This window comes from Xenorhabdus sp. TS4, assembly GCF_014467265.1.
GTDB lineage: Bacteria > Pseudomonadota > Gammaproteobacteria > Enterobacterales > Enterobacteriaceae > Xenorhabdus > Xenorhabdus ehlersii.
Window position 1 is genome coordinate 115,343 of the sequence record NZ_NKHQ01000081.1, and the last position, 51,271, is coordinate 166,613.

The 51,271-nt window shown below is 45.0% G+C and carries 28 protein-coding genes and 1 pseudogene (1 of these 29 only partly in view); 15 read left to right on the forward strand and 14 right to left on the reverse strand.

The genetic code is table 11. From position 1 onward, the window contains the following. Positions 1-52 carry the 3' end of a bifunctional nicotinamidase/pyrazinamidase gene (gene pncA / locus Xets_RS17820; RefSeq protein ID WP_099132440.1) on the forward strand. The gene continues 584 nt to the left of window position 1, outside the view, so only the last 52 of its 636 coding nucleotides appear in the window; its start codon lies off the left edge, out of view; its stop codon occupies positions 50-52. Positions 53-159: 107 nt separating this feature from the next. Here the strand turns inward: pncA and Xets_RS17825 are convergent, their stop codons facing one another. Together Xets_RS17825 and msrB are read right to left on the reverse strand one after the other, a co-directional pair. Then, entirely contained in the window at positions 160-441 is a 282-nt protein-coding gene (locus Xets_RS17825; RefSeq protein WP_099132353.1) for a YeaC family protein, read from the reverse strand. A 194-nt stretch (positions 442-635) separates the two neighbouring features. Beyond that, positions 636-1,049 (reverse strand): peptide-methionine (R)-S-oxide reductase MsrB, encoded by a 414-nt coding sequence (gene msrB / locus Xets_RS17830; RefSeq protein ID WP_099132352.1) that lies wholly within the window; start codon positions 1,047-1,049, stop codon positions 636-638. A gap of 342 nt (positions 1,050-1,391) precedes the next feature. Between msrB and gapA the strand changes: the two genes are divergently transcribed. Together gapA and Xets_RS17840 are read left to right on the forward strand one after the other, a co-directional pair. Then, a complete protein-coding gene (gene gapA / locus Xets_RS17835; RefSeq protein WP_187652243.1) occupies positions 1,392-2,387 on the forward strand; it encodes a glyceraldehyde-3-phosphate dehydrogenase in 996 nt (331 codons plus the stop codon). A gap of 128 nt (positions 2,388-2,515) precedes the next feature. Further along, positions 2,516-3,397 carry a D-hexose-6-phosphate mutarotase gene (locus tag Xets_RS17840; protein ID WP_099132350.1) on the forward strand — a complete coding sequence of 294 codons (882 nt, stop codon included), beginning with the start codon at positions 2,516-2,518 and terminating at the stop codon, positions 3,395-3,397. Positions 3,398-3,475: 78 nt separating this feature from the next. Here the strand turns inward: Xets_RS17840 and alr are convergent, their stop codons facing one another. From alr to fadR, 3 genes are all read right to left on the reverse strand, one after another. Then, positions 3,476-4,543 (reverse strand): alanine racemase, encoded by a 1,068-nt coding sequence (gene alr / locus Xets_RS17845; RefSeq protein ID WP_187652244.1) that lies wholly within the window; start codon positions 4,541-4,543, stop codon positions 3,476-3,478. Between the two features lie 28 nt (positions 4,544-4,571). Continuing rightward, positions 4,572-5,873, reverse strand: a complete 1,302-nt coding sequence (locus tag Xets_RS17850) for a D-amino acid dehydrogenase (protein ID WP_099132348.1) — start codon at positions 5,871-5,873, stop codon at positions 4,572-4,574. A gap of 578 nt (positions 5,874-6,451) precedes the next feature. Then, positions 6,452-7,174, reverse strand: coding sequence for a fatty acid metabolism transcriptional regulator FadR (gene fadR, locus Xets_RS17855; protein WP_099132347.1), 723 nt, complete (start codon positions 7,172-7,174; stop codon positions 6,452-6,454). Positions 7,175-7,449: 275 nt separating this feature from the next. On the opposite strand from fadR, the gene nhaB reads away from it, so the two are divergent. Together nhaB and dsbB are read left to right on the forward strand one after the other, a co-directional pair. Continuing rightward, entirely contained in the window at positions 7,450-8,994 is a 1,545-nt protein-coding gene (nhaB, locus tag Xets_RS17860) for a sodium/proton antiporter NhaB (protein WP_099132346.1), read from the forward strand. A 179-nt stretch (positions 8,995-9,173) separates the two neighbouring features. Next, on the forward strand, positions 9,174-9,692 hold the full coding sequence (gene dsbB, locus Xets_RS17865; RefSeq protein ID WP_187652245.1) for a disulfide bond formation protein DsbB: 519 nt from the start codon (positions 9,174-9,176) through the stop codon (positions 9,690-9,692). Between the two features lie 67 nt (positions 9,693-9,759). On the opposite strand, the gene Xets_RS17870 is transcribed toward dsbB, so the two are convergent. From Xets_RS17870 to Xets_RS17900, 7 genes and pseudogenes are all read right to left on the reverse strand, one after another. Then, positions 9,760-9,963 carry a hypothetical protein gene (locus Xets_RS17870; protein WP_099132344.1) on the reverse strand — a complete coding sequence of 68 codons (204 nt, stop codon included), beginning with the start codon at positions 9,961-9,963 and terminating at the stop codon, positions 9,760-9,762. 5 nt (positions 9,964-9,968) lie between these two features. Then, positions 9,969-10,775, reverse strand: coding sequence for a hypothetical protein (locus Xets_RS17875; RefSeq protein WP_099132343.1), 807 nt, complete (start codon positions 10,773-10,775; stop codon positions 9,969-9,971). Between the two features lie 21 nt (positions 10,776-10,796). Continuing rightward, on the reverse strand, positions 10,797-11,363 hold the full coding sequence (locus tag Xets_RS17880) for a VENN motif pre-toxin domain-containing protein (protein ID WP_099132342.1): 567 nt from the start codon (positions 11,361-11,363) through the stop codon (positions 10,797-10,799). A 77-nt stretch (positions 11,364-11,440) separates the two neighbouring features. After that, positions 11,441-11,707 carry a hypothetical protein gene (locus Xets_RS17885; RefSeq protein WP_244208755.1) on the reverse strand — a complete coding sequence of 89 codons (267 nt, stop codon included), beginning with the start codon at positions 11,705-11,707 and terminating at the stop codon, positions 11,441-11,443. A gap of 64 nt (positions 11,708-11,771) precedes the next feature. Further along, positions 11,772-12,347: pseudogene (locus Xets_RS17890) on the reverse strand (POTRA domain-containing protein); the annotation flags it as partial. Between the two features lie 327 nt (positions 12,348-12,674). Further along, positions 12,675-12,941 (reverse strand): transposase DNA-binding-containing protein, encoded by a 267-nt coding sequence (locus tag Xets_RS17895; RefSeq protein ID WP_208638568.1) that lies wholly within the window; start codon positions 12,939-12,941, stop codon positions 12,675-12,677. Positions 12,942-13,024: 83 nt separating this feature from the next. Further along, on the reverse strand, positions 13,025-14,005 hold the full coding sequence (locus Xets_RS17900) for a helix-turn-helix domain-containing protein (RefSeq protein ID WP_099132340.1): 981 nt from the start codon (positions 14,003-14,005) through the stop codon (positions 13,025-13,027). A gap of 320 nt (positions 14,006-14,325) precedes the next feature. Here Xets_RS17900 and Xets_RS17905 point away from each other — a divergent pair, with 320 nt between their 5' ends. The 9 genes from Xets_RS17905 to Xets_RS26770 are packed head-to-tail and all read left to right on the forward strand — an operon-like array spanning position 14,326 to position 43,959. After that, entirely contained in the window at positions 14,326-16,305 is a 1,980-nt protein-coding gene (locus Xets_RS17905) for a TonB-dependent receptor (RefSeq protein WP_099132339.1), read from the forward strand. Further along, on the forward strand, positions 16,302-17,561 hold the full coding sequence (locus tag Xets_RS17910) for an MFS transporter (RefSeq protein ID WP_187652246.1): 1,260 nt from the start codon (positions 16,302-16,304) through the stop codon (positions 17,559-17,561). Before Xets_RS17905 ends, Xets_RS17910 begins: the two co-directional genes overlap by 4 nt. Beyond that, a complete protein-coding gene (locus Xets_RS17915) occupies positions 17,551-19,335 on the forward strand; it encodes an ABC transporter ATP-binding protein (RefSeq protein ID WP_099132337.1) in 1,785 nt (594 codons plus the stop codon). Before Xets_RS17910 ends, Xets_RS17915 begins: the two co-directional genes overlap by 11 nt. Before the next feature lie 2 nt (positions 19,336-19,337). After that, a complete protein-coding gene (locus Xets_RS17920) occupies positions 19,338-21,110 on the forward strand; it encodes an ABC transporter ATP-binding protein (protein ID WP_187652247.1) in 1,773 nt (590 codons plus the stop codon). A gap of 47 nt (positions 21,111-21,157) precedes the next feature. Beyond that, positions 21,158-27,274: a non-ribosomal peptide synthetase gene (locus Xets_RS17925; RefSeq protein ID WP_187652248.1), complete on the forward strand. Its 6,117-nt coding sequence runs from the start codon at positions 21,158-21,160 to the stop codon at positions 27,272-27,274. Then, positions 27,271-39,129, forward strand: a complete 11,859-nt coding sequence (locus tag Xets_RS17930) for a non-ribosomal peptide synthetase/type I polyketide synthase (RefSeq protein ID WP_187652249.1) — start codon at positions 27,271-27,273, stop codon at positions 39,127-39,129. Before Xets_RS17925 ends, Xets_RS17930 begins: the two co-directional genes overlap by 4 nt. Continuing rightward, on the forward strand, positions 39,126-40,223 hold the full coding sequence (locus tag Xets_RS17935; protein WP_187652250.1) for a Gfo/Idh/MocA family oxidoreductase: 1,098 nt from the start codon (positions 39,126-39,128) through the stop codon (positions 40,221-40,223). The genes Xets_RS17930 and Xets_RS17935 overlap by 4 nt, the downstream gene beginning before the upstream one ends. Next, positions 40,223-41,026: a thioesterase II family protein gene (locus Xets_RS17940; protein WP_255430681.1), complete on the forward strand. Its 804-nt coding sequence runs from the start codon at positions 40,223-40,225 to the stop codon at positions 41,024-41,026. Before Xets_RS17935 ends, Xets_RS17940 begins: the two co-directional genes overlap by 1 nt. A gap of 35 nt (positions 41,027-41,061) precedes the next feature. Next, positions 41,062-43,959 (forward strand): salicylate synthase, encoded by a 2,898-nt coding sequence (locus tag Xets_RS26770; protein WP_370588258.1) that lies wholly within the window; start codon positions 41,062-41,064, stop codon positions 43,957-43,959. 68 nt (positions 43,960-44,027) lie between these two features. On the opposite strand, the gene Xets_RS17950 is transcribed toward Xets_RS26770, so the two are convergent. Both Xets_RS17950 and Xets_RS17955 read right to left on the reverse strand, forming a co-directional pair. Beyond that, the gene (locus Xets_RS17950; protein WP_099132331.1) at positions 44,028-44,318 is read right to left on the reverse strand and encodes a DUF333 domain-containing protein; all 291 of its coding nucleotides are present in this window, start codon (positions 44,316-44,318) and stop codon (positions 44,028-44,030) included. 36 nt (positions 44,319-44,354) lie between these two features. After that, positions 44,355-44,687 carry a multidrug efflux SMR transporter gene (locus Xets_RS17955; protein ID WP_099132330.1) on the reverse strand — a complete coding sequence of 111 codons (333 nt, stop codon included), beginning with the start codon at positions 44,685-44,687 and terminating at the stop codon, positions 44,355-44,357. A gap of 898 nt (positions 44,688-45,585) precedes the next feature. Here Xets_RS17955 and Xets_RS17960 point away from each other — a divergent pair. Next, the coding region (locus Xets_RS17960; protein ID WP_255430682.1) for a non-ribosomal peptide synthetase at positions 45,586-51,271 on the forward strand (5,686 nt) is incomplete at its 3' end.

Consider the following 51,271-nt stretch of genomic DNA (forward strand, 5'->3'; position numbering starts at 1 on the left):
CAGAAAAGGGGCTAAGTTAGTTCCACAAAGTGAAATGATACCCATTTTATGACCCAACCCCAATCATTAATAAAATTAATTTATACATCTAATTGATGTAACTAAAAATAACCTCGTTCTTAAACAAAAAATAGGACGAGGTTCTCAATTCATGCCATTTCAATCTTCTGACTGAGGTTTTAATTTTGCGACCATGTCGGACTGAAATATAGCCTTTAACTCCTGTTTACTTTTTATGGTAATTTGGCCATCTGTGCCAATCGTCATATGTTCAGGATCATGATTATATTTTGCTTGCCAGAGCATCACCGCCTGTAAACTGTATTCTTTCTGTTCTGGCGTAAGTGGTACACCATCCTGCCATTTTCCCAGTTCAACAGCCTGAACTAATCGCTGATAAATTTCAGGAGTCATGGCGGAGAGTAAATCATCCAACTTCATCGAAATTTCCTTAATGGCTATGCGCTTCTATTTCACTACATATTTTACTTGTACGGCTGTAAGCCGACATGGTTATTATTAATATATTGACCTTAAGAACAGTTAAGAATACTTTGTCAAAAAATGAGCTGAATCGTTTCTCATCAGCTCATAAAGCCAACATTTCATTTAAATTCAGAGTATTCAAAATAACATTAACCTACCGTTTCTTCGCCTGTTTCTTTATCAACAAAACGCAGCGCTGCTGAATTAATACAAAAACGTTCTCCTGTCGGTTTGGGACCATCGGGAAAGACATGCCCCAAATGTGCCTGACATTGGCTACAACGCACCTCTATCCGATGCATATTATGAGAATAATCATCAAGATATGTGATGGAACCATCACGAATCGGTTGGTAGAAGCTCGGCCATCCACATCCCGAATCAAATTTCGTATCAGAAACAAATAATGGCTGGCGGCAACACAAGCAATAATAAATGCCATTTTTTTTGTTGTGCAGTAGTTTTCCTGAAAATGACGGCTCAGTACCTGCTTCTTGTGTAACATAGCGCTGCATTTCACTAAGCTTTTCTATAGAAAGGGAAATATTTTGACTTTTAGTCATAATGACCACCTTTTAAGGTCAATATTTTCAATAAAATATCATCGGAAACAACCCAAAATTAACACCAAAATGTCAAAACGCATTCTAACCCATCCAACATAGCAATTTACTTTACTAATTGTGATAAGTCTCACATAACTAACCAATGGTAACTTTAAATATCTCCTTATACCCCGATAATAGTGTGCGTAGAGCTTGTCCCAGCTGTATAACAATCGTCTAGATAGTGATTATTAAATTGATATTTTTCAATTGTTGACACGATTCCGCTTGACGGCTGGCAAGATTTTGGTAACTTTAGAAACAACTTTTAATTCACTAAAAAATAGCTGGTGGAATACTATGACTATCAAAGTAGGTATTAACGGTTTTGGTCGTATCGGCCGTATTGTTTTCCGTGCTGCTCAGGAACGCTCAGACATTGAAATCGTTGCGATCAATGATCTGTTGGATGCAGAATACATGGCATACATGCTGAAATACGATTCAACCCACGGCCGCTTCAAAGGCACTGTTGAAGTTAAAGACGGTCAACTGGTTGTTAACGGCAAAACCATCCGTGTGACATCTGAAAGAGACCCAGCTAACCTGAAATGGAACGAAGTCGGTGTTGATGTTGTTGCAGAAGCAACGGGTATTTTCCTGACCGACGAAACTGCACGTAAGCATATCGCGGCAGGCGCGAAAAAAGTTGTTCTGACCGGTCCATCCAAAGACAATACTCCAATGTTTGTTATGGGTGTCAACCACAATGCCTACGCAGGCCAGGATATCGTTTCCAACGCATCCTGTACCACTAACTGTCTGGCTCCACTGGCTAAAGTTATCAATGACAAATTCGGTATCATTGAAGGTCTGATGACTACAGTTCACGCAACAACTGCTACCCAAAAAACTGTTGATGGTCCTTCAGCGAAAGACTGGCGTGGTGGCCGTGGTGCAGCGCAGAACATCATCCCATCTTCCACTGGCGCAGCAAAAGCAGTAGGCAAAGTTATTCCAGAACTGAACGGCAAACTGACCGGCATGTCTTTCCGTGTTCCTACTCCTAACGTATCTGTTGTTGACCTGACTGCACGTCTGGCTAAACCAGCAACGTATGCAGAAATCTGTGACGCGATTAAAGAAGCAGCAGAAGACGAACTAAAAGGCATTCTGGGCTATACTGAAGATGACGTGGTTTCCACTGATTTCAACGGCGAAAAACTGACTTCTGTATTTGATGCAAAAGCAGGTATCGCGTTGAACGATAACTTTGTAAAACTGGTTTCCTGGTATGACAACGAAACTGGTTATTCCAATAAAGTCCTGGATCTGATCGCTCACATCTCCAAATAATTGAGCTTTTATCCACTTTCAAAAGCCATCTGTTTACAGGTGGCTTTTATATTTATATAACTAAAATATTGAGATATTCTTGTCCCTTGGTTCAACTGCCAATTTAAGTTTACATAAGGTCATGACAGATGCTTGATAAAATTTTCTCATTACCGATTGTAGAACAGCTTTCCCCTTATATCAGCCAGCGAAACATTGATGGTTTTCCGTTAATTGTTGTTTCCCATCCTAAAGCTCGCGGCGTGATCAGTATTCAAGGTGCACACCTGATTACCTGGCAGCCCAATAACGAAAAACCCGTATTATGGGTAAGTGATAACACTCTTTTCAGCGCAGGCACTGCTATTCGTGGTGGTATTCCCATCTGTTGGCCTTGGTTTGGCTCGTTTGCAGTTCCCAGTCATGGATTTGCACGGATACTCCCCTGGGAACTCAAAGCACATGATGAGAATGAAAATGGCGTTATTTTGACGTTTACATTACAGGATAACGCATATACCCGTAAGTTATGGCCACATGAATTCACGCTGATTGCCCGCTTTAAATTGGGGGAAACTTGCGAAATAGAATTAGAACCCCACGGTGAATATCAAGCCACGTGCGCCCTTCACTCTTACTTCAATGTGAGTGACATCAATCAAATTCGGATTAGTGGGCTTGGTTCACATTTTATTGATACCCTCACCGATAACGAGCAATCTATTGATGAAGATTTAGTCTTCCACGGGAGAACCGACCGCATTTATACAGAACCAGACGATTTTAACCTGCTCAGAGATCCGCTATGGAAACGAACAATTGAAATACACCACTATCACCATAGCGAAGTAGTATGTTGGAACCCTGGCGCTGCACTTTCCAGTAGTATGAAAGACATGAGCAAAGAGGGTTATAAAAATATGGCTTGTATCGAAACTGCACGTATCAATAACCCATTACAGCCTAAGAATGGTCACCCTGACAGGCTTTCTATTGTTATCCGTTGTCGTAAGTTCTCAGATAACAATTAGCCAAGTGGAACATAAAACAGGCATTTTTACTCCAAAACCAAGGATAGAAATGCCTGAATTCTTAAAGATAGACAAGAATTAAATCACAGTGGCAGGAACACGCTTCGCTAAAGCGCACAAAAGCTCGTAACCAATGGTTCCTGCCGAGTTTGCGACTTCATCTACGGGTAGCTTTTCTCCCCACAACTCAGCAATGCTGCCTATGTTTGCTTGAGGACACGGAGTCAAATCAACCGTCATCATGTCCATTGATATAGCACCCAATAACTGGGTGCGAACACCATCAATTATAACAGGAGTTCCCGTTGGGGCATGCCGCGGATATCCATCCGCATAACCACAAGCAACTGTACCGACACGCATGGATTTCTGGGTTGTATAGCGGCTGCCATAGCCAATTTTTTTCCCCTTGGGAAGTTCATGTACTGCAATGATTTCACTTTGTAGCGTCATGGCTGGTTTCAACCCAATATCGGCAATATCACGCCACTTTCCACTCGGAGACGCGCCATAAAGAATAATACCTGGCCGTATCCAATCTTTATGTGTTTTCGGATGCCACAACACAGCACCAGAATTCGCCAGACAATGAGGCAGTGAATTCATTTGCAAACGTTCAACAACCGCGAATTGTTCATCAATACCAATTTCATTATCCGAATTGGCAAAATGGGTCATTAAAGTCACTGACTTAATATTTTTAACCTTTTTCGCCATTGAAACTATCTGTGGATACTCTTTTGAGGTGAATCCCAATCGATTCATGCCACTATTGAGTTTCAAATAGATATCAATGGGAGTATCTAATTTAGTTTTTTCTATCTCATCAAGCTGCCAATGACTATGTACTACGGCTGTCAAACGGCATTTATTGATAATCTGTAAATCTGCGGGTTTGAAAAAACCCTCCAGTAGCAAGATTGGCCCTTGCCATCCCTGCTCTCTTAAATAAATAGCTTCATTCATGTCAAGCAGTGCAAATCCATCTGTCTGCATGAGTGATTGCCATATTCTGTCCAATCCATGCCCATACGCATCCGCTTTTACTACCGACCAAATTTTACTGTTACCCACCATTTGACGAATAACCGACAGATTATGGCGAAATGCATCGAGATGGATCGTTGCCAAAATAGGACGTGGCATGACGACCCCTTCTTATTTGTTTATTAGTTTATGCCGTATGTAAATGAGGCTTCATTGGAAACACTTTTATATTAAAACCATCGATATATCTGAATACAGAGAGATCATCTGCCGCGATATCAGGCTCTTTGCCAGAAATTAAATCAGCCAGTAACTTCCCTGAACCACAGGCCATCGTCCAACCTAGTGTTCCATGTCCAGTATTTAAATAAAGATTCGCATATTTGGTTGGCCCAACAACAGGAGTACCATCCGGGGTCATAGGACGCAAACCTGTCCAGAATGAGGCCTCCGCAATATTGCCACCATTGTGGTATAGATCCTGTACAACCATTTTTAACGTTTCACAACGATTCTGGGGAACATTCAAATTAAATCCGACCACTTCCGCCATACCACCAACGCGAATACGATTATCAAAACGCGTAATGGCAATCTTGTAGGTTTCATCCAGCACAGTTGAGACAGGCGCTTTTGATTCGTCCATAATCGGCATCGTCAATGAATAACCTTTCAGCGGATAAACCGGAATTTTAACCAGCTCTTTTAAGATTCCAGTAGAATAAGATCCCATCGCTACCACATAGTGATCCGCTGTCATGATGCCATCATCACATTGAATACCCGTGACTTTATTTCCATCCACTAAAATCCGTTTAACCTGCTTATTGAATACAAACTGCACACCAATATCTTCTGCCATTTTGGCCAAGTCTTTGGTAAAAAGTTGACAATCACCCGTTTCATCATTCGGTAATTGCAACCCGCCTGTCAGTTTATGGGAAGCATTGGCAAGCGCTGGCTCCACTGTAGCCAATTGCTCGGCAGTTAATAACTGATAAGATACCCCTTCTTGTTCTAACACTTTGATATCATTGGCAGCATTATCAAATTGCTTAGTGTTCCTGAACAATTGCAGGGTTCCCCCCTGACGCCCTTCATATTGGATCCCCGTATCGGCTCTTAACTGTTTAATACAATCCCGACTATATTCTGCCAAACGTACCATTCTGCTTTTATTCATCGCGTAATGGCTTGCATCACAATTACGCAGCATTTGCCACATCCAGCGTAACTGAAACAGGGAGCCATCAGGGCGAATAGCCAAAGGTGCATGACGTTGAAACACCCACTTTATTGCTTTTAGTGGGATCCCTGGAGCCCCCCAAGGGGTCGCATACCCTGGTGAAATTTGACCTGCATTAGCGGCACTAGTTTCTTCCGCAGCACTATTCTGGCGATCAATTACGGTAACTTCATGACCTGCTTGTGCAAGATACCATGCGCTGGTTACGCCAATAACACCGCTGCCTAAAATAAGGACCTTCATTTTACCCCCTACTGGCAAGTGATATTTGCAAGCATAATATGCTAAACATAAAAAGCCAATACAGAATAATAGACTATGACACAATTAACTAACATTTAGGATTTAAGTCACATTTACATTACAAAATATAAAAAATACATTTCTTCAATAAGCGTAGCATTTCAATATAAATTCATTTAAATCAAAATATTAAAGAAGATAAAAATACTGTTTATCACTTTAATTTCTACTTATTAAAGTGATTTAAACGGCAAAAAATAAACATTTCACTCACAAGAACAAAATTTACAAAATTCTAGACAAATGAAAATTTTTGGAATTTAACTAAACATCACCGTTAATTAAGTAGAATAATAATTTAAAAAATCGCATTACACAGTTGGGAGTGTTGCTAAATAGCACACATGTGTTAAGTGATGATTAGAGAAATGCCCCAGAAACATAGATAATTATGCATCATATAATTGCATATTATATGACCTAACCATGATATCACTACATAACTGGGGTAAATAAATGTAACCAATAGCGAGGCAAACAAAAAACGAAGAGTTTAACCAACTTAAGACATGTTTCTGTTAATTCGTTGATCTTTCCGTCAATTCATTGATCATAATACTCTGCATACTATGCCAGATAATGCCACTCTCTTTACCATAATTACGCACACAACCCATAATTTTGTCATAGGCTTTTTCCCGACATAATGAGCTTAACTGCTGGTAGAAATTCAACGCTAAATTACGTGCTTCAGGACTGGAGAAATAATAACGACCAACACGGGTATACAACCCTTTCAGCCCATTAATAATCAAACCATAAATTGGGTTTCCTGACGCAAAAGCCAGACCACGGAAAATATCGTAGTCCACAGAACTGAAAGCTTCAGCGGTATCTTCCACGCTTTCTTTTCCTGCCAAAATTTCCAATGATTTTTCAGGATTGTTCCTAAATGCCGTGCGGATAAAGATGGCTGCAATATTGGTTCGCACAGCTAATAAGTTATCAATCAACTGGGGAACGCGATCATGATCAAGACGCGCCAAAGTTTCCAGAATATTAAGACCGGATGTTTCCCAGAAATTATTAACCTTGGTTGGTTTACCATGCTGAATAGTCAACCAACCATCACGGGCAAGGCGCTGCAACACTTCACGCAAGGTCGTACGGGTGACACCGATCAATTCAGATAATTCACGTTCTGCTGGCAGTATGGAGCCGGGTGGAAAGCGATTATTCCAAATACTTTCAATGATATACTCTTCCGCGAAACTCGCAGGACTTTGAGCCTTAATTACCATAATTTTAATTATTCCAAAGCAGTTTTCTTGGCTAATAATAGCGATTGATGATACCAGAATGTGCTTGCTCGACATAGTTACCGGGTAAATAAACCATGAAAGAGTGAAAGGACTCATAAAAAATGCGATCATTGGTAGATTAATTATGCGCTAATGCCCTTAAATTGCTATCGCATTGAGCATACTATACCGCTCCGATATGTTTCTATAGTGGTCGTTTTGATTTATAGCTACTTAGATTTTTTCTACATCCACAAAGAGGAATATCAATAATAATGGAAATCAGTATCCAACGTGCAGTGGTGAAGAACTTTCTCGGCAATTCGCCGGATTGGTACAAACTAGCTATCATTGTTTTTCTGATTATCAATCCACTGGTCTATTTCTTTATCAGCCCCTTTGTTGCTGGCTGGATGCTCGTTGTTGAATTTATCTTCACACTAGCAATGGCATTAAAATGTTATCCTCTGCAACCTGGAGGATTACTCGCTATTGAAGCAGTCATCATTGGAATGACTTCGCCAAAACAAATAAGTCATGAAATTGCCAACAATCTGGAAGTCATTTTATTGCTGATTTTCATGGTTGCGGGCATTTACTTCATGAAACAATTATTGCTGTTTGTTTTCACAAAGCTGCTACTCAGTATCCGCTCCAAGAAAATGCTGGCATTAGCATTCTGTCTGGCGAGTGCTTTCTTGTCCGCTTTCCTTGATGCCCTGACTGTCATTGCCGTTGTCATCAGTGTTTCAATCGGGTTTTACGCCATCTATCACCGATTCCTTTCCCACAATAGCAGTTTTGAATTGAGTGATGATAAGTACATTGACAGTGAGGATCAAAAACAGACGCTGGAACAGTTCCGGGCATTTCTGCGCAGTTTGATGATGCATGCGGGAGTTGGTACTGCACTGGGCGGCGTGATGACTATGGTTGGTGAACCCCAAAACCTGATTATTGCCAAACATGTTGATTGGGATTTTGTCACATTCTTTATTCGTATGTCGCCAATCACCATTCCTGTGTTGATTTGTGGTTTGCTGGTCTGTTTGCTGGTTGAACATTTTAAACTGTTCGGTTACGGTGCTGAATTGCCTGAGCGTGTTCGCTCTGTTCTGGAGGATTACGATCAAAAAGCCTGTGAAAAACGTACCCGCCAAGAAAAATCCCAGCTTGCTGTTCAAGCATTGATCGGCATCTGGTTGATTGTAGCACTGGCTTTTCATTTGGCTGAAGTGGGTTTGATTGGCCTATCAGTCATTATTTTAGCGACTGCATTCTGTGGTATTACCGAAGAACATGCGTTAGGTAAAGCATTTGAGGAAGCCTTACCGTTTACTGCCCTGTTAACCGTGTTTTTCTCTGTGGTTGCCGTCATTGTTGACCAACAACTGTTTGCGCCATTTATTCAATTTGTCTTGCAGTCTTCACCGGCTTCACAGCTTTCCTTATTCTACTTGTTCAACGGATTGCTCTCCACGGTTTCTGATAACGTTTTCGTCGGTACGGTTTACATTAATGAAGCACTGAACGCCCTGAAAAGTGGCCTGATTTCACAACAACAATACGAATATTTAGCCGTTGCCATCAACACAGGAACTAACTTACCATCCGTGGCAACCCCTAATGGACAAGCAGCTTTTCTGTTCCTGTTAACTTCTGCCTTATCTCCATTGATCCGTCTCTCTTATGGTCGCATGGTAATGATGGCCTTGCCTTATACCATTGTGATGACACTAGTAGGTCTGTTGTGTGTTGAATTCTGGTTAGTGCCTGCCACTGAATATCTCATCAAACTTGGTTTGATCACTCCACTATAATTGGAGACCGAATTTATCGTTATATCCTGCCGGATGGTGTAGTTTTGCACACTATCCGGTTTTTTTGTTAATCACTTGCCTGAAAAAATAGCTCAGTTGATTTTAATTTTATTTTTTTATGGCTGATGAAACGGCACAATAAACCAGTTATTTATCTTGAAAATATGGGAAGAAAAAAAATGTTTCAATTTTTAAATCAAAGTTCCCAAGGGCGAGGCGCATGGTTATTGATGGCGTTGACAGCTCTTATCCTGGAAGCGACAGCACTCTATTTTCAACATGTGATGCAGTTACAGCCTTGCGTAATGTGCATTTATGAGCGTGTTGCGTTGTTTGGTATTTTAGGCGCTGCGCTGCTTGGTGTCATCGCACCTAAAACGCCTTTGCGCTGGTTGGCTATCTTGCTGTGGATTTATAGCGCATGGCAAGGATTACAACTGGCATGGGATCACACCATGATGCAGTTATACCCTTCTCCGTTTAATACTTGTGAATTTTTTGTCCAATTCCCATCTTGGTTACCGTTGAATGATTGGCTACCTTCGGTGTTTCAGGCAGTTGGGGATTGTTCAATGAAACAGTGGGAATTTTTAACCCTGGATATGCCGCAATGGCTGATTGGCATTTTTGCCGCTTATCTGCTGTTGAGTATATTGGTGCTTGTGAGTCAGTTTTTTCGGATTCAGGGTAGATCTTAAGAGTAAGAAATTGTCCCAAAGGGGTCTTGTTAAGGAGATCCCAGCACTTTAGCTGGGATCTTTGAAGTCAAAGCAATCTAAAACGGTATGCCAGCCAAATGATTGCGCCACCAGCTCCACCGAGAGTACTTCCCATTTTAAAACCTTTTATCCAATCGAGCTGATAAATATTTTTATCAGTCAAAATCCATTCCAGTGCTACAAGACCAAATGAACATGTTAACCCATACGCAAGTATCAACAAGATCAAAGTAATCAAAGGACGTTTCATTATCTTTAATCCTTATTATTTACTTTGTCGTTAGTCATGCTATTGCTGATATGATTACCACGTATCGTTTGACCATTTGTGATATTACTGTTTACTTCAGCCCCACTAGCTTCTAAGAAAATAGAACCAATAAATCCTCCAGATATGCCAGGAAGCGGACCAAAATTAGCTTCCCCATATATAAAATTGGAATACACAGGTTTTTCTGCATACTTAAATGCGTCTCGGCTTGCAGGCATACCAAAATAATTTTTAATTGCATTGGCTTCTAACTTACTTGTAATTGCAGAGCCAAATCCGTAACCCAATGTTGTACCGAACGCGGCCCCAACGACTGCCGCCTCTGAGTTCTGACCGGCTACCTGACTACTAAAATACGCACTACCCGCGTTTAATTGGACATTCGTATGCAGTGATCGACCTGTACCTGTCCAACCGGTGAAACCCGCGAGGAATAAGCTCGTATAATCAAATTTATCTCCGGTATTACCGTTGTAAACCTGAACACCGGCATTCGCGCCCATACTCAGCCCGGTACCGACTACTTTAGCTCCTGCGGATGCATTTGAATTCATTAAAGAACGGCCTCCCGCTATCAAACCCAGCATATTTTCGGGTTCAGCAATGAAAGCACCTGCTCTGTCCCAATTGTCCATATGCTTGTTACCATATTCCGCATCCAGACTATTAACATAAAGCACAGCATTTCTGACCTCTTCATTATCCAGTGAACCATATAACCATGTCGGTCTTGTCGCTGCTGAAATCCCGCCATCAATCTTGAGCTTATCTTCACCCGTTGCACATACCAATGAGTTTTCTTGGCAAGCCTTCTAATATCTTTCGGAATTTTCCTTGTGTATTGCAGCATATTTGTCAATGACCGGTTGACAGTCTTTGCCTGCCGCTTTACAAGCGGTTATTTCTTTATCAAAAGCACGCGCCTCATCAAAACTCAGGAAGTTATTCTCCACCGCATTCTTCGCCGCCGACGCCCCGCTCACCCCGCCTGCCGTGGAATCCGTTGCCAGTCCTGCCGCTATCCCTCCTGCCAGTGTAGACAAGTTACTGACTTTTTCCTTCTCATCTGGCGGCAATTCACTCAGATTTTTGGCTGGGTAAAGCGCACTGGCTATCGCCGAAGCGGCCAGTTCACCACTGACCGCCCCCACTGCGCCGGCGGACGCTGAACCACCTTTCATCTCAGCAATCACGCCGCCCAAAATCGCATGGGCCACCAGATTGGTCGCTTTTTCTTCTGCTGTCAGTTGCTCATACGGCTTACCGCCGTAGGTCAACTCCTTGACCGCATTGGCCAGATAAGGCGCCGCGCCGCCAGCGATGGCGGCTTTAATATCCCCGCCGGCCAGTCCTTGCAGGGCAGTCACGACAGCCGTCACGGCCTGACGCTGCCCTTATTGACACTGGCAGAGAATTTGATGCCGTAACCCATACCGTCTGCGGGCCAGCGGCGGTCTCAACCGTCTCGCTCACCAGCCAGACGATACCCGGACTGGTTGTCGATGCTGCCGGCCGCTTTCACGGTCAGCTGTTGCTCAGAAAATAGCTTGCCCTCGCCGTTTTGGAGATCCCCCGACGTCACATGCAACGCGGACAGCCCCTGCAACATGCCGCGCTGGTTATCGATAGTGCCCGTCGTGTTCACGGTCAGCGCTTGGTCCGCTAACAGTTTGCCGTCACTGTTATTGATATGGAGGGCAGAGATATCGCCCCCCGATGTCACGTTCAATGCGGACAGCCCCTGCAACGTGCCGAGCTGGTTATCAATGCTGTTGCCCGTGGTTATGGGCAATGCGGCCGGGCTGGAGCGTCAGCGTCAGCACACCCCCAGTCAGATCCTGCTCCTGCACCATGACACGGGTGGTGACATAACCTTTGGTCAGAATGGCATTTTGCACCTTGTTATTAACCAGCAAAATCCCCTGCCCGCCCAGGCAACGCCCTTTGGCATCCCCTGCCGCGTCCAGTACCCACTGAAAACGGCGAGCGGAATCGCCTTCCAAACGTAAGGTATTGATCGTAAAACAAGGATGTTCATCCGCCGGATAATCAGACAGGCGCACACCGGGGCGCGTAAGCCGGATATCGCTATCCGGTGTCTGTTGCTGCTGTAGTGCGTGCTGCCTTTCCTGCTGCCGGAGTTGCTCCTGAGTATCCAAGGTCGCCGCACTTTGCACGAGGTTATCGGAAAAAGGCTCAGTAAGCCGCACAAACGGTATGGAGGTTTCCAGACGTTGTTCTGCTGTCTGTGATTGCTGTTTTTGCTGAATAAAGGGCGGGTCATCGGCCTGTACGGGGGAGAATACAAATACAGTCCATCCGGCCAGCCCGGCTATCATGTTGCGGGAAGTTACCGTTGCCATAGTAAACCCATCGGATATGTAATTATTATTGAACAGTAATAAGGGAATTTTAAGATGAAGTATTATGGTCGGCGGAGTTTAATTATCAAGCCAGTAGATGAGATATTCATCACACCGGCGTGAATTCAGGCTACTTAACTCTAAAAATGCAACAATATGGCAACGAATCAACAGGATCACAACACATTATGCGCAACATTAAGCAGATTAATCCGGGTTTTAAATTTATCCAAAACAAAAATGCAATGAATATGATGAAAAAAAATGATAAATAGGGTGATATTCAGAGTATTCCTAAATCAGTCACCCCGTTGAACTCTTTATCGCTTACCGCCGGACAGGATTTTTTGCGTCAACATCTGTCCGGACAGCCGTTGCCGCAAATCCCGCCTCTGCAATGGTCGCTGCATCAATGGCCTGATTACGCGTAAATCGATAAGCGGCTTCAATATCCTCCGGTGTTTTGAGTGATTGCCCAATATGATTGACTAAAGAGGCAGTGAATTTGATAAGATATTTTGTTCGTCGGCTGTCGCCTAAATTGGCGCGAGAAAAAGTCTCATAAACCCATTGTCCTGCGTGAGTTTGAAACATTTTACCGTACCTCAATGAAATCGTTATCACTCCTCCTTATTTTTCTAAATACCAATTAATACCTTATGCCACATACGAAATTTCTACTGACTTTCCGCTGTAATATTTTCTTTCAGTAATGTGTGATTCACGGCATATTTTGCCTGCCATGCTTTAGGGTTGATTAAATAATGTTGCCGAAAACGTTTAGAAAAATGACTTGGGCTGGAATAACCTACTGCGGCAGCAACCTCAATGACATTCATCCCTTTCTTTAATAAATCCTCCGCTGTAGTCATACGAACGTTTTCCAGATATTGATGGAAAGTACGGAAAACAACCGCACGGAATCCCTCTTTTAATTTCCGCTCATTCAAACCCACAGCTCTTGATAACGATTTTATTGTCCAGGGGTAATGATAATCGTTATTAATTATTTTTATCGCATTGTAAACAGCACGGCGCTGCAATCCGCTAATCACATTATATTGGCAATCATAAATTTGAGCTGTCACACAAGCGAGTATTTCTAGTGCCTTTGCCTTTAAATAGACCTTTCTGACACTACCATTTAATTGACATTCTTCTATTTGATTCACTATCTGCATAAAAGGTGGATAGATAGGGCATGCCATCATCAAGGCATCACTATAACTCGCATTTTTTTCAAAACCAGCCGTTAATTTGGTAAAAGATGGCAACTCCTGAGCTTCAATTTCGTTCAGAGAAAATCGGATATCGAGAATACGCCAGGTTCCACAGCCAAAGAAATTCATACCCCGTGTCATCGTAGGCGAATAGAAAAATACCATCGTTCCCGGATTAATATCTAAAACCTCACCATTCTCAATTGCCATTTTCCCCTTCCCACTGAGAACAAAGGCTATTGACACTGTTGGCGGCCCTTCGCAATATTCGGTAAAATCTTGACTTAACTCAAGATGGATACGGTTGATGTGAATTCCATCAGATAGCTCCTCTGTTAGCAATGAAGGCGTTGTGTTATTTTCCTCTACTGGTGAATGCATATTATAGCCATGGCCCGCAGAGAAAATCCCCAATGTCTCGCTATAGATCGTCTTCATGAAATCCCCTGTAAAATTAGCATCAGACACCAACCATTTCAAAAAAACGCTTTCCACAATAAAAACAGCATATTGTGCGTGTTAAAGACATTATGCTTTTATTTTATATATTTATATACCAATGTGAATATCACGCAATTTATCATTAATGAGAATCATTATCAATAGTACGTATCGCGCTATTTTTGTCCCTATCCCGTTAGCTCTTCTTTTCTATTCCAGTTAATTTCACCAAATATGTTTCCGGGTTTACCACACTTGTTTGGTTTACCACATTTGATCTTTTTAAAACATGATTTGAAAAGGCATAAAGAGTACTTATGAAAAAAAAATATGCTAAAGCGTCTGTCTTATGTTGTCTGATTTCACCTGTTGTGGCCTGGGCGGAGCATTCACCCGAAGCCGCAGAAGATGTTTTGATTGTGACAGCTAACAAACGGGCAGAAGCATTAAATAAAGTTAATGGCAGCATTTTGGTAAAAACTGGCGAGGAACTTGAGCAAGCGGGTATCACTCAGGTACAGGATCTTGAGCGTGCTTTCCCTGGTTTGCAAATCCGCTCTCGCGGTAACCGAACCTACTCGGCAACCACAATTCGGGGTATCAGTTCACCCGATTACTATTCACCTTCCATTCGTATTTATGTTGATGGTGTTCCTCAGGATCACCAGTTTCTGACACAAGAGTTAATCAATGTAGAGCGTGTAGAGTTATTACGTGGTCCCCAAGGCACTTTATATGGTGGGAACGCCCAAGCGGGTGTTATCAATATTATCACCCGTTCTCCCAAAGAAGGCCCTTGGCTTAACCTTTCTGGCAATTACTCTAAGTTGAAACAAGGGGGTTCCTTCAGCGGATCAATACCGCTTATTGAAGACATGCTTTATGGCAGCATGAGCCTACGCTGGGTAAAAGAGCCAGGACAAATTGATGCGCCAAATCGTGGTGATAAAAATATTGACTCCAGCAAAACCTGGCTCGGTAAAGGAAAACTGACATTTGCGCCAGAAGATTCCCCTTTCAGCGCTGAACTTAGCTTTGCTCATGAAGATCTCAATTCACATGAAGAGCTGTATTTAACCGATGAACAGTTCCGTCGGAAAGAATATGATGGTTCTATCCCTGATTTAACACGGCGCGTCAACAGCTATGCCCTCAAAGCGGAATATGATTTTGGCAATAACGTATTAACCAGTGTCACCGCCTATCAGGATCGCGATATTTTCCGTGATTTTATCGGGGGTAAATGGAAAGAAAAACACCACGCCACCACCCAAGAGCTACGTTTAAATTCCAACTATTCAAATGGGATTACCAGTGTTCTCGGTGGCTGGTTCTCAGATGAAACGAACAGACATCATACTAGCTATAATGATGCACGTAACAAAATCAAAGGAAAATCGCTAGCCCTGTTCGGCGAGGTTAAATTACCCATTGCATCTCAATGGGATCTTACCCTTGGCGGTCGTCTATCACATGAAAAATCTCAGATCAATTATTCAGGATCTGACATCAAGAAGATTGACGCTTTTGATAACCAAGTTTCCAGCAATGAATTTATACCTAAGGCGGCTCTGGGCTGGCAATTGACACCGGATACCCGTTTCTATCTCTCTGCCACCAAAGGATACAAACCTGGCGGATTCAATAACATTGTTTCCTCCGCCAATGATAAAAAGCCTTACGATACCGAAACCTCAGACAATTATGAGTTCGGTTGGCATACCTCATTCTTTGATGACGCAATGACATTAAACAGCGCGGTTTATTACATTCGTTCCAAAGATAAGCAGATCTATGTTGGACCTATGGGTGGGCAATTTATTCGTAACGCCGGAAAGGCAGAAAGTAAAGGTATCGAGCTAAGCAGCCAGATTAAACCAATGCAAGGGCTTAGGCTCTCTCTTGGTGGTAGCGTAGGTAAATCAAATTTCACTGATACAACAAGTGGCGTAAGTTATCAAGGCAAACGCCTGCCTTATGCACCCGATGTCATGCTTAATGCAAGTTTTGACTATCTCATTAATCAAACATTGTTACCCGGTAACCTCTATTTAAATGCCGGTACTCGCTACTATTCAAAAAGCTACTTTGATGAGGCAAATACTCTTGAACAAGGGGGTTACACTCTCTATGACGCGTCCTTAAGTTTAGAAATGGATCATGGTGTTAATGTCAAACTTTATGGCGAAAATTTAGGTAACAAACAGTACCGTGTCTCTAGTTTCCAGATGGGAAATACGTACAGCATGATAAGTAAGGGCTTGAATGTTGGGTTGGATGTGAGCATTGCACTATGACGCACAATACCTCACATCGCCGTCACATCTCGTTGCTACTTTTGACTTTGGCTGGTGTTTACACCATCCAAAGTACCATTGGTATGTTAACGTTACAAAGCATGCCGGCATTTCTACGTAACCACGGCGTTACCCCAGATAAGATAGGGTTACTCTATCTATTAATGTTACCTTGGGCATTAAAATTTCTCTGGGCTCCCGCTGTAGAACGCTATCGCAAATCAGGTTCGGGGGATACTACCCCCCGCCGCATCATGCTCTGCGGCAATCTGTTAATTGCACTGCTTTTTGGTTTAATGTCCTTAGCAAAACCTGCCGAACATATGCCGCTGATCATAGCGGCTCTGTTTCTGATTACGCTTTGTCTGACCGTGGTAGATACCACCACAGACGGCCATGCTATCGATCGGTTATCACCACAGCATCGCCCCTGGAGCAATGTCATGCAAGTTGGAGGCAGTTATCTGGGAGCCATTATTGGCAGCGGCCTGTTTTTATATCTTATTTCACTCTATGGCTGGCACATTGGTGCAGGTATGCTAGTTATAGTGATCCTATTAATGTCACTGCCTATCTTGTTCATCCGAAAAACTCAGGGACAGGGAGAATCGAATGCGTCAAAAACATCGGGCATCCTCTCTCCAAGACCCTCCCTAAAGAGTGCATTACGTCGTACTCCGGTTAAACAGGCACTGCTTTTAATACTGCTATGTATGATTGGGACACGCCTGTCACTCGGTATGCTCTCCCCATTTTTAGTCGATCGCGGCGTAGACTTAACCCAGTTAGGCATCATTGCTGCCAGTGGTGGTGCATTAGCCGGATTATCCGGTGTCCTGATTGGCGGCATCGTGGTACGTAAGTTAGGTGCTGTCCAGACATTATTGGCAGTAATGCTGCTTGAATGTCTGGTATTAGTCAGTATTTTTTGGCTTGCCCAACAACCAGAAACACCCCTATCCCTGCTTTCAGCAGCATACGTTTTTATCACATTAATCACCGCTACCAAATTTGTTGCCTTGTATACCCAGATGATGTCTCTGGCGGCTGGCATACAGTCTGGTGTGGATTTTGCGTTGATGCAATCCGCAGATATGAGCATTGCGATCATCTGTTCAATGCTGGGTGGATTGATTGTGACCAAAGCAAGCTACGCATCCCTTTTCGCTCTGGCATCACTCTTTACCCTCGCTGGCTTGTTTTGGACATTACGGATGCGCCACAATTTCCAAAAGGAAAGCACCTATGCTCAGTAATGATCCTTCTGTTCAGAATTCTCCAGAGCAACGTGCCGCTGACGCCGGTGTCCTTAAGACATTGTGGGATATGATGCGCCCATATCGCACGCTGAGTTACGTTGCCATTGCGCTTGCTCTTGTTTCTGCCGGCTTGCAAATACTACCGGCAGCGATTGCTGGTCTTATTACCCAATCTCTCTATGACGGGCAATATGACACATTGCTGAATTACGGCATCATGTTATTAAGCTTTACCTTTGCCGCTATGCTGACTTTCAGTGGTTCAACGTTTGTTGCTCATTTGATCGCTGCCGATGTTCAGGCTGATGTTCGTCGTCATATCAGCAATAAGTTGAAGTCTGTTCCCTTAGGCTTCTTTATGCAGACTGACAGCACCGAAATCAAGAAGATGATGTTAGATGACGTCGAACAGCTTGAGGATGGTATTGCCCACATTATTCCAGAGATGTCAGCAACTTTGTTCGGCCCATTGATTGCATTGGGTGTGATGTTAGCCATTGACTGGCGATTAGCATTGGCGGCTTTTGCTCCAACTTTGGGTGCCTGCTTATTATTCATCTATATTCAGATGAAAGTTCAAACCACTACTCAGCGTTTTTACGCAGCCCAAAATCGTATTGCTTCAACAATGGGTGAAGTTATCAACGCCATTCCTGTAGTAAAAACCTATTCAGGCGGCAATATTGCCCTACAGCGAGCGGAAGAAGCATTTACCGCCCTGACACGTATTATCGATGTTTGGGTTGAGAAAGTGCAGGTCAAATCCAGCCGATTTTTTGTGCTATCCAGCGCTAATCTGCTGTTTGTCCTCCCTTTGGCGGTCTGGCTATTTAACCGACAAGAGATCACTTTATTTGAATTCACCTTCTTTATTCTGTCTGCTATGGCATTCGGCAATATCGCTTCATCCATGTTCTCTGTGATGACACGCTTGCAGCAGCAAGAGGCGTTAATCACACGTTATCGTTGGCTAATGAATCAACCAGAATTAGCGCCATGTACCCAAAGTCAAGTTCCTGCCGATCATACTGTGACTTTGCATAATGTCAGCTTTTCCTATCAAGATAAGCAGGACAATGTCTTAAATAACATCTCGTTTTCCGTCCCTGCCGGCAGTTCACTCGCTCTGGTTGGAGCCAGTGGCTCTGGTAAATCCACGATAGCCAGCCTGATTGCTCGTCTTTGGGACCCTCAACAAGGCAAAATTACTGTTGGTGGTGTTGATATCCGCAACATGGATGAACCCACTCTGCGTAACAACATCTCTTTTGTGTTCCAGCGGGTATTTCTGTTCAACGATACGGTAGCCAATAATATCCGCTTGGCTCGTCCTGATGCTTCACAAGCTGAAGTTGAAGCAGCGGCTATCGCAGCACAAGCTCATCAATTTATCCAACAGTTACCCCAAGGCTACAACACCGTGATTAACAACGGTATTAGCTTATCTGTAGGAGAAAAGCAGCGTATTGCCGTTGCCGCCGCTATCCTGAAAAACGCCCCCATTCTTGTATTGGATGAAGCCACCGCTTATGCCGATCCAGAATGTGAAAAAGAGATGCAACAAGCACTCAATGCGTTATGCCGTAATAAAACCGTGATTGTTATCGCCCATCGCCTGCCAACTATCCGTCACCTTGATCAAATACTGGTTTTGGATAAAGGACACATCATTGAGCAAGGAACCCATGATGAATTGGTCGCACAGCAAGGCGCGTATACCAAACAATGGGCAGCTTGGCGGGGAGAAAATACCGGAACAGGAGTAAATTAATCATGGGATTATTTAATCGTCTCCAACAACATCTGTCTGCAAAATTACAACGGGTTTGGTTTGGTGGGTTGTTATATAAACAACTTGATACCATTGCGATTATTGCTCAACTGGCTATCGCCGCCTGGGCCATCGCTCATCTGAAGGAAAATCATCTGCAAGAAAGTGGCAACGCTATGATGCCACTTATTATCCTGATATTATTGGTTATTTTACTGTTACTGCGATTCGCTTTTATGTCTCGCGCATTACGTAAACTCACCATTGCTGCTTATGGGCTGGGAATAGAAATCCGTCGCTCTTTGCTACAACGGCTTGTCAGTATGTCCATAGCAACAATTCGTGGATTAAGTGCCGGAAAAATAGCCCTGACGTTATCCGAAGATGTGCAATGGCAGGAAAATCAATCAGCCTATACCACCCCACAAATCACCTGCCAGATTATGATGCTGACGCTTATCTATCTGGCTTTATTCTGGTTCGACTGGGTTGTTGCTGGCTGTGCCCTATTAGTATTGATGGTTGGATTACTGATTCTGGGTGGTATCCGTCAAAAACTCAATGAAATACTGCGTCGTCGGGCAGCGATGATGGCTGATGTATCCGAAGCAATCGTAGAATATGCCCAAGGCATGGCTTTTATTCGCGCTGCGGCTGCTACCACAACGGTAGAACAACGTTTTGACCAGGAAATTGAACAACTACGTGCCGCATTCCGCCGCGGAATATTCAAAAGCATACCGTTGCTGAGTCTGTTCTACATCATTATTGATACCAGCGTGGTTGTTGGCATTCTGGCCGGTGCCTTACGCTTTAATGAAGCACTCACTCTCTCTGAGATGCTGATCACTATTCTATTGTTGTTCGCCACTATTACCCCTTTACGCGGGATCATTCCCCTGCTCAACGTGACCGCATTGACACAAGTCGGCGAAACACATATTGCAGAGATAGAGGCAGTTGCAACACAAACTTCCGGACCATTAGCTGCACCAAACAAATATGATGTTGAAGTTAACAACATCTCATTTAGCTACCCAGGTACTCGCCAGCCCGCTATCCAGAACGTTTCATTTTATGCACCACAAGGCAGTATGACCGCCATTGTGGGGCCAAGTGGTAGTGGCAAATCCACGCTGGCCTACTTATTACTCTCTTTCTATCAACTGGATAAAGGTGAAATTCGTCTTGGCGGTGAACCGATTCATCATTACCAGACTCAAGCATTGTATGACACTGTCACAATGGTATTCCAGGAAACTGCACTATTTCAGGATACTGTCGCCAACAATCTCCGTTTAGGTGATCCGAATGCGGCACAGTCAGAGCTGGAACAGGCTGCCCGCCTTGCCAACATTCACGATACGATTATGGCATTACCGCAAGGGTACGATACCCCTTTAGGTGTGGATGGCGGTACGTTGTCTGGCGGGGAGCGCCAACGGCTTGCCATTGCTCGCGCAATCCTAAAACAGTCCCCGGTTCTATTCCTGGACGAAGCAACGGCGTCGCTGGACCCCGAAAATGAGCAATTGATACAAGAAGCATTTGATTCTCTCACTCAGGATAAAACCGTTTTTGTTATCGCTCATCGGCTAAGTACGATAACCCGGGCTGATCAAATATTAATCATGGATCATGGAACCCTCTGTGATAGCGGTACACATGATGAATTACTGAAGCGTTGTCCGCTTTACCAATCACTTTGGAAAAATCACCTTGGCTCAGAAGAGCATTGGCATTTACATCCCAGTATTCACTTAAATAAGGTGTAACCCACCCATTTGATTTATTAGGTACTGTCATTTTATAGGATTTACTCATGCACACGGACCTTCTCTCTCCTGATTCGCTGCGCCAGCTTATCGCTGACCTGTTTAATCAAAAAAATATTTTGGTGGGCGATCATGACGATTTAATTCGCAATGGGCTGGATTCAATGCAAATCATGGCATTGCTAAACCAGTTTAGACGTCAGGGACATCGTGTCACTCTGCGCGAACTTTACCAAAAGCCAACGCTACATGCCTGGAGTCAGCTTCTGCAACGCCATGCCCCTGTCACCCAAACAGCACCCCAAAATACACCGCCACAGCCACGGATTGCTGATGCCCGCCCATTCCCTTTAACGGCAGTACAGCATGCTTATTTTGTTGGGCGTTCACCGGAGCAAACGTTGGGAGGAGTGGGTTGTCATCTGTACCAGGAGTTTGATGGTATTGGGCTGGACCTTGAACGACTGGAAGCGGCTATTCACATGCTGATTCAACGGCATCCGATGTTGCGTGTACGTTTTTTGCCGGATGGTCGTCAGCAAGGCATAACCAACGCTTACTGGAAAAAATTAACGGTTCACAATCTCCGTCATCATTCAGTTGATGAACAGCACCAAGCGCTGGACAGCATACGTAACCAACTAAGCCATCGCGTATTACGGGTTGAAGAAGGAGAAACGTTTGATATTCAACTTAGCCTGTTTGGTGATAATCAACATCGGCTACATGCCAATATCGATCTGCTGATCATGGATGCCGCCAGTTTTAGTCTGTTCTTTACCGAACTGGCGGCATTAATTGCCAAACGCAGCCTACCCGCTATTGCTTCTGACTATGATTTTTGCAGTTATCTCACACAATATCAGGCTCAATTTAAGCAAGCCCGACAGGAAGCAGAGGTATTCTGGCGTAACCGATTAGATACTTTGCCACTTGCCCCCCAGCTTCCTTTGGCCAGGGATCCTTCCCTAATAAAAAATGTTCAGGTTCAGCGCAGATGTTTTCACTTATCGCCTGAACATTGGGAACGTTTTAAGCAACTCGCGCAACAAAATGGCGTTACGCCAACGATGGCATTAGCAACAGCATTTGCCGCTTTATTGTGTCGCTGGAGTAATTCAACACGCTTGTTGTTCAACCTGACGCTATTTGACAGAACTCCGCTGCATAACGCGGTTGACAACATTCTGGCCGATTTTACCAATATTCTGCTGTTGGACATCCCTGGCGATAATTTACCGTTCTGCCAACTGGCTCAGAATGCACAAGCAACATTTACCGAAGCTTACGAACACCGTCATTGGTCTGGTGTAGAAGTTCTGCGTGAGCTCAAGAAGCAAGGCAACCACCCACATGGCGCGCCAATTGTGTTTACCAGCAATTTAGGCCGGCCTTTATATGGTGAGAATACCCGTGATGTCCTGGGAAAACCAAGTTGGGGAATATCACAAACACCTCAGGTATGGCTGGATTTCGTTGCCTTTGAACATGAAAACACCCTGAATATTCAGTGGGATAGCAACGACGAACTTTTCCCTGACGGTTTGATGGATACTCTATTCACTACCTATCAGAAATTGATTGAGAACCTGACGGCAAACGCGACACAATGGCACGAAAAGTTACCGGATCTGATGCCTGAGTCGCAATACCGTCTGCGACACCAAATTAATAACACAGTTGAACCGTTACCCACTGCCTTGTTGCATGAGGCAGTGTTTACACAAGCAGAACGCACCCCAAATGCTATCGCTTTAATTACTCATCATGAACAAATAAGTTATGGCGAACTCAGCCTGGCAGCCCGCCGATTAGCCGCCGTACTGCAAAAAATGCCGGTTATACCGGGAGATCGCGTCGCCATTAGCATGGAAAAAGGCATCGGACAAATTGTCGCTGTACTCGCTGTACTTTATGCTGGCGGTGTTTATGTTCCGGTTCCCGTGGATCAGCCACTAGGCCGACGTCGGGCTATCTGTGAAAGTGCCGGAATCAATGTCGTTATCATTGATCCTAAGCAGCAGAATACTTGGTCACAGGATATACATTGCATTTCCTGGCATCAGGATGAGCAATTACTGCCCTTAACTCACATGGCTAAGCGCGCAGTGACTGATCCGGCTTATATCATTTATACCTCTGGTTCAACCGGAATGCCAAAAGGTGTGGTGATTAGCCACCAAAGCGCATTGAATACCTGTCTGGACATCAATCGCCGTCATCAAGTTCAAAGTCATGACCGTTTACTGGCACTCTCTGCCCTGCATTTCGACCTCTCTGTTTATGACATTTTTGGCATTCTCAGTGCAGGAGGAGCGCTGGTATTCATTAATGAAGCACAACGCCGCGATCCATCCACCTGGGAAATGCTGATCGAGCGCCATCACATTACGTTATGGAACAGTGTACCGGCACTGTTCGATATGTTGCTAACCTATTGTGAAGGAATGGAAGTTGATGCACCGAAAACGCTTCGTACTGTGATGTTATCCGGAGATTGGATCGGTTTGTCGCTGCCTGAACGTTACCGTGCGTTCAATCCCGATGGCGTATTAAGTGCAATGGGAGGCGCAACAGAAGCGGCTATCTGGTCAAATGAATATATTGTTAAGGAAGTTGACGAACAGTGGCGCTCTATCCCTTATGGTTATCCTCTCGCTAATCAGCGTTACCGTATAGTCGGTGAAGATGGCCGTGATTGCCCTGACTGGGTTGTCGGTGAACTTTGGATTGGTGGTGCCGGTGTAGCGCTAGGCTATTTTAATGATGAAGAACGCACGGCAGCCCAATTTGTCATTGATCAAGGAGAACGTTGGTATCGCACTGGTGATCTGGGTTGTTATCACCCCGAAGGCTGGCTCGAATTTATGGGGCGCCGTGATAGCCAGGTGAAAATTGGTGGTTACCGAATTGAACTGGGAGAAATTGATGCTGCCCTCAATCAAGTAACCGGTATCAGTAAAGGCGTTGCCTTAACCCATGGTGAAAAAGAGAAATCCCTGGTGGCATTTCTGGAGTTGGAAGGCGATACTTTGTGCCAACGCATAAATCGTGCGCCACAATTACCAACAAACTATCGTGATCTGTTCCCTGCAATGCAGGCTATAACCAATAACAATCATAAACATGATGACGAAGTTGCGCTATTTCTGCTTGAACACCTGTCTCGTTACGGCATTACATTTATTTCACCTCAATCGCTCTCCGATTGTCTGAAACACTATCAAGCTGAGCCGGAATACCATCTCTGGTTTGCCCGGATGCTGGCGTATCTTTGCCGATGCAATTTATTGGCTGAACCTGCACATCATGTCTATCAAGCTGTATTGCCATCCACCGCATACAATAATGAAGCAAAATGCGTTCCTGCACGCTGGCATTCTACGTTGCGTAATATTCTTACCGGACAACAGACAGCCGTCACATTACTTGATGATCCGCAATTCGCACCGGAACAACAGCTCTTTGCCCAACCAGAAACCCAGCAATGGTTGGCAGGATTGAAACACGTCATCCTTGCCCTTTCCCAGCGGTTACAACGCCCCGTTACTTTGATGGAGTTCGATGCCCGCAGTGGTCTCTGCGCTCAATGGCTGGCAGAACATATTACTGACCAACATCTGTCTTATATCGGCTTTGAACGTTCTCAGGCCCTGATTAATCAGATGCAAACAAGGTTAAGTGGCTATACTCATGCATCAGTACACTATTGGTCTGAGAAAAATAAACCTGAATCGCTACAGTATCAGGCAGATATCATCCTGTTAAACAATGTATTACACCGCGAGGAAGACCCAACAAGTTGCATCAAAGTATTGCTTCCACTGGCACAACCGGGTGCGTTGGTATTAGCAATGGAGTTGCAACAAGCATCCTCTATCTCCCTGATTACGGCTGAGTTGCTCTCACCTCAAGGTATTCAGTTACGCTCTGCGTCAGAGTGGTTATCTCTTCTTCCATTGCAAACGGAAACTCCGGTTACCATCGGTAATCTGAGTGTGTTGTTGATGCAAACAAGTGACAACGTCACCAAGCCTGATCGGGAAAAAATTAAATCCGCTCTGGCACAACATTTGCCAGGATATATGATCCCACAGCGCTTACACGTTATTCCGCGTCTGCCTCTAACACCTAACGGCAAAATTGACCGCAAGGCACTGTCACAATCTCTTCAGTTCGCCACAAAAACAGACACAGCGACGTCTCAGCCTGAAATGACCCTGCTAAATACGGTGGAACAAACCGTTGCCGATATTTGGCAACGCCTGCTGAATACTGAGCAATTGGGCCGTAACAGCGACTTTTTCCAACTTGGCGGTGACAGTCTTTTAGCTACTCGTTTGATTGGTGAACTAACACAACAAGGCTTCAAAGGCGAACATGGTCATCTTTTCCGTAACCCGCAATTGGCGGCGTTTGCTTCAACACTGACTTCTTTGTCCACAACTTCATCAAAAGCCTATTCCATACCGGAAGAGCAAGATGAATATCAGCCTTTCCCATTAACTGAAGTTCAGCAAGCTTATCTGGTCGGACGCCATGCTGGTTTTGCTCTGAGTGGCATTGGTGCACATTTCTTTATCGAATACCGGATAGAACAGTTAGATGTTCAGCGCCTGAATCGAGTGTTAAATCGTTTGATCCAACGTCATCCTATGCTGAGGACTGTTGTGATTAATGGGCAACAACAGATATTGCAAGATGTTCCCGTCTTCTCTGTTAAACAACACCGATTTGCTGATATTACTGAGGCAGACACCTTACGCGAACGTCTGTCACATCAAGTATTGGATGTCAGTCGCTGGCCGGTGTTCGATTTCCAACTTGCACAAGACAACAGCCTTGTCTCCCGACTATTTGTCAGCCTGGATAACCTGCTATTAGACGGATTAAGTATGCAGATATTGCTGGCTGAATTAGAGCAGCTATATCTCAACGAACAGCACGCATTACCACCACTGAACGTGACATTCCGGGATTGTGTGTTACGCCAGCAACAAATGCCAGTACACCAGAATTCATTGCAATACTGGCAAGAGCAAGTGAAGACACTACCACTGGCTCCGCAATTACCATTGCGTATTGCACCAGAACGTGTTCAATCTCCGCATTTTGTGCGTTATAGCGATCGGTTATCTGCACATGAATGGGATCAATTAAAACAACAGGCTGCCTCCCAGCAAATAACGCCTTCTGCGCTCTTGATTGCCGCTTATGCAGCCGTTCTGTCCGCATTCAGTACCAAACCGGAGTTAACTCTTAATCTTACCCTGTTCGATCGCCCACACTGGCATGAGGACATTAAACATATTCTGGGTGATTTCACTTCACTGTCACTACTGGCTTGGCATCCGAAGAAAAATTGGTTATCAAGTGCCCGTCAGCTGCAACAACAGCTATGGCAAGATCTGGATCACCGCCATATTTCAGCGATCAGAGTGATGCGTGAACTAGCACAGCGCCGTGGTCCCGATGCTGCCGTTATGCCAGTCGTTTTCACCAGTGCGTTGGGAACCCATGAAGGACAGTTCCTTTCACGTTCATCATGGATGAAACCGGTTTGGGGTATCTCGCAAACGCCACAAATCTGGCTGGATCATCAGGTTTACGAATCTGACGATGAACTTTGCCTGAACTGGGATGCAGTCGAAGAATTATTTGCGCCACATCAGTTGCAAAGCATGTTCAACAGCTATATGGCGCTATTGCGCACCCTTGCTGCACAACCGGAAAGCTGGCATTCAGAGTTGGAGCAACTGATGCCACGTCAGCAAAGCGTGAAAGGTACAGATAATCCTGCGGTGACTATTACATCATCACCGCGCTTAGAAGGATCCGAACCGCAAGTATGCAGTGAAACATGCAATGAAATTCAACACCTGTTTTTATCTGTAACCAATCATCCGATACATGCACAACAAAACTTCTTTGAGGCAGGAGCCAGCTCACTACAGCTAATCCAACTGCATAACAAATTACAACATGCAGGTTTCCAGCATCTTGCTGTTACTGATTTATTCGCTTATCCAACACCAAAGACGCTCAGTTTGCGTTGCCGAAAAGAGGCTCAAAACGGAAATAGCCAGTCAATTACCCTTCGTCAACGTCAACAACAAAAGCGTCTACAACAACGGGAAAAACGTCATAAAGGAGCTGTACAATGACTAATTTAGCGCCTCACTACGATAATTGTGATCCCATCGCAGTGATTGGTCTTGCCTGCCGTTTTCCGCAGGCACCAGATAGCGATACGTTTTGGCATAACCTGCAACATGGCGTTGAGTGTACAACGTCACTGTCCCGTCAAACATTATTGGATGCGGGTATTCCTCCTGAAGTCATTGATAGTGAAAACTTTGTTAATCAGGCTGCAATACTGGAGAACGCGGAACAATTTGACGCCACGCTGTTTGGTTATTCGCGTCAGGAAGCAGAAATGCTCGATCCTCAGCAGCGTCTATTCCTGCAAACAGCCTGGCATGCGCTTGAACATGCCGGTTATGCACCGCGCCATGTCCCCCTGAAAACCGGTGTCTTCGGGAGCAGCCGGATCAGTACCTGGCCTTCATGGTCACAGTTTGCCATGACCGATGTTGGCAAGGTTAAAGGGTTACAGGCGTTAATGAGTAACGATAAAGATTATCTTGCGACTCGTACCGCCTATAAATTAAATCTGAAAGGTCCTGCACTCACCGTCCAAACGGCCTGTTCAAGTTCACTGGTTGCCGTGCATATGGCTTGCGAGAACCTGCGTTCCGGTGAGTGTGACATGGCCTTAGCCGGTGGTGTGGCGGTTTCTTTCCCACAAGAAAGCGGTTACTTGTATCAACCAGGGATGATCTTTTCACCTGATGGGCATTGTCGTCCCTTTGATAGTCAAGCAAATGGCACCTATGGCGGCAATGGTGTTGGTGTTGTCGCACTGAAACGTCTGAGTGATGCCTTACGCGATGGCGATCCCATCATGGCCGTGTTACGTGGCAGTGCAATTAATAACGATGGCAACGAAAAAGTTGGCTTTACTGCACCTTCAGTGAATGGTCAACGCCGTGTTATTAGCGAAGCATTACAACTGGCAGATGTCAGCATTGATGATGTCGGCATGATTGAAGCACATGGTACGGGGACACCCCTTGGTGATCCCATAGAAGTTGACGCGTTACGCACTGTATTTTCTGAGCGTAGTGTGTCAGTACCGCCTTGTTACCTTGGCTCAGTGAAAAGCAACATCGGCCATCTCGATACTGCCGCAGGCATTGCCAGTTTGATCAAAGCGGTTCTGTCCGTTTGGCATGGTTACATTCCTCCAACGATCAATGTACAACAACCCAATCCGGCATTACGGCTGCAAGAAAGCCCATTCAGACTGGCAACACAAGGACAACATTGGACGCAAGAATTGCGTACCGCCGGTGTTTCTTCATTCGGTATTGGCGGCACCAACTGTCATATTGTGGTGCAATCATTGCCAACAGAATTACATCGTCGCCACGTTAATCATTCACCAACAGCGCCGTTGCTGCTCTCTGCTGCTTCTGAATCCTCATTACGTCAATTGGCGCAACGCTACGCGACGGCACTCAATAATGCCCCAGAACATTATGCCGATCTGGCCTGGACTACATTGCAGGGACGTGATCTTTCCCTGCCCTGGCGCTTAGCGCTGACAATATCACCACAAGATATTGAGAAAAATACTGCCAGCCTATCCGCTTTTGCGGACAATATGCCAACACCAAACATTTTTAGCGGGCAAGCCAAGAGCGAAAACAAGCAACTGTGGCAATTCAGTGGTCAGGGGTGTCAATGGTCTGGCATGGGAAAAGCCATGTATGCGAGTTCTCCGGTTTTCTCCGCCATGTTAGATCGTTGCTGTGCGGCCTGTGCTTCCGAATTAGCACTGCCACTAAAAGCAGTCATGTTCGGAGAACATGATGCCGCATTATCGACCACCGAATATGCACAACCGGCTATTGTGGCACATCAAATTGCGTTGGCAGCGCATTGGCGTGCACTTGGGCTAAAACCCGATTATGTACTGGGGCATTCCGTCGGTGAATTCGCGGCTGCCGTTATTGCCGGCATCTTCACACCTGAACAGGTAATGCCACTGGTCGCAGTACGAGGCAAACTAATGCAAAGCTGTTCCCAAGGGGGAGCAATGCTGGCGGTCTTTGCCAACGAAGATGATATTCTTCCTTTTACCCATTCACTGGCATTGGATCTGGCGGTTTGCAATGGCCCGCAACACTGGGTTTGGGCCGGTACAGAGGCAGAAATTGATATCCTGGCACAACGTCTGGAACAGCAGCAGATTCGTTGCCAGCGCCTTAATGTTGCCTGTGCAGCACATTCCGTCATGCTTGAGCCTGTTCTGGAAACATTTTCCCTGTATTGCCGTCGGTTACAACCTGCATCAGGAGAAATTCCGCTAATTTCCACCTTAACAGCCAATCTTGCAGATTATGAGCAATTAGGTTCACCAGATTACTGGTGTCACCATATGCGCCACACTGTTCGTTATCATCAAGCCATTGAATTTGCCCGCCAACAAGGTGTTACATTGTTCATGGAGTTTGGGGCTGATGCACAGCTAACAGGGATCGGACGACGTGTCAGTCTGCCGCAGGAAACCTGGGTTGCGAGTGTATATCGTCAAGGCTCCCCAGAGGCAGCTCAGCAAACGGCTCTCATGCAACTTTATTGTGCCGGTGCACATCTTGATTGGCCGCCTCTTTTCCCGTTCACCGGAGTAAAATGCCATGCGCCACTCTATCCATTTGATGAGCAGCATTACAGTTTCTCTGTAACCGGATTACCTATAAATAAAACCGAGCAACCTTTAGCCAATATCCACGCTGAGCTTGATGTTAATTCCCTGCTCGATCCGGCCATTGAACAAAATCCCGATGCGCTAATATTGCGGGCATTGTATACCGACGCATTGATATATCAATGTCATGGACGTGATGCTGAACAAGGTTTCAGTGCCATCGACACGATTCGGGCTGGTCGGCTACAACCCTGCTGGCGTCCTTTGCTGGAACAGTTATTAATCCACTGTGTTCAGCAAGGTTATTACCAGGAGGTTTCCGGTCCAACGGTAAGTAAAATATATCGTCCTTACCGTGCCTTGCCTTATGCTAAACGCCGGTTATTGGAAGCGAGTTTATTCGCAACTTTTCCGGCACTGATCTATGCTGGCGAGCGTTTATTCGCTCTGTTGAGTGATCGTGCTGATCTGCCTCGTCAATCAGTGGTATCTCAATCGATGACAAAAGCATGGCTTCCTGCACCACAACCATGCCCTGATACTCATTATGTCTTGCATTGGCGCACAATAAACACCACAGATACACAGAAATCTTCAACGACCTATACTCTTCGCACCTCAACAGAAAATGACGAGATAATTAATCATTGGCGTCAGGCAGGAATTCATTTACAGCCTGAAAGCGAAAATACGTTATTACTGCTTGAAGGCAATGATATTACTGAATTATGTGATCAAGTTATTCGTGAACTAAAACGCGATGAAACAACACCTTTAACCGTCGTAACCTGCGGCGCCCAACCAGAATCCACCTTATTAAAAGAGGATATCAACCCCGCTCAATACGCTATCTGGGCGTTACTGCGTGTCGCGGTTGAAGAGTACTCCCATCGTCGCATCCAGGCGATTGATATCGCTGATATCAACGATACTGACGCTGTATCATTAGCGCTTGGCTATCTGGATACACAAAATCATGAACGCCATTCTGGATACAATCGCTGGCTGAGAGTGCGCGGAAATCAAATCGCTGTACCTGTTTTACAGCGCCAGTCATTACCCTTATCACAGCAGCCGATACTCATTCCTCATCAGGGTTGGCACATTATTACGGGGGGTATGGGCGGTATCGGTCGCATTTCCATCCGTTGGTTGCTAGCCCAAGGTGCACGTAAGATCGCCGTGTTTGCCCGCCGCAAAAAGGCAGATTGGGATACTTTTGTGCAAGCATTGTCACTGAATAGCGAATGTGAAATACGTTGGATTAACCTTGATGTCACTGATACACCAGCCTTGCTAAATGCAGTGCAATCGCTGGCACAAGAGGATTGTATTGCTGGCGCGATCCATACCGCAGGCATTGCTGACCATACCCCACTGGCAAAACTTGAGCGTCAACACCTGTCACAGGTATTAACCGTCAAAGCGCACAGCGCATCGGCGTTGCAAGCTGCGCTCCAACAGCATAATGCACAATATCTGCTGCTTCACGCTTCTGCCGCATCAATGTTAGGTGCCCAAGGGCAAGGTGCTTATGCAGTCGCCAACGCTTGTTTGGAATCTTTAGCGCTGACAGCACCAAATCAATTGATGGTTAAAACATGGGTTTGGGGGGTTTGGGGTGGCATTGGTATGGCCAGCGACCGACGATTAGTGGAAAAGCTAGCGCAAGATGGCATGTTACCATTCAGTACAAATGAAGGTATCTGGCATCTCAATCAATCTCTGTACACCACATCACCTTGCTATCTGGCAATGCGGTTAGATGATCATCATCCTGATATTATGCGACGCCTACAGGCTGATGTTCCCAATATAGCCGTTCCCAATATAGTCGTTGCGAAATCGACATCTTCACTTTCTACCGATAACACGCTGTTTCAGGACAGTGAACAACGGCTTAACTGGTTGCGTCAGCGTGTCGCAACATTATTGCGTCTGGAACAGCCGGAACGTTTAGAGCCACAACAAGATTTATTGCAATTTGGTTTGGATTCCCTGCTATTTCTGGAGTTGAACGCGGCCATCCACCAACAATTTGGCTTTAGATTAACCGCTGGATTGGCTTATCAAAATATGACGCTAGAGGGGCTTAATACACTCGTTGGGAATGCCCTGCCTGAACAACCTGTTGTCTCTTCCCAACCTGAGATGATTGTTGACAGTTCCCAGCGTCACACACCATTTCCCCTGACACCCATTCAGCACGCTTACTGGATTGGTCGTACACAGGCCATTGATTTTGGTGGTGTCGCTTGTCACGTCTTATTTGAATGGGATCTGGCTCTGGATAGTTTTGATATCCCGCGTTTTGAGCAGGCATGGAATGCGTTGATTCAACGTCATGGCATGTTACGCATGATAGTAGATGAAGATGGGCAACAAAGGATTTTGCCGGAAACGCCGTGGTATGTTCTATCTCAGGATGATTTGCGGACACTGAATAATACGGCCTGCGAACAGGCTTTGGCTCAGCGTCGTCATACCCTCTCCTACCAAGTACCACCAGCAGAACAGTGGCCGCTGTTTGAAGTTTCTGTATCACTGCTACCGAATGAACGCTGTCGCTTACATATGAACCTGGATCTGTTGCAGTTTGATGTACAGAGTTTCCGGATCATGATGGACGATCTACAACTTGCTTATCATCAACAACCTCTGGCCCCACAAGCATTTACTTTCCGCGATTATGTGATGGCAGAACAAGCGCAACGTGAAAGTAAAGAGTGGCGGGCATCATGGGCATACTGGCAGGAACAACTCCTTTCATTACCTCCGGCGCCAAGATTACCGTTGAATCCACAACTGCCACAACGTAACCAGCCACAATTCACGACTTATGAAGGTCGCTTGGCACAATCTGACTGGCAACGTCTTAAACAAGGCTGGAAAAAATGGGGAGTAACACCTTCCGCTGGCCTGTTGACGCTGTTTGCCCATACCCTTGAATGGTACAGCCGTCATCCACTATTTACTCTCAACCTGACATTCTTTAATCGGCAACCTTTCCATCCAGAAGTGCAAGAACTGATTGGTGATTTTACCTCGGTTATGTTGATGGATTTTGATTTACGCAAGACAACGTCCCTACGTGCCAGCATGGAAAAAACGCAGGCTTTGCTCTGGCAACGGTTGAGCCATAGTCATGTTAATGGCGTCGAAGTATTGCGGGAACTTGGCCGCCAACAAAATGGCGAAACCCAAAACAGGCAGCCGCTGACACCGGTCGTTTTCACCAGTATGTTAGGGATGACACAAGAAGGTGTTGCTATCAAACAATCCATCACCCAATTACTGGGCGATCCGGTCTTTGTTCTGAGCCAGACGCCGCAAGTCTGGTTAGATCATCAGGTTATGGAAGTCGATGGTGATCTGCTGTTCAACTGGTATTGCATGAATGATGTGCTAGAGGCAGGTGTCATTGCGTCACTGTTTGCCGCTTATAACGCGTTGTTAATGCAAATTTGCCACCAGCCTGAACGTATGGAGTATTATGACCTTCATACGCCGCCGACTACTTACATGCGTTATGATTTCTGGCCGCAACACCCTGAATTACATCAAGCCGAACAATATCTGCGTGCTAAGCCTGAAATACGGCTGGCAGAAATTCAGCCACGTCAGGACGATACTCAAGGTTACAACCTATGGTTGGTTGCAGAAGATAATTTGTCATTATCACTGCCAGAACCACGAGTTATCAACACTGATACCTTACCGCTACCGACCTTGGCAGAACAACAAGTGTTTGAGCGCTCTTGGCAACATATTGAGCAACAGGCATTATTTGGCCTGAGCCAGACTTTACTGCGCCATAACTTATTCACTGCTGTACAACAATATCACTCTCGTGAAGAGATTGAACAACGCTTACAACTGGCACCACAGTATCAACGCCTGCTTACCCAATGGCTGACCTTATTCAATAACCAGGGATTTATTGAAAAAACCGCTGACGGATACCGCTGTCTGCAACCGCTTAATCATGTTCCGGCCCCTACAGCAAAACTGGATAATGCAGTGTGGTGTCAAACCATCAGTCGTTATGTCACAACCTGTATCGAACAACATAACACCCTGCTTGCCGGACGTGGCAATGCATTGGAACTGCTGTTCGCCGATAAACAAATCACAGCCAGCCTCTACAGTGAGAATCCCGCATTACGTTGCCTGAACCAGGCTGCTGCTGAAATTGTTCGGCAATTGAGCCAGACATCCGAACATTTCGCTGTACTGGAAGTTGGTGCAGGAACCGGAGCAACCTCACAGAAGGTACTGGCACACAATGCACAGGCCATTCAAAGCTACCACTTTACTGATGTTTCACCGCTATTCCTGGATGATGCACGCCAGTTACTCAGTCACTACGACGAAACCGTAAAATTTGCCCTGTTCGATATTAACCAGCGTATTGATTTTAGCCAGCACCCAGAATCCGGTTATGACCTGATTATGGCAGTTAACGTATTACATGATGCAATCCATCTGAAAAATACCCTGCGACGCCTGTCTCGGTTACTGAAAACCGGGGGATGGTTGCTGATTATTGAATCAACCAAACGCGAAAGTGCCATGCAACTCGCCAGCGTCGGATTTATTGAAGGTATTAACGCCTGGGTTGATGATCGCGGTGACAGTAATAGTGCATTGATGGAACTTGCGGACTGGCGGAAGTGCCTGACGCAATCCGGTTATCGGGTTTCATTGGAATGGCCGGGACAAAACGGGCCAGAACTGCATCAACAACTGATCCTGGCACGGGCTGAACAACAAGCGCGGCTTAATATCAGTGAAATAGCAGCACAATTTTCCACCTTGCCTTACTCATTGCATATTCAACAGCAAGAGCAATTACCGTTGATAGCGACAGCGAAAGAGAACATAGCACAACCGTTAATCACGGAAACTGAGCAACCAGAAACAGAAAATGATCAATTTCATGATATTGAACAACAAGTCATTGCTCTCTGGAGTTCACTGCTGCCTCAGTCAATACAGCGTCACAGTGACTTTTTCCAAAGTGGCGGTGACAGCCTGATTGCCACCCGAATGGTGGTGCAACTACGTCGCCAAGGTTACGAACAAGCAAATCTGCAACAGCTCTTCGAACACCCTAAGTTGAGTGAATTTTGCCGTACTCTGCGGGTCGCCGAGACCAGTTCAACGACACTTGCGATACCGCATCAAACTGAACCGGCATCCGAGCAAATTTTGCCACTTACTGCGCTGCAATACGCTTATTGGTTGGGAGAAAGCCAACTGTTCCAATTTGGTAACGGTATCGCTCATTTCTATGCTGAACTGGCTATCAATGGGCTTGATCTGCCTCGTTTTACCGCCGCCTGGAACCGTGTAATAAACCATCATGCGCAATTACGCGGTTATGTGAAGGATGGGCAATATCATATTTTGCCGGAGGTTCCCTGCTATACACCAACAATCATTGATTGTCGTGACATGATGCCAAATGAACGCGAAGTACAACTGAATCATGCCCGCGACACGCTACGTACTCAAGGCGTTCCCAGCGATAACTGGCCGCTGTTTGATTTAACCCTGTACCATACCGATGATCGGGCGCATTTATTGCATTTAACTATCGACCTGTTAGTCGCGGATGGTAAGAGTCTGACGTTAATCTTGCGCGATTTACACCATTGGTATCAGGAACCTAGCTGGCAACCAGAGCCACCGGCAGCAACCATTGGCGACTATATTCAGGCACTGGAGAATGAGAAAACGGGAGAAGCCTGGCAACAAAGCCGGCAATACTGGCTTGATCGCTTACCTTCGTTGCCTGATGCTCCGGTGTTACCACTGCAAGATCACCAGTCACAGCAACTCGATCAACAGTGCCTGACCGGATATATCAGCCCACAACAATGGCAGCGTTTACAACAGCGTGCAGCAGAATACCGAGTATCGCCTTCACAAGTGATGCTAACCCTATTTGCCCAAGTTTTATCTGTGTGGAGCAACAACGAGCATTTTACAATCAATGTTCTGCATGGTAACCGCCTGTTAATGCCACAATATTGCGATATATTAGTCGGCAATCTGTCTACCACATCCTTGCTGGAAGTGGATCTACGCAATATCACCGGTTTCAGTGATGCTATAAGCCGGATACAACGGCAATGGCTGGCCGATCTTCAACATGCGCTGTTTGACGGACAATTGGTACTCAGGGAGAAAAATCAACACCGCCACAACCTAAACGCCGGTATGCCGATTGTATTCAACGATACAACCGGTACAGCAGGCAAAGGGCCATCAGGGTTGGGAACACTCAATCTCTTTGGTGCGCAAACTCCCCATGTTTATCTCGACTGTATGTTAATTTCCGGCGCAGAAGGTGGTGTCACCATACAATGGGCGATCTTGCCACAACTGTTCCAACCCCAAGTTGCAGAAAACATGTTTGCCCATTATCAAGCTTGTGTTGTTGCCGTGCTCGAACCGAATTACCAATGGAGCACTCCGCTTCCTGACTGGCTGCCAACAAATGATCGCGCTTTATGCCAGAACAGTAATGCGACAAAAAACGTTTTTCCATCACACACCCTTTGCTCACTAATTGAACAAGCAGTCAATCGTTATCCCCAACGTACCGCTGTGGTCGATACCTCTCGTCAGATCGACTATCGCACTTTATGGTCACAAAGCCTGACGCTGGCTGCTCATCTGCAAGCACAGGAAAATCAGGCTTCATCCCTGATTGGTGTGGTAATGGAAAAAGGCTGGGAACAGGTTGTCGCAGTTATTGCGATTTTATTAGCAGGACGGGCTTATCTGCCTATTGATGCCAGTTATCCGCAACAGCGGATCCATCAGCTATTGGCATCAGGAGAAGTGAATACCGTACTGACGCAACCTAAGTTTGCTCAACAGATGAGTTGGCCTGAACATGTACACCTCATCTCTCTGGATGAGACATTGCTTAATAACTTACCCGTAACCGAAGAGCAACATTTATCTGTACGCCCAGAGGATTTAGCCTATGTTATCTTCACCTCCGGCTCCACCGGAAAACCAAAAGGCGTAATGATAGACCATCAGAGCGCAGCCAACACTATTCTGGATATTAACCAACGCATTGCACTCAATGAGCACGATAGCGTGCTGGCAATATCAGAGTTAACATTCGATCTTTCCGTTTATGACCTCTTCGGCACGTTGAGCGGTGGGGCAAAACTGGTTATTCCTGCTCCTGGTGACACTCGGCAGCCTGACAAACTACTGACATGGTTACAACAAGAATCGGTTACTGTTTGGAACTCCGTACCTGCATTTGTGCAACTGCTTGAAGAGTATGCTCGCAGTTATCCTCATTCCCTGAATAGCCTGCGCTGGGTATTGATGAGTGGTGATTGGATACCACCCCATTTGCCAACAAAATTGTATGCCCTTCACCCTGTGCTTAACCTGCTCAGTTTGGGTGGCGCAACTGAAGCATCAATATGGTCTATTGCTTATCCTATCGCCCACGTCGATCCTAATTGGCGCAGCATTCCCTATGGCAAGCCCTTGGCTAATCAGGCTTTCTATGTGCTTAATTCAGCACTGTCACCTTGTCCGGTCTGGGTAACTGGCGAGCTTTATATTGGCGGACAAGGACTCGCATTAGGTTATTGGGCTGATGCAGAAAAAACGGAACAAGCATTTATCATCCATCCCCAAACAGGTGAGCGGCTTTACCGCACAGGTGATTTAGGTCGCTGGCGCCCAGACGGTAATATTGAATTTTTGGGGCGCAATGATCACCAGATTAAAATTCGTGGCTACCGGATTGAACTGGGGGAAATCGAGCATCGCTTATGTGAACACCCTGATATACAACAAGCGATAGTATTTGCACATACAACGTCAAACGGTGCATTGCAACTCGTCGCAGGCTTACGTTTGACCGATACTGCGCCAGTATCTACCGAACTGTTACCGATATTACCTCATTGGTTGCAGCAAACCTTGCCAGTTTGGATGTGCCCACAGCGATTTATTATTCTCGATACAATACCCGTATCTGACAACGGTAAAATCGACAAACGTACATTGATTACTCTGGTTGAAAAAGCGCCAGAAGGTGATGCAATACCATCGGTGACTCTCAGCGCGACAGGACAAACAGTACTAAACCTTTGGGAATCAGTACTAGAGCAACAAAATATTAACGTGCATGAGAGTTTCTTTACCCTTGGTGGGGATTCTCTGGCAGCGGTGCGATTAATGGTGCAAATCAATCAGACATTTAATCGCCAATACCCACTCAGCCTGTTGCAGGCTTACGATACCGTACATTCATTGGCAGAATTTATTGAGCATCAACCAGAAAATGCTTACCAAAGCGTGATACTGAACAAGGGAAACATTGAACAATCTACTTTAAAACAATCTACTTTAAAACAATCTACCTTAGAACAATTTACCTTAGAACAATCTACCTTCGAACAATCAGCCTTGTTTATCGTCCATCCAATTGGTGGGCATCTGTTGGGATATCGTCATTTAGCAGCCAATTGGGGTGTCCAACGCATGATTGGCCTGGCATTTTCGCCAGAGAGCATGAACACCGACAAACCTTCTGTCGGTGAGCTGGCTGCTGATTACATCGGCCAAATCCGCAACTTCCAACCTAAAGGACCTTACGCGCTGGCAGGCTGGTCTTTTGGCGGATTAGTAGCCTATGAAATGGCTCATCAATTACGCGCTGCCGGTGAAAATGTTTCCCATTGCATCCTGATTGATAGTTTCGCGCCGAATGTGCGCCCGGATCTGACGCTGGATAATGCATTCTGTCATCGTCATTTCCTGCTCGATTTACAGGGACAATTCCCTGGGCTGGAACTGGATAACAGTGTTATCGCAGCAAACACTGAAACCTTCCTGCAAGCGCTGCACAAAGCCTTACCGCAATCTGCACAGATTGATAGCTCACTGACTGAGCTTTATGCCGTATGGCAGCATAATCTGCGGGCATTGCTTGACTATTGTCCACCACAGACTTCACAACCTTTCTGCCTTATCCGGGCAAAGCAGGCATTGCCTGATTTTATGGATTACCTTGATCCAACAACAATCACCTCAACTGATCTTGGTTGGCAGGCTTTTGGGCCAGTCAATGTGACACAACTTGATGGTGATCATTACAGCCTATTCCAACACAAATATGTCGGCTCTCTGGTTGCGTGTCTGAAAAACATCCTGAGTTCAGTCCCAACTGTTAAGCCTGTTAAGGAGAACATATGATAAAGCCACGGCGGGTTCTGATTGTCGGTTCGAAATTTGGCGAACTGTATCTTAATGCGTTTCTACAGTCTCAGTCAGATCTGGAACTGGTCGGGATCTTAGCGCAAGGAAGCCCTCGTTCACAGCAGCTTGCCCGCGATTTCAATGTGCCCCTATTCCGCTCACTGGATGAATTGCCGGATGATATCGATATTGCCTGTGTGGTCATACGTGCAGAAGTAATTGGTGGCAAAGGCGACCAATTAACCCAAGCATTATTGGCACGTGGTATTTCTGTCATTCAGGAGCACCCTCTTGATGCAGAAGCGATCAAAAGACACCAGTCAACAGCTAACAAGCATAACGTTATGTTTTGGGTAAACAGCTTTTACAGCCAATGCTATGCTGGCAGAAGTTGGTTACATGCAGCTCATCAAATCAATAAATTATCACAACAACGTCCGGTAAGTGGCTATCTGACAACCAGCCGCCAATTGCTCTTTTCCGCACTTGATCTGTTGTTACAGGCCTGTCATTGCCCGGAACAGATTGAGATAACCTATGTGGGCCAACGGAGTAGCGTATTTCATTGCTTTGAACTCAGCTTTGCGGGAACAACAATAACGTTAGACATTCAATCCTATCTGGACCCCAGAGATCCCGATATGCATAACCTGGTTATGCATAAAATGACGCTGATCTGGCCGGCCGGTTATCTTACGCAGGAAGCCAGCTATGGACCGGTTATCTGGACACCGGTTCTTCATGCGCCAGATCATCTAAATAATGAACAAAGCCTTTACCTGAATGCTGGCCAGCCGGAAGGCGCTTATCTGCATCAGGCAACATCACATGTTCTTTGTCCGGCAACTCAAAACTGGATGACAGCATTTGAATGTGATGGTGCCGAAGGTGTGGCATTGCTACTAAATACCTTGAGTTCGGTATTGAATGGCGCACTTTGCCCCCCTGCTTTTAGCTACGACTACCAATTGCGGCTGGCAGGCTTGTGGCAACAAATTTTACGTATGATGGGAGAGCCTGTTACTCAGGATTTACAATCCCCAGTCTGGATTGATCCAGCTCAATTGATGCTAACCAAGGAAGTATGCTGATGACGTGGGAACTTCCTGTACATCCGATGATTCGTCCATGCTTGACGACTCACAGCAAACCTAAATATACGCTGCTAATCTGCCCCTTTGCCGGGAGCAGTACCAGTGCATTTCGGAACTGGTCCACATTGGAAGATTCAGGTATTGCCGTTTCCCTGGTGATTTACCCCGGACGGGACAGCCGTATGAATGAACATGCTGTTACCAGCATTACGCCATTGGCTCAGTCACTCGCTGATGTGATCAGATCATTGACTCCCGCACAGAGAGAAAACCTGATACTGGCCGGCCACAGTATGGGAGCTCAGGTCGCTTTTGAAACCTGCCGACACCTTGAACAACATAACTGTGCCCCCAAGGCACTAGTACTTTCGGGATGTCATGCCCCCCACCTTCAATCCCACCGCCAACTGAGTGGATTGCCTGATCATGAATTCATTGAACAACTGATTGATATCGGTGGTTGCAGCCCGATTTTACAAGAAGATCCTGAACTACTTGCACTGTTTTTACCCATGTTACGGGCCGATTTTTTTGCTACAGAGCACTATTACCACGCTATTCAGCCTGATTCAGTAAAACTACAAACACCCACATTGTTGCTTTATGGCAACGCAGACAAAGAGGCTTCCGCTCTGGAAGTTCAGCAATGGCATCATTGGCTTGCAAGTGATAAGCAAAATCTTGCTTATTGCTGCCAAGAGATTACCGGCGATCATTTTTACATTACACAAAAACCACAGAATTTTATTCGTCACGTTACCCAATTTATGCAATATGTTTATTCAAAGGAGTTCGCATAATGGCACCTTTTTCTATCCCAGAGAAAACACTTACTATGACGCCAAACTATCTTTGGAATGGCAAAACCCTGGATCAGCAACTTGCCGGATGGTCCAGTATCTGGGGAGATAAAACTGCGTTGATTTATCAAGAGCAGCGGCTAACTTACCATGAACTCCATCAATCTGCGGAAAGGCTAGCGAGCGGATTGTATCATCGTGGAATACGCCGTGGTGATAACGTTATGGTACAGCTACCTAACCGTATCTCCTTTGTTGTCACCTGTTTTGCCTTGTTTAGGCTAGGGGCTCATCCAGTATTATTAATGCCTACCCAACGGGCACATGATGTTCATGCGCTTTGCCAGATTGCACGTCCGGTGGCTTATATTATTCCTGATTGTATCCACGGTTTTGACTATCGAAAAATGGCGCGGGAAATTGCAGCATCTTGTGACGAACTTAAACATATTATTGTGGACGGAGAGGCAGAAGAATTTATCCCATTCGCCTCCATTGAGGAGGAACCGCTCAATATTTCTGGTCCAGATTATGGCGATATTGCCGTACTTTTGCTTTCCGGCGGAACGACAGGCACACCAAAATTAATTCCGCGTACTCACGATGCCTATACCTATGATTTTGTGCTCTCCGCCCGTCTGTGCTCAGTAAATACTGAAAGCGTCTATTTAGCGGTATTGCCTGTTGCACATAACTTTACTTTAGGCAGCCCCGGGATTCTTGGCACCCTTTCTCAGGGAGGATGTGTACTCCTCAGTGATACAGCTAGTTGTGATGAAGCCATGCCATTGATCGAGCAGCATAAAGTGACACATTTAGCATTAGTACCGGCTCTTGCACGGCTCTGGGAACAAGCTCGTGACTGGGAACAAAGCGACCTTTCATCCCTGCGCTGCTTACAAGTCGGTGGTGGCCGGCTCACACCGGAACTGGCAGAGCAGGTCATGGCACGTCTTGGTCCTTTGCAGCAAGTATTTGGTACAGCGGAAGGATTACTTTGCTATACCCGACTAGACGACCCTTATGACGTTATCATTAATACCCAAGGGCGCCCATTGTCAGAAGAGGATGAGATCAAACTTGTTGATATCAATTTGCAACCTGTTGCATCTGGTGAAGTAGGTGAACTGATTACACGAGGTCCTTACACCATTACAGGATATTACCGTGCTGAACAGCACAATACCGTCGCTTTCACCACGGATGGATTCTACCGCACAGGCGATTTGGTTCGCATCAGACCAGATGGCAACCTGATCGTTGAAGGACGGATTAAAGAGCAGATTAACCGCAGCGGTGAAAAAATTTCAACGCTAGAAGTTGAAACATTATTACTGCAACATCCAGATATTGATGACGCCGTTGTGATCGCTGTCCCGGACGAATTACTGGGTGAACGCATTTGCGCTTGCCTGCCAAAGAGCATCAACCAACCCGATCCTGCACAAATGCAAGCATTCTTGCATCAAGAAGGTGTTCAGCGTCATAAAATCCCTGACCAATGGTTATTTGTGGCGTATTGGCCATTAACCGCGGTAGGAAAAATCAACAAACGCCAGTTAGTACAAATGGCCCAGGCAGAAAATAACAGCCTCATGCAGCAATATCGTGAACAGACGATTACGATTACCAGCAATCCGTTAGATCTGGTTACCCACTTGCTTGCTGATAATGATGCACAACCTTGTATGCTCTATGAAATAAAAGGTGAATGGTCATTGGGAATAGGCTGCGCCGCAACCATAAGTGCAGATGCATCGGGACAATTGATTGATTCACAAGGTCATCATCATCCATACGATATCAATACACTCAGCCAAAAACTTGAGCAAGTACTCAACGCTGTTCCGATTAAAGACTGGCGTGCTTATGGCAAAACATTATTTGAATTTTCCCATATGACGTATGGGATATCATTAGAACAACAAAATGAAGCGTTAATAAAAATTACCATTCCACAACATGAATTACGCATAACTCAAGGACAGGTTCTGATACGAACACTGGAAGAAGCGCAAATATCCATATTGAGCGAGAAAGTCAAGCGCGCTGATCAATTAGGCACACCGATTTTCCCATACACAAAAGAGATGGAAATTATCAACACAGCAGACGCGGCAAAAAATTATCAAGACAACGTTGCAAATGCGGTTAAGGATATTGCCGCAGATCACTACCAAAAAGTGATCCTGTCACGCCGGGTTGATCTTGGTTCAAATATTGATATTACACACAGTTACTGGCTGGGCCGTCAGGCTAACACACCTGCCCGCTCTTTCTTCTTACGTGATGGAGATTTCTCTGCTTACGGTTTCAGTCCAGAAACCGTCGTTGAGGCCGAGGGTTCGGGTTGGGTTAATACCCAACCGTTGGCTGGCACCAGAGCATTGACACATGACAAGCAGCAAGATCAGAAATTGCGAGCCGATTTACTTTCTGATCCGAAAGAAATTTCCGAACACGCTGTTTCGGTCAAACTTGCATTAGAAGAATTAGCGCCGATTTGTCAGCCAGAAACGCTTTGTGTATCAGAATTTATGGCTATTCGTGAACGTGGTTCGGTACAACATTTGGCATCACGAGTCAAAGGGTTACTACAAACAGACAAAAATCGCTGGGATGCATTCATTGCCTTATTCCCGGCAGTCACCGCTTCAGGGATACCGAAAAAACCTGCTTTACAAGCTATTTCTCGATATGAAGATGAACCTCGTCGGCTTTATAGTGGTTGTGTCATGCTCTTGGATAGCACAGGTAAACTGGATGCCGCGCTGGTATTACGCTCTCTCTACCAGCATAAAGAACGCTGTTGGCTCCAGGCCGGTGCCGGATTGGTCAGAGATTCAAGGCCAGAAAGAGAATGGCAGGAAACTTGTGAAAAACTTGAGTGCATTATGAAATATATTCGCCCTTATGCTGACAAAAAAGACTAAAAGCTTATTGGGATAGGTAGTCATCATACTTTCGGGGAAAACCAGAATGATATCTGGTTTTCCCTACATTAAAAGGATGTACACCCACCATCTAACAAAGCCTGTTCATTACAACGACGACCATTCGCCAATTGGCAAACAGGAATTTGATGACCATTCAATTGCTTGGTTAATGCCGGAATTCCCCCTGCATCAGAGCAACTTTCACTGGCATCTTTACTCAGATAAATACCCAAATCAGAATATTGATAATGTTTGTATCGGCTTGATGAAGTATCTGCTTGATGCCCGCTGCAACCTGCTAATATAGCACCTACCAGCAACAACATGACAAGGATAACTCCCCGCTTTAACAGCATATTTTCTCCAGTTTAACTATCGGATTAGGATATAGATCAATGCCCTGCACTTTTGGAAAGCAAATTGATGACTAAAACACCTGCAATAATAAGAAGAATACCGATAATTGCCGGTAAATCCAATTTTTGCTGGTATAAAAATATACCTGCAATAGAGACTAAAACGATACCAAGGCAAGACCAAACGGCATAAGCAATCCCCAAAGGCATCACTTTTACAACTTGTGATAACGCCCAAAATGATAAACAATATCCCATCACCACAACAATAGACGGCACTAATCGGGTGAAGCCATCGGCAGTTTTTAACATTGTTGTCGCTATCACTTCAGACAAAATCGCGATAAACAAATAACCCCATACATTCATATTACTCACCAAGCCAAAGTTTTATAAGACAGATCAAATTTCAAAAAAACCGCTTAATCTACCATAAGTTAAAATACAATACATTAACGAAATGAGGTGTTTTTTCTTTATGAAAAAGAATAATAATAAGGGAAAAAAGCATAAATCCGGCAGAGAATTATTCAATAAAATAAAAATGATTATTCCATTAATCTATCCACATGTATCAATATTATTTCCACCCATAAAAATCACCTTAAATAATTTATCATAAAAATGACTTAAAGAAATTATTCACTCCAATATAAAAAAGAACAGGAAATTATTTTTTGCGATAAAAAACACTATAATAGCAATTTAAATACCAACAGGTAACCATAAATAAACTAAACCAGATCGCATTATATCCATAGAAAATTAAAAAACATAACCATAACAAATAAAAAATATTATAGACTTCAATGCAAATGACTATCACTATTGAAACTTGAAGAACTACGACCATAAAATCATGATCATGGAATAATGGGTAAAAATAATGACTATTCTCGAAAATAAAAACAAACTGTGCGAAACAGGATAAGTGCCGAAGATATACACTTAAATAGACAAAAAATAAAATTTTAAACCTTGGACAAACAATTTTAACTATTTAAAATGAGGGGGAATGCTGAAAGATTGCGAGATTAGCTGTAGTGATACCATGATAGATCATGCTAATACCTATTAAATAAAATAGTAACCTGATGTTAAAAATCGTAAAAGTTCAGATATAACATAATAAATTATGTTAATGCCAAAACATAAATGAATTAAGGTTAGGCAAGCACTGAAATCTACTCATTTGTATCATGAATTACAAATAACTTGTAAACGGAATGCATTCGTATAATTTACTATGAGAACACTTGAAGGTTCGTTGAATTCGAACTTATATAACCTTCATCCCGCTCAAGAGGATGTGTTTTATGAGCAAACCTTTCATGAAAACAATCCGTTACACAACCTGGGCTGGTATACCTTGATGGAAGGTGAAGTTGATATCGTCATCTTGCAACAAGTTTGGCGATTACTATACCAACATGTTGATATGTTGAGGTTACGCATATCCGTTAATTCGGATAATGAAGCAACCCAATATATTCAGAATCAGAGTAATACTGAATTAGTCATATTCCATGATTTTACAATGCAGCCTAATCCTGAAAAAAAAGCAAAACTTTGGATGCAGCAGCAGATAGATATTCCCATTAACTTTCCAAATGCGTCCTTATACCAAGCCTCATTGCTTCGTATTACGAACGAGAAACACTACTTCTTCACTAAATTCCATCATATTATGATTGATGGGGTTGGTTTATTTCGGTTACATGAATATACCCATAAATTATATGCATGTCTGAAAAGTGGAGCATCAACAGCCTGGTTAGCAGAAATTCCACAATATTTAGATAACATAGAAAAAGCAAAAGAATATCTGACTTCTTCTTATTATGAAAAAGATAAAAACCACTGGTATGATTTTTTAACAAAAAACGATATCCATCAATTAACTCCTTGTTATCAGAATAGGGGTTCCCGTAACGACATGTTGGTATTACCGTTTTCAATTAAAGCTGATTTACTTGCTTTTTGTGAAAAAAATAAAACGAACTTTCTTGCTGTCTTTTCGAGCTTAGTTATCATTATGATGTCAGAACTGACAGGGCAACAGGAATTAACATTTAATACCATTACTCATGGCAGAAGGACAAAATCAGAGAAATATGTCGTAGGGATGCAGACAAATATCTATCCGGTACATTGCCATGTTTCTCACACAATCAGTGTCACTGAACAGATTAAGGTAATAGAATTAGCGCTAAAAGAGAGTTATCACCACGGCCAGTTCCCTCGTTCTCACTTGATTCGCATGGCCAATAACCATGGCATTGCTTTACCTAATATATTTATATTCTATGAAAGGCTTTCAGAATCAGCATCTGAAATCAATCAGGCGCAGCATTATATTGTAGATGGGGGATTTAACACTGATCCTATCGTTTTTCGCTTGCAAGACTTTGGATATGATCAGGAGCTAACAATAGCGATAGATTATTTACGGGAATATTTTAGTGAGCAAGATGTAAAACAAATACTTGCGCGATTGCAGAACTTATTGACTGCTTTACTTAACACACCTTCTTTATTCGTCAATGAATTACCTATCTTATTAGAACAGGAGTGTCACACCCTATTACACAGTTGGAACCAGACTGATGCATCCTACCCACAGGATAAAATCTTACAGCAACTGTTCGAGGCACAGGCAGAAAGAACACCGAATAACGTGGCGCTGGTATTTGAAGAGAAAACCCTGACCTATCGTCAACTCAACGAACAGGCAAACCAGCTCGCCGTTGTGATACGTGAACACTGCCAGCGGCAATGCAATGCACCGATGCAAGCCGATACACCAATCGCTCTATACCTCGACCGCAGTCTGGAGATGGTAGTCAGTATCCTGGCGGTACTGAAAGCCGGTGGCGCTTATGTACCGATCTCTCCTGAATATCCACCGGAACGAGTTCAATTTATTCTGGCAGATACCGGAAGCCTGTGCGTGCTAACCCAACAGCGGCACCTGACAACACTGGAGAAACATACCCACACTTTGCCAATTCAGCCAGCGCTGATAGCCACAGATGACTGCACAGTCACCCAAGACCAAGCAGTGGAAAATTTAGTGCCAGTGAACAAAAGTACTGATTTGGCCTACATCATCTACACCTCCGGGACAACCGGACAGCCGAAAGGCGTTGAGTTGACTCACCGAAACGTCATCAATCACCTGTGTTGGATGCAATCCCAATATCCATTAAGTGCATCGGATAAGATCCTGCAACAAATCCCTTATACCTTTGATGCTTCAGTCTGGGAGTTGATTGCAGCGAACTGTTTTGGCGCCAGTATCGTGCTGCCCTCACCGAATGTCCATAAACAGCCTGAGGCCTTATATCAACTGATACAGAAAACTGGCGTGACGGTGGTGCAATTTGTCCCGTCCATGTTAGGTGCTTTCTGCCAAACGCTGCGGGACTTAGGGCAGCTGTTACCCGGCACTATCCGTTATGTTCTGTGTGGCGGAGAGGCGTTGACGATGTCCCATGTCAACACGTTTAGATCTATAAATAGTCATTCGAGTACCTTAATTAACCTTTATGGTCCTACAGAAACAACAAATGATATTACTCACCTTGATGTAACCGATGAAATGAGTGGCAATATCCCCATTGGCAAAGCACATCATAACACCCGCCTGTATGTCCTTAATCATTATGGCAAACTGTCTCCCATTGGCGCCCCTGGTGAGTTGTATATTGGCGGTGCAGGGCTGGCAAGGGGGTATCGGAATCGTCCAGATCTGACCGTCGAGCGTTTTGTGGAAAATCCGTTTGCCACAGACGAAGACAAAGCCCGGGGTTATACTCGCCTGTACAAAACCGGTGATCGGGTACGCTGGCTGCCGGACGGTAACCTGGAATATCTGGGACGCTATGATTTTCAGGTCAAAATTCGTGGTTACCGCATTGAACCGGGTGAAATCGAAACAGCCTTGTCTTCTCACCCACAAGTGAAGCAGGCAGTAGTGATCGACCGAGAGCATGTGGGCCATAAAGCACTGGCGGCTTACCTGGTTACCGACGAAGCCTTGACCAATGACACTCTGATAGAGCATCTGTCAACTCACCTGCCGGAGTACATGATACCCGCCAGCTTTACCCGCATTGATGCCATTCCCTTGACTATCAACGGCAAGCTCGATCGCCATGCTTTGCCAGATCCTGAGTGGGAAGACCGAGAGCTTTATATAGCGCCACGCACTGAGTTGGAAACCCGATTGTGCACGCTTTGGCAAGACGTTTTAGGATTAGAACGGATCAGCATTGAGGATAACTTCTTCCGTATCGGTGGCGACTCGATTGTCAGTATCCAGTTGGTCTCCAAACTGCGGCAGATCGGTTTCTCCCTGCAAGTCAAATCGATTTTTGAAGCACCAACAGTAGCACGGTTAGCGCAACTGCTGACACAAACACCATCTCCGGTAACTGTGGTGGCAGAACAGGGATTATTAAACGGGGAATTTGATCTGTTGCCTATCCAGCAGGATTTCTTCAACCAGAACCTGCCATGTCCGCACCATTGGAATCAGGCATTTATGATCCGACTGCCAGGCAATATCAGTCACGCTGCTATTGAACAGGCGCTGATCGCACTGGCTGAACGACATGATATGTTACGTGTCCATTTTGTTGACACCGAACAAGGTTATCGTCAGTGCTACCCCGCAGAAATGCCGCCCTGGTTACCCACATTACAGCATTGTGATTTCAGTGAGTTAAATCACCAGCAACTGACCCAATGGCAAAGTAGCTTTAATTATTGCACGGGACCTTTATGGCAAACTGCTCATCTGACCGGATATGCTGATGGCAGCGCCCGTTTATTCTTCGCATTTCATCACCTGATTATTGACGTGGTGTCGTGGCGGATTATTGCTGAAAATATACGCCTGCTACTACAGGGAACAGCGCTGCCACCGAAAACCAGCAGTTATCGGCAATGGGTTGCTGCTGTCCATCGCTATGCCATACAGCATCAAGACGAAGTGCCCTACTGGCAGGGAGTCATGGCGGGGGAAAAAACTTATCCGGTGACGGGAGAACTCAACACGCATCAACTGAGTTTATCAACTAAACTGACAAACACTCTGTTGCATGAGGCTAACTTAGGTTATCACACTGAAATTAACGACTTACTGCTTAGTGCCCTCACACAGGCATTGCAGACAACATTCTCTCGTACGGTAAACCTCATTACTCTCGAGGGGCATGGGCGGGAAACTATCGACAGTGCTCTGGATGTCTCCGAAACTGTGGGCTGGTTTACAACCACTTATCCTGTTCGTCTGACAATGCAAGCCGATGTCGCGGAAACCATTATTCACACCAAAGAAATGCTGCGGGCCGTACCGAACAAAGGCATCGGTTATGGGGCGTTACGTCAGGCCGGATACTTATCAGAGAATTTGCCAGCTATCAGCTTTAATTACCTTGGGCAATTTGGGGGTGAGGCCGGACACATTAACCATCAGGATTGGGCGCTGACCAACGAAGACTGTGGTTCAATGATCGCCAACGAGAACATTAGCCATTTACTGCTGGATATCAATGGCGCAATTCAGGCAGGAAAACTGCAATTCAGTATACTGTCTCGCTTACCATCAACCCAAACACAAATGTTTATCACCGCCTTTGAGCAAGCACTCAATAGTGTTATCACCACCGGCCAAAAACAGGCTCAATTGGGTAGTGTGAGAACGCCCAGTGATTATGAATTTAAAGCGGTTTCAATTGAACGCTTAAATCGTTTGCAACAAAGCTATCAGGTGGAAACCCTGTATCCCGCCACCAGTTTGCAGCAGGGATTTATTTATCATCATCTGGCTCAACCACAGGATGATGCCTATCGTGTGCAACTGTTGTTGGATTATCACACCCAACTCAACCTTGCCGCCTATCAGCAAGCCTGGTCGCTGGCTTCACTGCGCTTTCCTATCCTCAGAACAGCATTTGATTGGGAAGGGGAAATTTTGCAGATTGTAACCACAGGTGCCAGTATTAATTCGGCGAACTTCGAGCTTAAAGATATCAGCCAATTACCAGAAGAAGAACGAAACAAAGAGATTGAAGCGATCCAACAACATGACCGTACTCTGCCTTTTAATTTACAGCAGCCCGGATTAATCCGATTTACCTTAATTAAACAGAGTGAACAACTGATAACGGTGCTGATCACCCAACACCACACTATTACTGATGGCTGGAGTGGCCCGATTTTATTACAGACTGTGCACGAGTATTACGACATGCTGGTACAAGGACAGAAACCTCAGATCGTAGTGGAGCACGCTTATCTGGCAACCCAGCAATACTATCTGGGGCATCTGGCTGAGTCAGAAAGGTATTGGGCGGAACGCAAAACACATTTCCAGGGAACCAATGATCTATCATCCCTGTTAAATCATCATGTTAATCTGACACAGATAAAAACCATCGAAAAACCGGCTGAACAGGCGCTTACTGTAAAGGGAGGTGATTATACGCAACTTAGGGATGTGTGCCGTGAACAAGGCATTACCCTGAATGTGGTACTGCAATTTGCCTGGCATAAATTACTGCACAGCTATACCGGAGATGAACAGACTATTGTCGGCACCACCGTCTCCGGACGCGATGTACCGGTGGACGGTATTGAGTCCAGTGTCGGCCTGTATATTAATACCTTGCCATTAATAGTGCAGTGGCATAAAACCAACAGGGTGATTAGCGTCTTACAAGCTATACAGAAAGATATCGCCGCACTCAACAGTCACAGCGCCGTCTCACTGGCCAGTTTGCAATCCGACGGGGAACGGCTATTCCATAGCCTGTTTGTCTTTGAAAATTACCCCGTCCCTGTGGCAAGCGAAAATAAGGCAGGGATTGAAAACACCCTGATATTCCGCCAGGCCATCGAAAAAACCGATTATCCATTATCACTGATGGCCTATGAACAAGATAATT

Bases quoted from the DNA above. Each gene is read 5' to 3' on its own strand.
- Xets_RS17825 (WP_099132353.1), bottom strand. From the start codon at position 441: ATGAAGTTGGATGATTTACTCTCCGCCATGACTCCTGAAATTTATCAG.
- msrB (WP_099132352.1), bottom strand. From the start codon at position 1,049: ATGACTAAAAGTCAAAATATTTCCCTTTCTATAGAAAAGCTTAGTGAA.
- gapA (WP_187652243.1), top strand. From the start codon at position 1,392: ATGACTATCAAAGTAGGTATTAACGGTTTTGGTCGTATCGGCCGTATT.
- Xets_RS17840 (WP_099132350.1), top strand. From the start codon at position 2,516: ATGCTTGATAAAATTTTCTCATTACCGATTGTAGAACAGCTTTCCCCT.
- alr (WP_187652244.1), bottom strand. From the start codon at position 4,543: ATGCCACGTCCTATTTTGGCAACGATCCATCTCGATGCATTTCGCCAT.
- Xets_RS17850 (WP_099132348.1), bottom strand. From the start codon at position 5,873: ATGAAGGTCCTTATTTTAGGCAGCGGTGTTATTGGCGTAACCAGCGCA.
- fadR (WP_099132347.1), bottom strand. From the start codon at position 7,174: ATGGTAATTAAGGCTCAAAGTCCTGCGAGTTTCGCGGAAGAGTATATC.
- nhaB (WP_099132346.1), top strand. From the start codon at position 7,450: ATGGAAATCAGTATCCAACGTGCAGTGGTGAAGAACTTTCTCGGCAAT.
- dsbB (WP_187652245.1), top strand. From the start codon at position 9,174: ATGTTTCAATTTTTAAATCAAAGTTCCCAAGGGCGAGGCGCATGGTTA.
- Xets_RS17870 (WP_099132344.1), bottom strand. From the start codon at position 9,963: ATGAAACGTCCTTTGATTACTTTGATCTTGTTGATACTTGCGTATGGG.
- Xets_RS17895 (WP_208638568.1), bottom strand. From the start codon at position 12,941: ATGTTTCAAACTCACGCAGGACAATGGGTTTATGAGACTTTTTCTCGC.
- Xets_RS17900 (WP_099132340.1), bottom strand. From the start codon at position 14,005: ATGAAGACGATCTATAGCGAGACATTGGGGATTTTCTCTGCGGGCCAT.
- Xets_RS17905 (WP_099132339.1), top strand. From the start codon at position 14,326: ATGAAAAAAAAATATGCTAAAGCGTCTGTCTTATGTTGTCTGATTTCA.
- Xets_RS17910 (WP_187652246.1), top strand. From the start codon at position 16,302: ATGACGCACAATACCTCACATCGCCGTCACATCTCGTTGCTACTTTTG.
- Xets_RS17915 (WP_099132337.1), top strand. From the start codon at position 17,551: ATGCTCAGTAATGATCCTTCTGTTCAGAATTCTCCAGAGCAACGTGCC.
- Xets_RS17920 (WP_187652247.1), top strand. From the start codon at position 19,338: ATGGGATTATTTAATCGTCTCCAACAACATCTGTCTGCAAAATTACAA.
- Xets_RS17925 (WP_187652248.1), top strand. From the start codon at position 21,158: ATGCACACGGACCTTCTCTCTCCTGATTCGCTGCGCCAGCTTATCGCT.
- Xets_RS17930 (WP_187652249.1), top strand. From the start codon at position 27,271: ATGACTAATTTAGCGCCTCACTACGATAATTGTGATCCCATCGCAGTG.
- Xets_RS17935 (WP_187652250.1), top strand. From the start codon at position 39,126: ATGATAAAGCCACGGCGGGTTCTGATTGTCGGTTCGAAATTTGGCGAA.
- Xets_RS17940 (WP_255430681.1), top strand. From the start codon at position 40,223: ATGACGTGGGAACTTCCTGTACATCCGATGATTCGTCCATGCTTGACG.
- Xets_RS26770 (WP_370588258.1), top strand. From the start codon at position 41,062: ATGACGCCAAACTATCTTTGGAATGGCAAAACCCTGGATCAGCAACTT.
- Xets_RS17950 (WP_099132331.1), bottom strand. From the start codon at position 44,318: ATGCTGTTAAAGCGGGGAGTTATCCTTGTCATGTTGTTGCTGGTAGGT.
- Xets_RS17955 (WP_099132330.1), bottom strand. From the start codon at position 44,687: ATGAATGTATGGGGTTATTTGTTTATCGCGATTTTGTCTGAAGTGATA.